The sequence below is a fragment of the Microcoleus sp. T2B6 genome (genome assembly GCF_036700475.1).
Lineage (GTDB): Bacteria > Cyanobacteriota > Cyanobacteriia > Cyanobacteriales > Microcoleaceae > Microcoleus.
Genome location: NZ_JAUBOZ010000006.1, coordinates 107,947 through 158,278 on the forward strand (window position 1 = coordinate 107,947; position 50,332 = coordinate 158,278).

Sequence of the window (50,332 nt, forward strand, 5' to 3'; positions counted from 1 at the left end):
TAATTTTTGTTGTGGGGTGGGCTTCTAGCCCGCCCTAAAACTATCCTGAAGAACAGGCAAGATGCCTGTTCCACAAAGAGTGAATTTTCTTGTGGGGTGGGCTTCTAGCCCGCCCTAAAAAGAGTGCGGAAACAGTACATACCCTACATTTACACCGCATCCCAAACAATCAACTGAATCGGCGTAGGATTGTAAGCATTGCAAGGATTGTTCATTTGCGGGCAGTTAGAAATAGCAACCAGCGCGTTCATATCTGCTCGCAAATCAACTGTACTTCCCGGATCGGAGATGCCGTCAACAATTTCAAGCGTGCCATCTTCGCTAACCGGAACATTCATAAAAAAGTTGATATTGCTGACTAAATCTCGCTTGCCCAAACCGTGGGGAAGAATTGCGGCGAGGAAATTTTCAACACAGGCGTGCTGGTATTTTTTATCTAGTCCAAACCGCACCGAATTGCTCTCGCAGCTACAGGCGCCGCCGGAGGTATCGTGCCGCCCGCAGGAGTCAGCAATTATGGTCATCATGGCTCGCCCTTCGTTGGAAATGAGTTGGCTGTTTGTAGTGACAAAGATGTTGCCTTGATTGACGATCGTATCGGGGGCGCTGTAGCGTTCGGACGGGTCATCGGCATTGTAAACTAAAAAATCTACTGCTTGATTGCCGCCTAAATCTACAATGCGGAGAATCTGTCCTTTTTTGATGACACGAGACCAGGGATGTCTGGCGGGTAAAACTTCGTTATAAATTGCAGTTTTTGGATCGAGGATTTGTTGGGTAGTTGCAGTCATGGTTCACTTTTTGTGATGGAAGTGCAGAATTTTTCACCGCAGATTGATGCGGATAAGATTGAGTTGTGGAATCGGGTCTATTGCACGAACAAAGCATCGGTGTTGATGAACCCGCGCACTGCTTCCGGGTTGGCGGTGCGACACAAGTCGTCTGGTGCGGGTGCGGGGGATTTCACAATCTGAATTTGGATTGGTTTTGGATCGTAAATTGAACCAGGATGCAGGATGTGGGGGCAGTTAGAGATAATTGTCAATACGTTCATTTCGGCTCGCAAATCGATAAAACTCCCCGGTTTTTCGCAGCCTTCGCGAAACTCCATCGTGCCGTCTGGTTTGACGGCAATGCGAGTAAATAAGTTGATGTTGGGCATGATATCTTTTTTGCCCAATCCCCACCGAGTTAGGGCTTTGAGGAAGTTGTCGCGGGAGTTTTTCCAGTCTCCTTCGCCGTATTTTTTGGCATTGCTAATGGCGTTGCTGCATCCTCCTAGCAAATCGTGACAGCCGGAGGTGTCTTGGGTGATGGAAAATAGGATGCGTCCCATGTCTGTGTAGATCACCATGCCTTGTTTCAGAAAGGCGTTGAATTGAATTTTGGCGGTGTCTGCTGCGTTGAAACGTTCGATCGCATTGTCGGCGTTGTAGCACAGCATGGAAACGCCGCGAGAGCCTTCTAAATCGGTGATTCGCAGGGTGTTTCCCCGCTTGATGACCCCTGACCAGTACGCGCCGCCCGGTACGGTTTCTTGCATTAATACGAGGTCAGAATCAATTTGTGAGTTTGTGTCGATCGATGATAGTTGCACCATAAGTTCCTCTTGATGTATTGGGGGGGTCAGGGAAACCAACAATAGTATTCTGTAGTGGCAAAACTCACCCTCTCCCAAAGTAATATTTATTTCCACTGATATCTTGCACCATTCTTAAGAACGGGCAAGATGCCCGTTCCACAACACTCAATTTTATTGTGGAACGGGCATCTTGCCCGCACCACTCTCAAGAACGGGCAAGATGCCCGTTCCACACAACTCAATTTTATTGTGGAACGGGCATCTTGCCCGTTCCTAAATAGGTAATTGACAATGGTGCAAGATGTTAAGTTTCCACTTACTTAGGTTGGCAGTTGTACTCTTGGCGCAGGTGCAAAAAGTGCAAATACAAACCTATTTCTATTTAAGCAGCCATTGCAACTGCTTCCTGTCCGTGTTTCCGCATCAAATCCATGAGTTCGTCGCGGTAATCGTGGAATTTGGCGTGGCGTTTAACGCTGGGAGTGCGATCGGGCAAATTAATCGACATTTCCTTTCTCACTGTACCGGGACGAGCGCCCAAAGCATAAATCCGATTGGAAAGAAACACCGCTTCTTCGACATCGTGGGTAATCATAAAGATTGTAATCTCAGTGCGACGCCACAAATCCAGCATGAATTCGTGCATCGATTCTTTAGTGTGGATATCCAAGGCGCCGAAAGGTTCATCCATTAATAACACTTTAGGTTCAGAAGCGAGGGCGCGGGCGATCGCCACCCGCTGTTTCATCCCGCCCGACAATTCCTTCGGCAGCGACGAAGCAAACTGCGTCAATCCTACCACATTCAAATAATAGCTCGCTTGTTCGCGCCGCTTTTTCTTGGAAACGCCTTGAAGTTTGAGACCAAACTCGGCATTTTCCTGCACGTTCATCCAAGGATAAAGAGTGTAATGCTGAAATACCATACCTCGATCCGGGCCAGGCGAAACAACTTCCTTGCCGTCAATTTTCACTTCCCCTGTTGTCGGCTTGTCCAATCCCGCAATCTGCCTCAACAGAGTAGATTTGCCCGAACCGGATGCGCCTACCGCGCAGATAAATTCGCCTTGCTTGATGCTCATATTGATGTCCTTGAGGACAACTAATTTACCCTTTTTCGTTTCAAAGTTTTTGTGCAGATTGTTGATTTGCAGAAACATGAGTTTATCCTCTGTATTGTAAGTAAAAAAATGATACCATTCTGCCTTCTAACACCAAATCCTCGTTAGTAACTCTTTAGTCCGCGAAGGCGGACTTCGTTTGTGTAGAAGCGGTTTCAACCGCCGAGTACGATAAGAGTTTTTAACACTGATTTGTATAACATCTGCTTACTGTTTCTGACTTGACCATTTACAAGAAACCCGCAGCAGATATTGAAAAAGCAAGTCAAAACCCAGTCCGATCGCCCCAATGACAATCAGCCCCACAAAAATTTCATCGGTTCGGAGAAATCGACCGGCGACGCTGATCCGGCGGCCTAAGCCTTCGGTGGCGGCAATCAATTCCGACACGATTACCAATTGCCAAGCCGCAGCTAGGTTGATGCGGCTAGCATCAAGAATTCCCGGCAAAACGTGGGGAAAAATAACTTGAGTTAGGATTTCCCAGCGATTTCCACCTAACATATAAGTAGATTCGATCAAGTCTTTTGGAACAAACTTGACTGTATCCATTACCATCAGCGAATTGAAGAAAAAGACGCCGATAAATATCAGCATTATTTTGGGTTCTTCGCCGATTCCTAAGTATAGAATTAGCAGGGGAATGAATGCTGGTGCGGGCATATATCGCATCAAGCCGAACATGGGTTCCAGCAAGGCGCGAATACTGGGAAAACTGCCCATCAGCACGCCAATGGGTATGGAAAAAACCAAGGCGAACAGAAAGCCCACTCCCACCCGCCACAAACTCGCTACCGTGTCTTTCAAAAGTTCGCGAGTGTTCCACAGCCGACCAAATGCCTCTAAAACTTTGCCGGGGGAAGGCAAAAATTTGGGGTCTACGTTGGCGAAGGTTGTTACTAGCCACCACAGCAGCAGCGGCAGTGCGATCGATGTCACCGTTAACCCAATATTGAGGGGTTGTGGTATCTCTTCCGCAATCCGCCAGAAAACGGTGGGATTTAGGTTTTTTTGCTTGAGGTGGGATTGAATGGATCGGGGATCGGGATTTGGTGGCATGATTTAATTGCGGAACGGTTTGTCGAGTAATTGGAGTAGATGTTGGGGATTATAAAAAGTATTTTTTTTAAGGTTTTTTGTGTCTGCACAATCCTAAATTAGGCCTTTTAGCTTTTACCCTCGGCATAAGCTTTGATAAAGCGATCGTCAAATAAAGTGCTGATATCTGGTTGGGTTTTGGCTAAATTTACATCGACGAGAAATTTAGTCATTTCTGCCGCCGCAAACTGCAATGATGTCATGTCATTTCCCGGTTGAAAGGCTTTCAAGTTTTCTTCGATCGTGAATATCTTCGTGCCGTTTTCATATTCTTTGTATTCCTCAACGCTAACTCCGGCGCGGTTGGCTAGAATCTCGTAAGATTTCTCTTTGTTTGCTTTCATGTATTCCAATGTTGCAAACCATGAATTGACCAGGGCTTGTACTCGATCGGGGTGTTCGCCGATAAACTTTCGGGTGAATACCAAATGGTCGGAAATCGCCCCCGGAAAATCTTTGGAACTAAACAGTTCCTTGCTGTTCGATCGTTTTAATGCCTGCGTGGTAAACGGCGCAAATACTGCCACCGCATCGACTTGCCCTCCGACGAAAGCCGCCGCAGCTTTGCCTGTTTCCAGCGGTATAAATTGAATATCCTGCACTGATAAACCTGCTCTTCTCAGCCCTAACAGTAATAGAAAGTGATCGACTGTACCTTCTTCGGCTGCAACTTTTTTACCTTTTAAATCGGCAACGGAATTGATGCCTTCGGCGACAATCACTTTGTCATTTCCCGTCGAGTTGTCGTTGACTAAAACAATTACTTGGTCGGCGCCGCCGGATATTGAGTTTACTGTATCGCCGAGGGTTTGGCTGTTAGCATCTATCTGTCCTGCTGTGAGGGTGCTGATCGATTCTAAGTAGCCGTCAAACCATTTTAAGTCTACAGCAACATTGTTAGCTTCAAATATCTTTTGCTCTTTGGCAATTTGCCAAGGAAACCAGCCGGGCCACGCGCTGAATCCGAGGCGAACTGCGTTAGCACTTACTGAAGAAGCTGCTTCGCTTTCTGTCGTGGTTTTGATATAAATTGCCGGGTTGACGCAGCCGACAGCGAAAAACAAGGTGATGAAAAATATGGCGCAGTAGGATAAGGGCGATCGCGTTATTTTGGGCGAGGAATATCGGATATTCATAGCATATTCTGGTTGCTGGTTAGAGGTGAATATGTCGATCGAGCTTTTGCACCTTCTTTGGCTTCCTTAGCTTCTGCAAACCCCCCTGATATACAAGGATAAAGCCCGAGAGCTAACGAACCGAGTCTTGATGACCGATCGCGTTTCTCCCGGGCTTTTATCCCGCCGTGTAACTGGCTAGTGTTTCCCTCAAATTAATCAAATATTGGGAGAACCAGTCTGCTTCTCTCGGACCAGCACTTGAACTGTCTAAGCTGACTTAGAAACTGATTCAAATCGGAACCCTAGAAGCGGTTAAATTTTTCGTTTTTTGTCTGTATAAGTCCTGTTTGCAACCCAAGGAGTTATTCGAGACTGTTGGTAACAGCAATGCACTTAGCTTTTTTAAAGGTAAGCATACTGTAGCGTGCAATCCTACTAGATTGCTACGCTTCAAACCCTAACAGCAAACTTGATGCGAAAATGTGTAAAATGTTACAAAAAACCGTTTTTCTCGAAGTAAAATTAAAATTTTTGGAAGATTAAACCGGGCAATGAGATGGGGCGATGGGAAATCGCGAAGTTTACCTGCACAAAAAGACGAAACCCGCAAGGTCAGGGTTGAATATTTCTCAAGGAATACTTCGCTCCCTAGACTAGATGCAAGTACGATCGACAATGCGGTAAACTAACATCCTATTTGTAATAACGATCGCCTAACACAGCCTGTGAAGTCAAATCCGTTAGCATTGGAATTATTCATCTCTCTCCGATCTCCCTCTGCGTTCTCTGCGTTCTCTGCGGTTAAATCATCCTCATATAACCAGAAATGATATGAAGTCAAATCTTCAATCTAAAATCTAAAATCTAAAATCTAAAATCGACTGACCGTGCACTATGGAAAAATTTAACTACAGCAACAGTCTTGACATTCATTCACTGCTCGATCGCTACCGCACAGGCTCGATCGCGCCTGCAGATACGATCGCCAGCGTGTACGATCGGATCGAACGCTATGCAGATCCGGCAGTATGGATTTATTTAGCACCACAGGCAGAAACCCTCGAACGGGCCAAAGCCTTGGAAAACCTAGACCCGCAACAATTGCCGCTCTACGGAATACCTTTTGCGATCAAAGATAATCTCGATTGGGCGGGCGTTCCGACTACGGCGGGATGTCCTGCGTTTGCTCGCACTCCAGCGCGATCGTCCGCAGTCGTAGAGCGTTTGTGCGCGGCAGGTGCGATCGCGATCGGCAAAACAAACATGGATCAATTTGCCACAGGATTAGTGGGAACCCGCACGCCCTATGGAGTTTGTCGCAATCCGTTCGATCGGCGCTACATTCCGGGCGGATCGAGTTCGGGTTCCGCCGCAGCAGTCTCCGCCGGATTGGTGAGTTTTGCTCTGGGTACCGATACCGCAGGATCGGGGCGGGTTCCCGCTGCTTTTACCAACATTGTCGGGCTGAAGCCCAGTTGCGGCTCGATCGGCACTCGCGGCTTACTGCCGGCAGTGCGATCGCTCGATTGCGTTTCTGTGTTCGCTCTCACCTGTGCGGATGCGGCCTCCGTGCTGCAAGTAGCCAGCGGTTTTGACGCTGAGGATGCGTTTTCTCGTCGCCCTGAAACGAAAGTTTTGCCGGATTTATCCCGCTTGCGGGTGGGAGTTCCCGGAGACGGCGAACTCGAATTTTTTGGGAATGCAGAAGCCGAACAGCGCTACCGAGAGGCTCTGGTGCGCTTGCAATCATTGGGCTGCACGATCGCACCTATTGACTTCAAACCCTTTGCGGATGCTGCCGAACTGCTCTACGGCGGGCCTTGGGTAGCAGAAAGGTTGGCCGCGATCGGCGATTTCCTCGACGCGCACCCAGAGGATATCGATCCGATCGTCTACGAAATTATCAGCGGCGGCAAACGCTACGATGCCGTCTCTGCCTACCGCGCATCGTACCGGTTGGCAGAACTCCGCAAGCTTGCAGAAATTCAGTGGCAGTCAATGGATGTGTTGGCGGTACCCACGACAGGTACGATTTATACTGTCGCAGAAGTTGCAGCCGAGCCGATCGCGCTCAACACCAATCTGGGGCGCTACACGAACTTTGCGAATTTGCTCGATTTGTGCGCGATCGCAGTTCCCAGCGGGTTTCAAAGCAGCGGATTGCCCGCAGGATTGACACTGATGGCTCCAGCGTGGCACGATTTATCGCTCTGCAGCCTGGGATCTGCTTTCCACGCTAGCTTGGGGGGAACTTTGGGCGCAACCGGTCTGCCGCTGCCAACCCTCCCGGAACCCGCCATCCCAGCCAAATATTCCTCAGAAGGACGAGTCAAAATAGCCGTAGTTGGCGCTCATTTGAGCGGTGAGCCGCTGAATTATCAATTAATTGAGGGGGGAGGCATTTTGGTTCGCGCCTGCCGTACCAGCCCGATTTACAAGCTGTACGCTTTGACGGGTAATGCTCTGGGCAAGCCGGGATTGGTGCGTCAGATAGAGGGCGGTAGCGCGATCGAGGTGGAAGTTTGGGAGTTGTCGATCGCGGCTTTCGGCGGATTTGTCGCTAAAATTCCCCCGCCCTTGGGAATTGGTACGCTGGTCTTGGAGGACGGCTCGACGGTGCAGGGCTTTTTGTGCGAACCTTATGCTGTGGCGGATGCGATCGATATTTCTCATCTCGGCGGTTGGCGAGCATATAACTTCCGGTTTTAGGCTAAGTTAGAATGGCAAATTTCTACCCATCTTCAGAATCATGCCACCAGCAGTGCCAATTCGACCAATTCCCGTCACAACCCCAACCCCCACCGGCGGTACCAGTCCCGGAGGGGCACCTGGCGGTACCAGTCCCGGAGGGGCACCTGGTGGCACTCGCGGCACCAGCGGCCCCGACTCCCTCAGAGGTACTGCGGGCGCTAACTTGATATTTGGTTTAGGAGGCCCTGACAGCATTTTTGGCTTAGCCGCAGACGATTCCCTCTACGGCGGCGACGGCGATGACTCACTGCTGGGCGACGTTGGCAATGATTTGCTGTTCGGCGGTGCGGGCCGCGACAGCGTTTTGGGCGGCGCCGGCGGCGATACTTTCTACGGCGGCAAAGGTTCTGACTCAATGCTGGGCGAGGAGGGTAATGATTTGCTGTTTGGCAACCAAGACACCGATACTTTGTTGGGTGGCGCGGGCGATGACTCGCTTTTTGGAGGTGCCGGCGATGACTCGCTGTTTGGTGGCATCGGCAATGACTGTTTATCGGGCGATCGCGGCCGAGATAGTTTAACTGGCGGCGCCGGAAACGATACTTTTGCGATCGGGCGTTTGGCAGACGGGGACGTGATTACAGATTTTACTGATGGTACCGATCGGATTCGCTTGGCTGCCGGCCTTACTTTTGGCGAACTCACCATTTCCGCTGGAACCGGAACTTCGCCGAGTACAATTATTCAGCTTACAAGCACCAAGGAAACTCTGGCTACTTTATTCGGAGTTACCCGCACTTCAATCACTCAGGCAGACTTTATTCTTTAATTGGGAATTGTTGACGGTTGACTGTTGGCGGTTGACGGTTGACGGTTGACGGTTGACGGTTGACGGTTGACTGATACAAAATCCGGGTTTGCTAACCATTTTATGAGACTCGGTGCTTGAAACCGCTTTTGACCTCAAACTACACAAACGAAGTCTGCCTCCGCAAACTAAGATAGAGAAAGTTATTTAAGCAGGATTGGGTATGACAAATAACAAATAACAAATAACCAATAACAACTGACTAATGATTACTGACTACTGACTACTGACTACTGACTAATGACTACTGACGGTTTTCTCAATCTCAACAAACCTGCGGGCATGACATCTCACGACTGCGTGGGGCGAGTGCGCCGGCTATTGAAACTCAAGCGAGTCGGACACGGAGGAACCCTAGATCCTGCTGTGACTGGCGTTTTGCCGATCGCCCTGGGCAAAGCAACCAGACTGCTGCAATTTCTCCAACACAATAAAGCTTACCGAGGCACAATTCGCTTTGGCTTAACTACTGCTACTGACGATTTAGAAGGAGAAATTATCCATTCTCGACCGGTGCCAGAGTTAAGTTTGGAACAAGTGCAAGCTGCACTCCCAAAATTCCTAGGAAAAATCGAGCAATTTCCGCCGAGTTTTAGTGCGGTTCAGGTGGGAGGAAAACGCCTTTATGAGTTAGCTAGAAAAGGCGAAACTGTGGAAGTTGCTGCTAGGAAAGTAGAGGTTTTTCGGCTGGAAATATTGGATTGGCGGCCGGGGGATTTTCCTGAATTGGATTTGTCGATCGCCTGCGGGGCGGGTACTTACATTCGGGCGATCGCGCGGGATTTGGGGGCGGTGTTGAATACAGGCGGTACTTTGGCTTGTTTGACTCGCACCGAAAGTAGCGGTTTTTCGATCGAGGAAAGTCTAACTTTTGAACAATTGGAACTGCAATTGCAGGAGGATAAATTCTGCCCAATTTTGCCATCGGCGGTTTTGGGACATTTAGGCGCGATCGTCCTTTCCCCTGAATATACCAAACGCTGGTTTCAAGGACAGCGCCTCCCGATTCCCGAAACGCCGATCATCGGGCCCTATGAGGAAAGTAGCAACCATCCCCCCCACAACCCCATACCCCAACCTCCCTATGCCTTGCAGGTTTACGATCGAGACGGTAATTTTTTAGGTATCGGTCAAGTAGCGAACTCAGAGACAAGTACCATATTATCTCCTCAAATTGTGCTTTAAGTATCTAAAATAAAGATGAAAAAAGGTATAATTGGTACAGGAAAAGTTGGCGGAACTCTAACCGCTGGGAATCCCCTAGATTCACCTAGCTTACAGCGGTACGGGACGAGATTGACCTATTAATCTAATCAATCGCTGAGGTAAAAATTGTGAAAATATTGCTGATCGGATTAATCCGAGGCTACAAAATGGGGATTTCTCCTTACCTGCCTAACGCCTGTAGATTTCAGCCAACTTGTTCGCAATACGCGATCGAAGCAATAGAAAGATTTGGGCCCGCCCGCGGCAGCTCAATGGCAGTTAAGCGGATTTTGCGCTGTCATCCTTTTCATCCAGGGGGTTACGATCCAGTACCTCCCACAGAGAGCGAGGGCGATTAGTTATTAGTCAAAAATAGTATTTTATTTATTAGTTAATAGTGCAAATAGGCGTTGCATCCTCATGGCTAAAACTACCGAGGGGAATCACTCCCTACGAGGGTTAAATTCGCACAATTAGTGGTGTTTCTTAACCCAAATTCAGTAATATTACTGTTATCTTTTAAAACTCAGCAGCTCTATAATGGTACAAACAGAGTACAGGGGATGCGAGTTGATATGTCTGCTACCGCAATCGGATACAAAATGTTGTCCCATACTCTGGCTGTACTCAGCCAGAAACAAGCAACGGGGAAACTGGTGTTAGAGCAAGGGGAACAACAGTGGCAACTTTACTTTTTTCAGGGTAGTTTGGTTTATGGCACAGGAGGAGCGCACAGAGCGAGGCGCTGGTATAGGGCGATCGGGCAACACTGTCGAAACTTTCAAGTCGATCTCAGAGACCTAGATGCTGGAGAACTGTGGGAATATCAACTGCTTCAGCGAGGGGTAGCAGCCAGCGAAATGAGTCTGGAACAAGCTAGGGCGATCGTCCACACCAGCCTTTCGGAAGTGTTATTTGCTCTGATAGGTCAATCGGGTTTGCGCCGGGAGTGGCGTCCGTCCCAGAAATATTTTTCTACCATTACCTCTTCTTTGCTGCTGTCTTTAACAGAAGTAGAGAAAATTCTGTGCTGTACAGAAGAAATTTGGCAGAAGTGGAAAGCAATGGGTTTGTGGCTGGTAGATCCAGAACAAGCACCACTTTTAAAACCGTCGGCCCATTTACAGGAAAATCGATTTAGTTCTAATTCTTTGATCGCATTAGCTAACGTATTCAACGGCGAGAATACTCTTTGGGATATTGCATTTAAGAAAAAGCAGTGCGTGACAGTAGCAACTCGCGCTTTAGTTAATTACATCAAGCAGGGTTTAGTAAATTTCCGAACAGTACCAGACTTGCCGTCGCCGATAGAACAGTGGCGCCTTGCTGCGGCGATTGCAGGGCCGGGCCGCCCTTTGATTGCTTGTATCGATGACAGTCCGACAGTATGCGAATTTTTAGAGCAAATTTTATTGCCGGCGGGGTATCGAGTTCTAAAAATTCAAGACCCGATGCAGGGAGTGGGCATCATCTCCAAACAGAAGCCTGCTTTAATTTTTATGGACGTGGTGATGCCGAAGACAAGCGGCTTTGCTTTGTGCAATTTTTTGCGAAAGACACCTGCTTTTCGCGAAACTCCGATCGTGTTTTTGACCGGTCAAGACAGTATAATTGACCGCACGCGGGCGAAATTGACCGGTGCTTCCGATTTTTTGAGCAAGCCAGCCAATCCCGAACAGGTTTTACAAATAGCTGACAAGTATTTGAAGGTAAAAGGCGATCGCCACCCTTCAGCAATTCGCCCCCAAGATATACTCCATTCACGACAACTTACCCTGGCCAATTCTTGAACCCAAATTAATGAACACAACAACCCCTTGCTGGGTGCGTCAGTTCCTGACGCACCCTACGCTCATTGTAAAATAAAGATGCAATCGAATTTAAGATAATTAATTATGAGTAATGTTACGAGCGATCGCACCCCGCAGGTGAGCGTAGTAATTCCGGCTTACAACTGCGCGGATTACGTCGGCCAAGCCGTCGATAGCGTTCTGCACCAAACCTATGCTAACTGGGAAATTATTGTCGTAGACGACGGTTCCAAAGATGATACCCAGTTAGTTTTAGAGAAATATGGCGATCGAATTCGCTACATTTACCAACAAAATCGAGGAGTTTCGATTGCCAGAAATCACGGCATCGAGCTAGCGCGAGGAGAATTTATCGCCTTTCTCGATGCTGACGACTACTTTTTTCCCGACAAATTAGCAGCACAAATGGCCGTATTTGCAGCGCGACCCAATCTAGGAATAGTTCACAGCGGCTGGCGTCTAGTTAATAGTATAGGCGAACCGCTAAAAGATGTCAAACCCTGGCAAAATGTCCCTAAATTAGACTTAGAAATGTGGCTGCGGTGGAAACCCGTGTTACCCAGCGCGATGGTATTTCGCCGTGACTGGTTAGAGCGCGCCGGCGGATTTGATCCTCGATTTCCCCCGGCGGAAGATACAGATTTAGTGCTGCGTTTAGCCTTAATGGGATGCGAAGCCGAGTGGTTGCAGCAAGTAACTGTTTGCTACCGCCAGCACGAACAAAGCGCCATGTACAAAGGTTTACCGCAGGCTAAATCCCTCGCCGCAGTGATGGACAATTTTTTTGCCCGCCCGGAGTTGCCGGCTAAAATACGTTTGTTGGAAAAGCAAATTAAGTACAGTACCTTAGTGTGGATTGCTTGGTATTTGTACCGCACCGGTCATTCTGTTGAGATGATAGAGTTTTTGCAGCGTTCTTGGAATTATACGCCTTATTTGCCTGTGGAAACAGTAATTAATTGGGCGGAAGCTTTCGCCGAGTTTTCGCAGGATGCGGGAAATGAATTGGATGCAGATTTATTAGCTCAATCTGCCGAGTGGCAGCAGTTAATGCAGTGGACTATTCTCGGTATACCAGCTTGATTAAAAGCTTTTCCATTGCACTCATATCGTTTACGGTTGCATAGGAATTATTTAACCGCAGAGAGCGCAGAGGACACAGAGGAAGAGAAGAGAGGCTTTTCGCATTGGGAGCATCTCATATTTGTAAAAATACTTCTTCTGGCTCCTTCCTTCTTCTGGCTCCTTCCTTCTTCCTCCTTCCTTCTTCCTCTTTCCTTCTTCCTCTTTCCTTCTGCCTCCTGCCTCCTGCCTCCTGCCTCAAAACTCCAATTTCTAGCGGAGGGCTGCAAAGGTGAGATGCTCCCTTTCGCATTTCTGGCTATGTAAAACCTGCATAAACTTTATTAGGCTTCAGTTTGAGTTTCTGCTTCAGTAAAAATTGGCGGCCACAGTTCAGCAATTGGCAATTCCCAACCAGGGAAAAGTTCGGGGACAGTCAAAATATCTTGATTTCCTAACACAATTGGTTCACCTTCCTGACGATAAACTGTTACAGTTTCTTCATCTGGATCGATCAAAATTCCTACTTGCGCTCCGAGTTCTAGGAAATTATGAATCTTTTTTTCTAGCGGTTTAATGCGATCGCTCTGTGATTTAATTTCTACTACCAAGTCGGGGACTAATTCTCCGAAATAACGGGGACTTTGCCTGAGACGTGCGGCTCGGACAAAAGAAACATCAGGTGCTGTAAGGTTAGCATCAGGTAAAATAAAGCCCCCTGCGGAGTCAAAAACTCGACCCAAACGGCGGGGATAAACCCAATTGGCGAGCAGCCAACTGAAAATTACACCTATTTCGCTAGATACAATGTCTGACGGGCCCACAATGATAATCCTCCCGCTTTCTAGTTCAACTTGGTAGTCTTGACCGGCTTCTTTGAAGGTTTTTTGGACTTTTTCTAAGTCTTTGAGTGTCATCATACGATTTTAGATTTTAGATTTTAGATTTTAGATTTTAGATTTTAGATTTTATAATTATCTGCAACTGACGCACTCTAAATCATATTGGTTATTGCTTATTTTGTCAGGTGCGTCAATCTATTTTAGATTTTAGAATTGAAGAATTATCTGCAACTGACCAAGAATTTCTTGATGGTACCCGCCACGTGATTTATCCGTGGAATCAATCCCAAATCGCAAATCGCAAATCCTCAAGCCCCCGCATTTATCTCGCGCAAGTCAATCTAAAATCTAAAATCTAAAATCTAAAATCGATTGACGCACCCTACAGGTTGGTTATTCCTTGGCAGAAAAGGAGTTGCCGCAGCTACAGCTTTGGGCGGCATTGGGATTGTGAAATCGGAAACCTCCGCCCATCAAGTCTTCTGAATAATCCAAGGTGAGCTCATTGAGATATTTTAAGTGCTGGGGGTCGATCGCAACGGAAATTCCCTCCGACTCGCATACAGCGTCTTCTGGGGCTGGCCCATCGTCAAATGCCATTGTATAAGACAAACCGGAGCAGCCGCTCGCTTCCACGCCCAGACGAAATAAAGCATTGGGGTTCGGATGCTTCGACTTGAGGCGCGTTACTTCTGTTGCTGCTGTTTTGCTCAGATGAATCATTATGAGTAATTGGTAATTGGTAATTGATAATTGGGAAGTAATGTTAAGTTTTGAAAATGTAGAGTGTGCCTAGCCCTCTACCTTACCCGGAGAATGTAGGGTGCGCCGCAGCGCACCTTACCCCTATATCTTTAGCAACTTGAGTTACTTAGCCTTTTCATTACGAGCATAATCGTCTTGAAAGCGGATAATATCATCTTCTCCGAGATATTCGCCATTCTGCACCTCAATTAAAACCAGGGGGATAACTCCCGGATTTTCCAGACGGTGAGAAGTGCACTGAGGAACGTAGGTAGACTGATTGGTAAACAGAACTTGTTCAGTTTCGCCACAAGTAACTTTTGCAGTACCCGAAACCACAATCCAGTGTTCGCTGCGGTGGTGGTGCATTTGCAGGCTGAGGCGGTGTCCAGACTTAACTTCGATCCGCTTAATTTTATATCCTGGGCCTTCTTCTAGAGTCGTAAATGAGCCCCAAGGCCGCAATTCTGTAGCGGCTACTCCGTTGGGTGCTGCAGGTGCGTGCAGGGTAGATACTTGAGAAATTTCTTGAATCTGAACCATGATTTTCACTCCTTGAGGATTGCTTGCTGAATCCTTTGGTAAACGACGTTGTTTTTTGAGATTAACTAATCTATAGTTAAAACCGAAGCCCACCTGCGGGGACTGGTTAGCCGACTGTAGAGTTTTGCAAGATTTGTGCTCAGCCCGATCGACCTGCCTTAACAACCATAGCAAAAGCACCATAGTAGTTGTCACCTGTTATGGGTTCGATCGCCCCAATCTACATCAAATCTTTATCTGTGGCGGCTGGTTCTTTATTTAATGGGACATCTTGCACGATTTACGGTGGTTTCGGAATGATTTAACCGCAGAGGCCGCAGAGGGCGCAGAGAAAGAGAAGAGAGAGATGAATAATTTTGATAGCAGCGGATTTTTGGTGAATTCTAATCCAGCTTTTGAGACTGCTGTTGCAAAACGGCTAGCATCTCTTGATAGAAAGGCAGCCCTTGACTTTGGCTATCGCTAGCGGTTGCTAGGATTTGCAAGGTTTCGATCAGCGAGTATCGGGCCGCATCTACAATAAGATCGAGGAGGGGATCAATCCCAGAACCCTGCTGCTGTGCTTCTGCGATCGCATCGATGTAGGCAGCACGCACCTGGTTAGAGATAATGACAATGGGATATCCAGCCCGCAACAGCAGGAGATTCATTAATAGCCGTCCCGTCCGTCCGTTACCATCCCGAAATGGATGAATCGACACAAAGCGAAGATGTGCTTCGGCTGCATACTCTAACGGATGTAACGATTTGATTTTATCACTGTTGAGCCATTCGATAAATTCCGGCATCAAACCCGAAAGCAAATAATGAGGCGGATAGAGGTATTCGGTACCGGCGGCTTTGACATCTAACTGCCGATAGCGTCCAGCTTCCTCCGGGGCGATCGCCCTTATAATTAAGTTGTGAATTTGTTTAATTTCCCATTCACCGATCGCGGTGTCCGATCGCGTTAGCATTTCAATATAGTCGATCGCATCTCGATGCCCGATGACTTCTAGGTGTTCGCGCAAAGTTTTGCCACCGACAGTAATGCCGGTTTCGAGGACTAATTCGGTTTCGCGTTGCGTTAAGGTGTTTCCCTCGATCGCATTAGAATGATAAGTGAACCGAACGTCGTAGAGTTTTTTCAATTCTGCAACCACAGTGGGAGAAAGCGGACGAAAGCTATCCAACCAGGCTTTGAGTCGATCGACTTGTTGCAATTTTTCAGAAAGATTCATCGCTGTTGAGAAGGCAAAATGCTGATGGAGGATGTCACCCAGACGCTGAGGATACAGTCGCACTAACAACGCCATAAAGTTATTATAGGCTTGATGGGCGATCGAGGATTGAGCGGTTGAGAAAAATTGCATAGGGAATCGGTATATTTGTCGGGAGATTATGGCGACTCCACTTTTGTGGCTAATGCTAATACTTCTCTAAGGTCGATTATAATCTGCTGGGGTAGTTGTTGAGCAATCAGCTTGTTTTCACGCTTGGTGGACGAATTACCCGAATCAATTTACCTGTGAGATTTTCGACAGTAGAAATAGCTTCATTAATCAGTGTAGCTTGTCTCTCAATATTCAAATCTTCTTTGCAAATAATGATACCTTTATGATCGGGTTGCAAACGGTGTAGGTGTCTAAAATCATCCCAATTGCGCGTCAAAACAGCTCGATTGTGGTTAATAGCAAAAGCTAACACATCTTCATCAGGCATCCCCAGTCCACCATTTCCAGCTTCCTGCACTGTCAAAACATCGTGACCACAAATTCGCAGTAATTCCACGATTACCAGTGGAAAATTTTCATCTGCATAAAGACGCACCATTTGTTAATCTTCCTCATTTCTAGCGATGGCTGCTTCAATTTCCTCTGGGTGTGCCTCAGCATAAGCCCAAGCATTTGCCAAATCTGCTGCACTCAAATGAGGAAAGTCTTGCAAAATTCGCACATCACTTGCACCCAGAAGGCGATAATTTACCATCGACCAAATAGGTATGCGAGTCTTCGCAATTCTAGCATCGCCGCCACACACGCCCGGAGTTTTTTCAATTCCTTGCCAGGTATTGCTTAAACTTTGAGCTAATAGCTGTATTGCCTGAGTTTTTTCACTGGGAGTTAAGGCTAAGAGTTGTTTTTCTAATTCTTTCAGTGTCATTTTTTACAATCTCAATCATTATTACTCATCTCTCTCTTCTCTTCCTCTGCGCTCTCTGCGCTCTCTGCGGTTAAAAAAAAATCCCAATATCAATTTATCATCTAATTACCAACAAGCTGTCTTTCAGCCTCTTCCAGCAAGGCGATAACTTGCTCTTTAGTCACAGTTGGAAATCCATCCAAAAAATCATCAATTGATTCTCCTGCTTTCAGATAATCCAGAAGTGTTTGTACCGGAACTCTAGTAAAAGCAAAGACTGGGGTGCCGCCCATAATCTCAGGAGACGCGCTAATAATTGAAGAGTCTTTAAGCATAAATATTTAGATTTTCGGGTTCCATAGTTAACTCATCGGCTGTAACTATTTTTTCACGCTAGCTCGATCGCATCAGCTTTGATTTTTTCGTGCATCTACCCAATGCAGTAGATCCACCTATAATAAATGATACTAGATCGATCGGCATCCCACCATCTACTCTAGATCAACATCTTTTCACCACTTTGAGAGACACATCAAAATGAACAACAACGGACTGCCACAAAAGCAAGGCCTGTACGATCCGCAGTTCGAGCACGACGCTTGCGGAGTCGGATTCATCGTACACATCAAGGGTAACAAATCCCACGAAATCGTCGAGCAGGCACTAACAATCCTATTGAACCTCGACCACCGGGGCGCGTGCGGCTGCGAACCCAACACCGGAGACGGGGCGGGGATTTTGATGCAGGTGCCCCACAAGTTTCTCAAGAAAGTAACGGCGGGCCTAAACATCGAACTTCCCGAAGCCGGCGAGTACGGCGTTGGCGCGATTTACTCGTCGCCAAATCAAACTGAACGCGAAAACGGCAAACGGATTTTTGAGGAAATCGCCGCAGAAGAAGGCCAGGAAGTGCTGGGCTGGCGCGATGTTCCCACCGATAACTCGTCCCTCGGCGACACCGCCAAATCTAGCGAACCCTTCATGCAGCAAGTGTTCCTCCGGCGGGCCGCAGGTATTGACGAGGCGGCTTTCGAGCGGAAACTGTACGTCATCCGCAAACGGGCTCACAACGCCATCCGCAGGACGGAAGTAGACCCCTACTGGTACAATTCCACTCTCTCGTGCCGGACGATCGTCTACAAGGGTATGTTAATGCCAGTGCAAGTCGGCGATTACTATCCCGAACTGCACGACCCCGACATGGAAAGCGCTCTAGCCCTGGTTCACTCGCGCTTCAGCACGAATACTTTTCCGAGCTGGGAACGATCGCACCCTTACCGTTACATCGCCCACAACGGCGAAATTAACACGATGCGCGGCAACATTAACTGGATGCACGCGCGACAATCGCTGTTTGAGTCGGAACTATTCGGCGATGACTTAAAGAAAATCCCCAATTTAATCAATATCGAAGGCAGCGACTCAACGATTTTTGACAATGCTTTGGAATTGCTGAATTTGGCCGGGCGTTCTTTGCCGCACGCTGTAATGATGATGATTCCCGAACCTTGGACAGCCCACGAGTCCATGAGTGACGAGAAAAAAGCTTTCTACGAATACCATTCTTGCTTGATGGAACCTTGGGACGGCCCAGCTTCGATCGCCTTTACCGATGGTACATCGATCGGGGCCGTGCTCGATCGCAACGGTTTGCGCCCTTCCCGCTACTGCGTTACCAAAGACGACTTGGTAATTATGGCATCGGAAGCCGGAGTTTTGCCCATCGCCCCAGAACGAATTGTATCAAAAGGTCGCTTGCAACCAGGGCGGATGTTCCTGGTAAATACTGAGGAAGGCCGCATCGTCTCTGACGAGGAAATTAAACATCAAATTGCCTCGGAACACCCGTACCGCGAGTGGCTCGACAAGCACATGGTCGAAATCGCCAAACTGAAAGATGCGCCGGCCGTAGCAGAATCCCATCCCGAAACATTATTGCAGCGGCAAATGGCCTTTGGCTACACCTTTGAAGAACTGCGGTTGCTGTTAGCACCGATGGCGAAAGATGGCGTGGAAGCTGTCGGCGCGATGGGTGCGGATACGCCACTTGCGGTGCTTTCCAACCGGCCAAAACTGCTTTACGAATACTTCCAGCAGTTGTTTGCTCAAGTTACCAATCCGCCAATTGATTCTATCCGCGAAGAAATTGTAACTTCTGCCGAAACTACGATCGGCGCTGAACGCAATTTGCTCAAACCGGAACCGGAAAGCTGTCATTTGATTGAACTGAAAACGCCAATTCTCAGCAATGAAGAATTAGCTAAGCTGCAACACGTAAATGAGGGCAATTTCAAGTCATTCACCGTGCCGATTTTGTTTGACCCCAAAAGTGGCGTGAAAGGTCTTGAACAAGCCTTAGAAGAGGTTTTTGCAGCAGCAGACAGCGCGATCGCCTCCGGGGTGAATATCATCATTTTGAGCGATCGGGGTATCAGTCCAGACAAAGCCCCAATTCCGGCACTGCTGGCAGTTGCGGGCCTGCACCACCACTTGATCCGCAAAGGTACGCGCACGCGGGCGGGACTCGTGCTCGAATCCGGCGAACCGAGGGAAGTGCATCACTTTGCGACACTGATTGGATATGGTTGCGGCGCGATTAATCCGTATTTGGCCTTTGAGACGATCGCCGATTCGATCCGCGAAGGATTGCTGCTAAATGTCGAGTACAAAACAGCTTGCAAAAACTACATCAAAGCCGCAACAAAAGGTGTGACGAAAGTTGCCTCGAAAATTGGGATTTCGACAATTCAAAGTTATCGCGGCGCGCAGATTTTTGAGGCGATCGGCTTAAACAAATCCGTAGTCGATAAATACTTTGCTTGGACAGCCTCGCGGATTGAAGGTGTAGACCTCGAAGTCATCGCCCAAGAAGCAATTTTGCGCCATACTCACGCTTTCCCAGACCGCCCATCCAGCGGACATACTCTCGATGTTGGTGGCGAATATCAGTGGCGGAAAGAAGGCGAGGCGCATTTGTTTAGTCCGCAGACAATTCACGCGCTGCAAAAGTCGGTGCGCGAGGGCAGTTATACGCTTTTCAAACAGTATTCTGGGCTGGTTAATGAACAAAACCAGCAGCATTTTACCTTGCGCGGTTTGTTGCAATTCAAGCAGCGGGAATCGATACCGATTGAGGAAGTTGAACCGATCGAATCTATTCTCAAACGCTTTAAAACTGGGGCGATGAGTTACGGTTCGATTTCTAAAGAAGCCCACGAATCGCTAGCAGTAGCGATGAACCGCATTGGTGGCAAATCGAACACCGGTGAAGGTGGCGAAGATCCGGAACGCTATACTTGGACGAACGATCGCGGCGACTCGAAAAACAGCGCGATCAAACAAGTTGCTTCCGGGCGTTTCGGCGTTACCAGCTTGTACCTTTCCCAAGCGCGGGAACTGCAAATCAAGATGGCGCAAGGCGCGAAACCAGGTGAAGGCGGACAGTTGCCGGGTAAAAAAGTATACCCGTGGATTGCCAAGGTACGGAACTCGACTCCGGGTGTGGGATTGATTTCGCCTCCTCCTCACCACGACATTTATTCGATCGAAGATTTGGCCGAATTGATTCACGACTTGAAAAATTCCAACCGGGAAGCGCGGATTAGCGTCAAACTCGTGTCGGAAGTGGGAGTCGGGACGATCGCGGCCGGGGTTGCGAAAGCCCACGCCGATGTCGTGTTGATTTCCGGCTACGACGGCGGAACCGGCGCTTCGCCGCAAACTTCGATCAAACACGCGGGATTACCTTGGGAATTGGGACTGGCGGAAACTCATCAAACTTTGGTTCTCAACAATCTCCGCAGCCGGATTGTCGTGGAAACTGATGGTCAAATGAAAACCGGTCGCGATGTAGTAATTGCTGCCTTGCTTGGCGCTGAGGAATTCGGTTTTGCGACGGCGCCGCTGGTGACATTGGGCTGCATCATGATGCGCGTGTGCCACCTGAACACTTGCCCGGTGGGCGTGGCGACGCAAGACCCGCTGCTGCGGAAAAACTTTACCGGCGACCCCGATCACACGGTAAACTTTATGACCTTCGTCGCGCAGGAAGTCCGGGAAATTATGGCGCAGTTGGGCTTCCGCACGCTGAATGAAATGGTTGGGCGGACTGATGTTTTGGAACCTCAGCAAGCTGTGGAACACTGGAAGGCTAAGGGTTTGGATTTCTCGAAAATCCTTTATCAGCCGGAGGTTGGGGCGGATGTCGGGCGCTATTGTCAGATGGCGCAGGATCACGGTTTGGAAAAGTCTCTCGACATGACTGTGTTGTTGGATTTGTGCAAAGGTGCGATCGAAAACGGCGAAAAAGTCCACGCCAAACTGCCAATTACCAACATCAACCGGGTTGTGGGCACAATTCTCGGCAACGAAATCACCAAACGCCACTGGGAAGGTTTGGCGGATGACACGGTGCACCTCCACTTCCAAGGCAGCGCTGGGCAAAGCTTTGGGGCTTTTGTGCCCAAGGGTGTCACCCTGGAGCTCGAAGGCGAAGCTAACGACTATTTGGGCAAAGGGCTCAGCGGCGGCAAGATTATCCTGTATCCGTCGCCAGCTTCTACCTTTGTCGCGGAAGAAAACGTGATTGTCGGTAACGTCGTGCTTTACGGCGCGACTGCTGGTGAGGTTTTCATCCGAGGGATGGCGGGCGAACGTTTTGGGGTGCGTAACTCCGGCGTGAATGCAGTAGTTGAAGGTGTGGGCGATCACGGTTGCGAGTACATGACTGGCGGCAAAGTTGTGGTTTTGGGTGAAACCGGGCGCAATTTTGCAGCGGGTATGAGTGGCGGTGTGGCTTACATTTTGGATGAGGCGGGGGATTTTGCTACTCGCTGCAATATGTCGATGGTGGATTTGGAAAAATTGGAGGATGTTGAGGAAATTAGCGATTTGCGGCAGATGCTTCAAACTCACGTTGATTTGACTGGAAGTGCGAAGGCATCGAAGGTTCTGGCTGCGTGGGATGAGATGGTGCCGATGTTTGTGAAGGTGATGCCGAGGGACTATAAGCGGGTGTTGCAGGCTATTGAAAGGGCGATCGCATCGGGTTTAAGCGGTGATGATGCGCTGACGGCTGCGTTTGAAGAAAACGCTCGCGATGTCGCTCGGATTGGGGGTAGTTAGGGTTCTGCGCTAGAATTCTACTCATGTAGCAAGGGTCTTTCTTGTTTGTAGCGAAGTCTAGATCCCCCCTAACCAAGGGCGGGCACGGGGGCACCGCCCCTACTAAGGGGGGGACAAGAACCTTCTCTCAAAGTCCCCCTTCTTAAGGGGGATTTAGGGGGATCTAGACTTTGCCTAAAAGCGACATTTATTGTGAATTTCTGTCTTAAGTTTTTACCAATCGGTTCTGTCTGGGAACGAGTAATGATCGTGAAAGTAGGTAAACTATGAGTGCAGCAATATTAACGACAAAACAGTACGTTGAAGAACAAGATGGTTGCTACCGCATCCTTGGGAAGCGCGTTTCTTTAGATTCAATTGTCTATGCTTTCCTGGCGGGACAATCCCCAGAAAGTATCGTTCAATCATTCCCCGTGCTAACACTAGAAGAAGTTTATGGCGGGATTTCTTTTTATCTTGCTAACCGCCCAGCCATTGATGCTTATTTGTTTGAGGGAGAACAACTATTTGAAACCTTGAGAGAGCAAGCAAGGGAAAGTAACTCCTTACTTTATCAAAAACTCTACAGCGATCGCACCAGCCAGTTATGAAAATTCGCTTTCAAGCAGATGCAGATTTGAACCAAGCGATTGTGATGGGTATTGTGAGGCGCGAACCAACTCTTGATTTTCAAACATCAAACTTATCAAATTTAACTGGTTTGACTGATTTGGAAGTCTTGAATTTTGTAGCCCAAGAGGGTAGAGTTCTCGTTTCTCACGACAAAAGAACCATGCCAAGATATTTTGCTGAATTTGCTGCCACTCAAACCAGTTCGGGAGTGATTATTGTGTTACAAAGTTTCCCAATAGGCGAAGCAATCAACCATCTAATCAAGATATGGCAAACATCTGAAGCCGAAGACTGGGTTAATCGTATTGCATATTTACCTCTCTAAGTCAGCGCTATTTCATGTACCGAGTATGGCCTTCATATCGTTGTTGATTGCTTGCTCGTCATAAATAGTTGGCACCCCTTCTTCTCTCATACATGAATAGTAAGCTCTTCCAGTCTGAAGCATGGCTTCTCTAGCTTGAGCACTGCCAGGATTTTTCCGAAGTTGCTCCTTTGTTACCTCGTATTCCGCTAGCATATGCTGCACGTATTCCGCCCACTTTTTATTGGAGTACATCAACACTGCAACGGGCGGTGCTGCAATTCCCCCAAGCCCTGCAATAACTCTCATTGCTGAACCTTCTGGGAAAAAGGCTGACAGAATTATTCCTGCGGGAAGCCCAAGCACTCCACCAAGTAGCAACAGTCCAATATTGTTTGGTCGCTTTTTGATTTTTGTCATAACTAAAAACTCTCTAGAAGTTTAAAACCTAATTCCACAATATCATGATCATGCCAAAGTCGATCGGAACCATGAGAAAAATTACCCAGATTTTCCCCGTTTGATTCTGTTGATTCCATATTAACAAGTTAACAGAGGACAATATGAACTATCAACTTTATTCAGATGTCATCTTACTATGCAACTTTCCTGAAGAAGGACTTTATGCCGGCGATATCGGTACGGTTGTAGAACAGCATCACGTTGAGGGACTAGAAACAGGTTATAGCCTTGAGTTCTTCGATCTGTTGGGAAACACTGTAGCAGTTGCCACGCTACCTGGAAGTTATTTGCGATCGCCAACAAGTGCAGATAGACCTACAGTTAGACTGGTTAATAGTTTTGCTGCGTAAGTAGAGGCAATTGTGCAATGGATAAACTAACTGAGTATCCCAAACTAATCTAATTGAACTCACCCCTGAATTGCTGTCAAGCCACCCGTTTGATATAATGTTGTTAGTAGATTGTAGCATAGCAATCAAAAAAAAGGGATAATTATGACCGTCGAACAAGCCATTTTGGAAAATGTGAAGGTCTTATCACCAGACCAGCAACAAGAAGTCTTAGCTTTCATCAAATTCTTGCAGTCCGATAAATGGGAAGAGATCTATAAAGGACGCTTCAAAGAACTGCAACAAAAAATTCGTCAAAACACTGATATCGATCCCGATGATGACCCCACTGAAACTGTCATCGAAGGGATTCAGCAAGGCTTCCATGAGGCAATTACCGGACAAACTCTCCCCTTGTCTCAACTGTGGGATGGCATCGATGACAATTGAGCGACAACCGATCCAAATTGAACTTACCCCCCGATTTCAACGAGACCTGCGAACTTTAGCCAAACGCTATCGCAACATTCGAAACGACATTCAGCCTGTAATCGAACAACTTCAAGCGGGGGAACTTCCGGGCGATCGCATTCCGGGGATGGAGTACGAAATTTTCAAAGTCAGAATTAAGAACAGCGACATTCAAAAAGGCAAAAGCGCGGGCTACCGTGCTATTTATTACCTCAAAACTAGCGATTCGATCGTTTTGGTGACTATCTATTCTAAATCAGACCTATCAGACATCGCGGCCGAAACAGTTCGAGAAATTCTAGTCCAATACGAGCAACAATTTCCCGAATCAGAAGAATTATGAACTATCAACTTTATTCAGATGTCATCTTGCTGTGCAACCTTCCAGAAGAAGGACTTTATGCCAGCGATATCGGTACGGTTGTGGAACAGCATCAGGTTGAGGAACTAGAAACAGGTTATAGCGTTGAGTTCTTCGATCCGTTGGGAAACATTGTAGCAGTTGCGACGCTACCTGGAAGTTATTTGCGATCGCCCACAAGTGCAGACAGACCTACAGTTAGACTGGTTAATAGTTTTGCTGCGTAAGTAGAGGAAATAGTACAATCGCGATGATGACCCCAAGTCGAGGAAGGCGATCGTCTAAAAATAGTGGCGATCGACTCAAATTGTCGCAACTGAGAGTAAAATTGAACATCTACTTTCCATAGAGCAACGTCGCTTTGAGCCAGATTCAAATCTTAAACTTACAAAGCCTTAGCCAGGGACTCCCTGCGATTACACCTGCCTTTGGAGCCGCGATCGCAGAAGCAGGTGCGATTTGTCTAACCGATGAAGCTCACCAACCAGGAGTAACACTTAAAGTTGAGGGAGAATTTTCTGCCACATTTAAGTTAGATTGGCAGCCAGTCACCGAGCAAACCCGACGATGTTGGAATGACGAAGAATATACTACCGAGCAGGCTGCTTATGGAATCGCATTCCTGTTAATTTTGCAATTAACAAATCTCACAGTCATTGAACGCTCTCGCAAAGGAACTGGATTTGACTATTGGTTAGGAAGTCAAAATTCAGCTACCACACTGCCATTTGAGCGAATGGCTCGGCTAGAGGTTTCTGGAATTCGCAAAGGCAATCAAAGTCAAATCAATACTAGAGTCAAGCTGAAAACTGAACAAACCCGCGCCTCAGACGCACAAGGCTTGCCAGCGTATATCATTGTAGTAGAGTTCAGCCGACCGATTTCTATTATTAGTGCCAAGCAAAATCCTGAAGGAACCGTACTCCAATGAGCCAGATTCAATCGCTCCACAAACAAGCAATGGATTTAGCCGAAGCAGCGGCAGTCGCCAGCTTAAGAGGTGCGTTGGAGTTGGCTGCACAATTGACGCGCCAAGCCTTTGAACAAGAAACTCAGGCCGCAGCCTTAATCGCTAGCGCCCTTGATGCTGAACCCACTCGTTCTGTGCTTCACCGCAGCGCAGCATCTTTAGCGATTGAATGTGGCGAATTACGAATGGCAGAACGTCTAATTGCAACTGCGTTATCTGGCAATCCCCCGGCAGAGATTGCTGAAGAGCTCAAAGATTTATTCATCCAGATTAACTTGAGCCAATATCTGAAACGTCAAGGAATCCACATCGACATTAAGGAACTGCGAGGAGTGGTAAATCAATAGCACTCGTCGAGGGACTAGAAACAGGTTATGGCCTTGAGTTCTTCGATTTGTTGGGAAACATTGTAGCAGTTGCCACGCTACCTGGAAGTTATTTGCGATCGCCCACAAGTGCAGACAGAACTAAAGTGAGCGTTGTTAACTGATATGATGTATAGAATTAGGGAAATCAACAAGCAAAATGATTCAATCCATACCGAAAATATCCATCAAACCTGGATACCGTCCCCAGTCGGATGATAAAACTCCTGAAGCTGATGCAATTGATTTTTACCTACTGCGGCAACTCACCAATTCCCAACGGTGGCAAATGGGGGCAAAATTAAATCGTTGGGCAAAAAGTGTTAGCTTGCGCGGGATGAAAAAAGCTTGTCCCTCAACCTACAAAGAGCGATTTGCTCGATCGATATTAGGTAGCAAGTGGTTGCCAATTTTAACCCCCACCAGTGAGCCCTCTATGTGGACGCAAGACCCCAGCGAAATTGCTAGACTGTTGCACCCAATTTTTGAAACATTAGGTGTCTCTTATTATATTACAGGAGGCGTTGCCGCTTCTGTCTATGGCGACCCTAGAACAACACGCGATTTAGATTTAGTAATTGAATTGCTCCGGGACAATATTTTTCAATTAGTTGAAGCACTAGAAACGGCTGGTTTTTACTGCCCTCCGGGTTCGGTCAAAGATATTCAAGAGGGTAGAGGGATGGTGTTGAGCGTCACTCACATGACTTTAGTATTGAACGCTGATATTGTGCTGAATTCTAATACTGAATTCGATCGCTCAAAAATGGCAAGACGACGATTAGAAGCGCTTGACGAAGCTGGTGTAGAACAATTTTGGGTTGCTTCTCCTGAAGATATTGTGTTGGCAAAACTGCTCTGGCGGCAACAGTCTCAGTCTCAAAAACAATGGAATGATATTTTGGGAATTCTGAAAGTCCAATCTGAGAATTTGGATCGGGGTTACTTAACAGAGTGGGCCCAACAATTGGGATTGATTGATGATTTGAACCTAGCTTTTACTGAATCAGGGATTTGAGGCGATCGCAATTCGCGCAGTGCGATGGCAAAAAAGGTCGATCGATAGTATAGAAAATAGTGCAATGGATAAACTAACTGAGTATCCCAAAGTAATAGAGCATATTTTAACCGAGTATCTATAATTTTACCGCCCTCCTCAATCCGACCTCGAAACATTCTTAATTACCGACGAACAAAACGGTCATTTATTCTCCTATTATTCAATCTAAAATAGAAAATCGATGGGCTGTTTACGTTCGGATTCGCGATCGCAAATTCTGGATCGAGGAAGACTGGACAGAAGATGGGATTGCAACGGATTTGGTGCGCGCAGGGGTTCCCAAGGAAGATATCGTGTTGGCATTTCACGAACCGGGAATGCGGCAATACACCGATTTTGCAGCCGCTTCGTAGCGCTCATTTAACTTAACTCCAGCGGTTCCGAATAGACAGGCAAACCCTCCTGAAATACCAGCAATTCTACCGGTTTAATTTGCGTCCAAACTTCGTTATCAGTCAGGGGAAAAGTGGCAATAACAGCCACGCGATCGTCCTCATTTGTCAGCTCCAGAAAATCTACTTTTTCAACTGTTGCTGCGTCTTTTCCTGTAAATTTATAACTAGCTTCTAATACCTGTTTAGATAATTTATTGGATTTTTAAAATCTTTAAAATTAGAGTTATTGTGGTTAATCCCCCAATTTAGCCACCAAATCTTCACAAACAGGATTTGTCAAGTCACCGCCCAGAGTTCGTAATACGGTAGCGCCCAAAAATGCTGTAGTTAATAGCATTCCGAATAATTTATAGTCGATAGGAACTGGAAAGGATAGACTAAAAGCCAATTTTACAATTTACATTCAGCTATTCGCTTGAGAATTAACCTCCATCCAGCACTAGCAAAGCGAGCATTCCAGTACATCCAAAATGAAGTAGGAACCAGCCACGTTATCGGTAAATGCCCAACAGGAGCATCAATAGTATAATTAATTTTCTTGTAATCGATCCAATCTTTTTCACTACGCCAACCGACTCGATCGGCCAGAACAAAATAATCCTCATCCACTGCTTGATAGAGATTTGAGATCGCACTAAATCCGAAACGTCCACCACTCGCTTTAACCCAGAGCTGATCTATCTTTTTTAACTCGGAACATGGAAAATTTTGAATGTCGTTGGCTGTGAGTAGGCGATCTTGTCTGGAATCGGCCCCGGCAATTTGCAGCATTAGTTGTCTGGTTTCAATGTCGGCATCTTTCCAATCTTTCCGAGTCAGGAAGTGATGAAGTTGAGTGTAGTCAGTTGCGGTCATTAATTTTATGATTGGTTTTATATTGTAAGCAGAACTCCTAGAAGCCTCTCCTGAGCTCAACGCTGCCGATTTAGTCAACGTTTTGGCTGACGCCGATGCCCATCCTGAAAAAATTGCGATCGCATCGGGTTTAAGCGGTGATGATGCGCTGACGGCTGCGTTTGAAGAAAATGCTCGCGATGTGGCCCAGAGCCCCGGCAGTTAGGGTTCTGCGGTAGAATTCTACTCATCTAGCAAGGGGCTTAAAGCTCCTTGTGCGAGTTCTTACACACTATGCAATGGAATATCTAACTTTTAGAGAAGCCGATCGAGAGGACATACAGGCGATCGTCAATATTCACAATTCTCATGCGCGCCGTCAAAATACGTCGATCGAGCGCGGCTTTTTGCTAACACAAATTACTGAAGATGAGATTGTCCAAAGCTTAAATAATTCAGGCAGATATTTTGTGTCAGCTAAAACCGATGGGGAAATTCTAGGATTTGTGGCTATATCACAACCCAAAATATCTGATGAAATCTTGGATAAAATTATCTGGAAAGATGAGGTTTTTAAGAAAAGAGTCACAAGCGATCGGCATTTTTATCTCGAAAGAGTAGCAACCAAGTTAAATTGGATGGGTAGAGGTGTTGCTCAATTTATGTATAAAGAAATTTATCAACTTTTTCCAAATTCATTTATTTCGCTGTTTATTGTTACCCAGCCAATAGCTAATACTCGTTCCCTAATGTTTCACCAAAAACAGGGATTTGAACAAATAGGAACTTTGCAAATTGACCGATTTCTCGATTTAGAAAATTATGAATGTTTTGTGATGTTTAAAGAAACTTGAATTTATCATGAGTGAGTCTCCAAGCAGAAGCAGACATTAATCCAGCCTAACAGGAATTACCAAAAGCGAGGGAACTGTTATCTCCGCGAATTGCCATCTCAAATAACCTCGCTATAACTCCCTTGGCGGTTGTGATACTTCCCCTCCCCGCAGTAAAAATCTTTTTTCCCCAAACAAAAAGCGCCCCTATTTCTAGGAGCGCTTTTTGTCAATCTCAGACTAAAACTTAGCCATTGATAGAAGGAGCAACCAAAGCTACTGGAGTGACTTCACTAGCAGCCAAGTCAAGCGGGAAGTTGTGAGCATTGCGCTCGTGCATTACTTCCATACCCAAGTTAGCGCGGTTGATCACATCAGCCCAAGTATTGATAACGCGACCTTGCGAGTCGATAATCGATTGGTTGAAGTTGAAACCGTTCAAGTTGAAAGCCATCGTGGAGATACCCAAAGCGGTAAACCAGATGCCGACTACTGGCCATGCACCTAACAAGAAGTGCAAAGAACGGCTGTTGTTGAAAGAAGCGTATTGGAAAATCAAACGACCGAAGTAGCCGTGGGCTGCAACGATGTTGTAGGTTTCTTCTTCTTGACCGAATTTGTAACCGTAGTTTTGCGATTCGGTTTCGGTTGTTTCACGAACCAAGGAAGATGTTACCAAAGAACCGTGCATGGCGGAGAACAAAGAACCACCGAAGACACCAGCAACTCCCAACATGTGGAAGGGGTGCATCAGGATGTTGTGCTCAGCTTGGAACACGATCATGAAGTTGAATGTACCGGAGATACCCAAAGGCATACCGTCAGAGAACGAACCTTGTCCAATTGGGTAGATCAAGAATACTGCGGTTGCTGCTGCAACTGGTGCAGAGTAAGCGACGCAGATCCAAGGACGCATACCTAAGCGGTAGGACAATTCCCATTCACGACCCATGTAGCAAAATACACCGATCAAGAAGTGGAAAATTACCAATTGGTAAGGGCCGCCGTTGTACAACCACTCATCGAGGGAAGCTGCTTCCCAGATTGGGTAGAAGTGTAAGCCAATGGCGTTAGATGAAGGAACAACTGCACCTGTGATGATGTTGTTACCGTACATCAAGGAACCTGCTACTGGTTCGCGGATGCCGTCGATGTCCACTGGAGGGGCAGCGATGAAGGCGATGATGTAGCAGATGGTGGCGCTGAGCAAGGTAGGAATCATCAAGACTCCGAACCAACCTACATAAATGCGGTTGTCGGTGCTTGTGACCCACTCGCAGAAGCGTTCCCAGACGTTGGCGCTTTCGCGCTGCTGTAAGGTTGTTGTCATGGTTTTATGATTGCTGTATTTGGTTGTCAATGTTCGGATGATGTTTATATTATTACGCCTATCGTTAAGGTTTGTAAAGGGGTTTAGCGACAGTTAAACTGATGACTGTGATTAGGAAAGCTGATGAAAGGAGAAAGATGGCCGTAACTTGCGGGGCCCGACGCCATCGCCCCCGCGCGAAACAGAGAAATAGCAAAACTTAAGTACCCAATAGTTTGCTAAACTTATCCGTAATTCATCGGCGAGAGGAAGTTTTATGTGGAAAGTGGCAGAATTTGGAAAATTAGTGGGAGTCTCAGGCTCTACGTTACGGCGCTGGGAAAGTGAAGGCAAGTTAATCCCTGACAGGACATTGGGAAACCAGCGCCTTTATTCAGAAAGTCACCTTAATACAGCCCGCAACCTGAAGACTGGTAAAACGCCACCCAGTAGAGTTATCGTATATTGTCGAGTTTCCTCCACTGGGCAAAAACAAGACTTGCTTCGTCAAGTACAGGCTATGGAACAATTCTGCTTGGCGCAAGGCGTTGCTATCACGGATTCCATTCAGGAAGTTGGGGGTGGACTCAACTTCAAGCGTCCTAAGTTTTTGCAAATCGTACAATGGGCGATACTGGGCGAAGTCAGGGTGCTGTATGTCGCCCACAAAGATCGGCTGTGCCGATTTGGTTTTGAACTCGTCGAGCAAATCTTACAGTGGAATGGTGGGACGGTTATTGTCGCCAACGCGGAAAGCCTTTCACCGTATGAAGAATTGACTCAAGACTTGCTTTCAATAATCCATTGTTTTTCTTCCCGCCTTTACGGACTGCGGAAATACAAAGCAAAAGTTAAAAATATTATAGAAGGTATAGATCCTTGTGCGGATTCCGCTATACTTGATCAGGCCAGCAACTCCAAAGAAGTTTAACTATGTTTGGGATCAAGCGATCGCTAAAACTAAATAACCTAGAAGCGACTTTGATGCCAAAACACGCAGGATTCCGACGTGTAGTGTTTAACATGGGGTTGAGCTTGCGAACTCAAATGTACGGCGAGGGGCAATTCACAGACTCAAAGGTACTTAACGAAGTTAAAAAAGTTCTTACCAACCACGTCAAGAAACAGCCTGAATTTGGTTGGATGAATCAGTTGTATAGTCGAGTTTATCAAAATGCTTTGATTAACTTGAAAGATGATTTTAGTAGGTATCGCTCTGGGAAGGCAGGTCATCCGAAATTTGCTAGTCGCCGGGACGGTCAATCTTTTACGGTTGATTCGTCTAACGGCAAAGTTTTACTAAACGCTGGCAGCACTATCAAAATTCCTACCTTGGGAAATTTTCGGCTCTACGAAGCCCGCTTAATTCGGTTACGTGTCTCAAACTATTACGATTTCAAAAGAAGGAAGTCGTTGGTTTCTTTCCTTTTGCGTTGATGCCGAACGTTTGCCAGTTCAACAATCTGAAAGGTCTGTAGGAATCGATGTAGGCATTAATTCTTTTGCCACCCTGTCAAACCAACAGGTCTTTGATGCGCCGAAGCCGTTAAAACAAGCGAAAACCAAGCTTGCTACCTTGCAACGCCCAGCCTCAAAACAGGTAAGAGGCTCCCAAAATCAGCGCAAAACCTACAATAAAATTAGCCGACTTCACGCACGGATAGCTCGTATTCGTTTAGATTTACTTCATAAGGAATGAGAATTAAATAACTTCCACTCTTGAAAGTGGGATGGGCGTCCCGCCCGTCCAAAAACGACGGGCGGGACGCCCATCCCACAATAACAATTAAAATTGTAAGTTATTTAATTCGCGATCCTAAGCTAACAACTCCCACCGTCCCAACTTTCAAGCTAATCAAGATTGAAAGTTTGAACGTTAAGGGCATGATGGCGAATCACAAGCTGGCTGAGGCAATATCGGATCTAGGATTTTACGAATTCAAACGCCAACTTGATATGGCGTGCAAAATGTATGGGGCAAATTTAGTGCTGGTAGACCAATTATTCCCCAGCACTAAAACTTGCTCTAATTGTGGCACTAAAAAAGATATGCCACTAAGCATTCGGACTTTTGATTGTCCTGCTTGTGGCATATCTTTAAGATAGGGATTTTAACGCCAGCCTCAACATTTTGAATTGGGAACCCTCGGCAGCCAGGGGGGTAGCCTACTTATCTTGGGATTAGCCGTCTACCCAACAGCGTAGGAAGTAAACTCCGAATTGTGTCTAAAAATGGGTTTAGAAAAGTTTAGGTAAGTTTTACAAAGCAGAAACAGGAGCGATCGCAGGTGGAGAGGCCGGGATGCGAGGAGGTGGAGAAATCCTGAACTGCTGGAGTTGCTGCGGGGTTAGTGATCGCAAAATTCTCAGTCCGAGGGTGTCTCTGGAGATGCTTAAAGCGTAGGATGGCTCCAGATACGGGCGGAAATTGGATTTGTTGTTCAAATAGCATTCCATGAAAGCTAGGCTGAGTCCGCTGAGGTAGCGGCGGGCTAAAGCTGGTTCGGGCCCGATCGCCTGTGGTGGTGGCAGAAAGAGGCTTTGAGGGGATTCCTCGATCGTTGAGAAGTGAGTCCCATTGTTCATCAGTACGAGATATTTGTTGGGCGATGTCAGCCAAGTGAACGGTTGAATTTGTTCGAGCAAAGCGGGGGCGACGGTATCGGCGCTGCCTGCGATTAGCATGACTGGGATTTGGATTTTGCTGAGGTTTGTTTCTCCGAGAATGCTGCTGACGATCGGGTTGACGGCGATCACAGCTTTGATGCGCGGGTCGTCGAAATTGTACTGGTTGCGCTCTAGGCCGCGGGCGCGGCACTGCAACAGTAGGGAGAGGTTCCAAGTATCGTTTTCGAGTCCGCAATCTTTGTCTAGCTGTGCAAAATTAATCCCTGCCCCGGCTAATGCTAAAGCCGTATAGCCACCGAAAGACTGGCCGATGACGCCGACTCGCTGCAAGTCGAGCTGCCCTTGGTAGGTCGGATCGGTTGTAGAAAGTTTGGTTAAATAATCGAGCAGGTCTTTGATGTCGAGGGGGCGGTTGACAAATTCTGCTGGTTCTGCTACTTGATTGGCTCTGCCTGTTACTAAGTCTTGGATTTGTTGGGCGTTGCTGCCGGGGTGTTCGGGGACGGCGACGGCAAAGCCGTAGGAGGCTAGGTGTTTGGCTAAATATTGAAAGGAAAGGCGATCGGAACCTAAACCGTGGGAAATTACTACTACTGGGGCCGGTTGCGGGCTCCGCTGCGGCAGGTAAATGTCCATATCAAACGTGCGCTCCTCTTCGAGGGCTTCGCTAACGCGATTTGGACTCGTCAAAGTTACCGATGATTTTTTCCAAGTATAGGGGCCCGGTAGCTGGGGCTGCAGCATGGCGGCGGGCGGTATGGCGGGTTCAGAGGCTGCTTGTGCTTCGGACAATTGAGCGACTCCAGCGATCGTCTGATTGGAACGGTTGATCAGCGATGTGAGCTCGTTGGCGATACCTAAGCCACGGGCGATGTCAATCCTGATGCCATAGGTGGGGAATTTCCGCAGCACGTTGAGAATTGTCAGGCCTTCGGGATCTGAGGCTGCTAAAATCAGGGCGGCTCGGATGGCATAAAATCCAGGCTGCCGAGCTTTGGTTTGAATTACTCGGCCCAACCGTTTCAGCAGCACTTCTCCTTGAGGCGTGTAGAGAAATTGGGCGATCGTCACGGGGCTGATTTCAGCTTTCGCTTGCAGGGCGCTGCGAATCTCAGCTAGCTGAGATTCTTTGGCGTACTGAGCGAAGCCGTCCAAGTTTGAGTCTATTTTGCCTTCTTTGGCGAACAGTGCCAGGGATTCGATGGGAACTGATTCTTCTAGTGGCCCGTAAGTTACGTAAATTCGCTCGGCACCCATTGCCGGTGCGGCGGTGCAAACAGCCGTGAATGCACACAATCCTAGGTATTTTGGGGCGATCGACCGCCGAGTGCGAAGGGCAGCAGTGGAGAGGCTCGAAAACAGACTGTTCATAACTTTCACACCTAGGACTTCTAATAATTAGTCGGTGAAATGATGTAAATTGTTTCGCCAACATTTAATGCCAAAAAATCGATCTGTTGCTTGGGATGCTTCGGAAATTAGGTTATCTTGGGAAGCATAGCCAAAAAAGCAATTTTCTGACCTGACAAGACTAGCTGAAATTTAAAATTCAACACCCAGGGGTCAAACCTACTGGAATGCCCATTGATTATTTTTTCAGCTATGCAAGATATTTTCGATCGAGTTTGTAACTACAGCCTGAGTGGGAGAATTTATGATGTTCAATGCAACTGCTATCCTGATTGACGCTTTTGTGCAAGAGTTGCAGGCCGGCTACCGTCGCACCTACGGCAAGTACAAGCCTGACTACCCTGAAATTATCGCCTGGGCAGGGACTATGGCTCTGGAAAATATCGCTAACTGCGATGCTCTTTACCACAATGTGGAACACACAATGCTCGTGGCTTTGGTGGGACAAGAGATTCTCCGCGGCAAACATATTCGCGAAGGGGGAGTGTCGCCGGAAGATTGGCTGCACTACCTGATCTCGCTGCTGTGTCACGATATCGGCTACGTCAAAGGTGTTTGCCGCCAAGACCAAGAAGCTGTGGGACTATATGCTACGGGTATTGACGGGGGCATGGTTTCTGTGCCGATCGGCGCAACTTCTGCCAGTTTAACTCCTTATCATGTCGATCGAGGAAAACTCGTAATTGACGAACGCTTCGGGGGCCACACATTAATTGATGCCGAACAAATCAAGCGCAATATTGAATTGACGCGCTTCCCAGTTCCGGCTAGCGAAACTCATCAAGACCGAAATAATTATTCTGGACTCGCTAGGGCCGCTGATTTGATCGGTCAGTTGAGCGATCCAAATTACCTGCGAAAAATAAGTGCCCTGTTCTACGAATTTGAGGAAGTCGGCACTAATAAAATCTTGGGCTACAAGTCTCCGGGAGATTTGCGGCAAAATTACGCCAAGTTTTATTGGAATGGAGTTTTTCCCTACATTCCTGCAGCTTTGAACTACTTGGAATTGACCCAGGGAGGCAAACAAATTATTGCCAACCTCTACGCCAACGTATTTCAGGTAGAACACGCTGAACCGCTCGCTTTCAAGCATAACGCTCAAGAATTCACCAAATTCCCCGCCAATCGCAAATTAAACGGCGAAAAAGATGGTGATTATATTCAACCTTCCGTGTTGCCCGGAGAAAACAAGCCATTTGGGGATTTTCCCGACTTAAATTTGTGATAGATAATTTACGCGCTGAATTAGGCAGCTATAAAGACGATTCATAATTAAAAAAAGATGAATGTTTTAGTGGGGCTTCCTTTTCTGTCAGCTATAGTAGAGCTAAAAATTAGTTGTTTATTAGGAAGAGTGCGGTCATGGAAACCAAAAATATTGAAGTCGTTTTTAGCTTTGATACAACTGGCAGTATGTACCCTTGTTTGACACAAGTTCGTCGGAAAATCAAAGAGACGGTAACGAGATTGCTCGATGAAATTCCTGGCATTCGGATTGGCATTATTGCCCACGGAGACTATTGCGATGCTGACAGCACATACGTAACTAAACACCTCGATTTGTCAGGCGATGTCGGCACAATTTGCAATTTTGTTCAAAATGTAGAGCCAACTGGCGGCGGCGATGCTCCAGAATGTTATGAATTAGTCTTGCACGAAGCTCAGTCACTTTCTTGGACTCCAACTAATTCCAAAACCTTGGTACTAATTGGCGACGACATCCCGCACGCACCCGCTCAAACTCCTCAAAAACTTAACTGGCGTCATGAATTAGATAAGTTAGCACAGATGGGAATTACCGTTTACGGCATCCAAGCTCTCAACTGTCCACACGCCAGTTTATTCTACAAAGAACTAGCCGAAAAATCTGGCGGTTTTCACCTCAATCTTGACCAATTTTCTTACATTACAGATTTATTTTTAGCAGTTTGTTACCAACAGTCATCTAACGAACAACTACAAGCTTACGAACAAGAAGTTGTCAGTCAAGGTCGCATGAGTCGCGGATTAAACAAGATGTTTGATACCATGCTAAAGCGGGAAGACGTGGCTGTTTACGAATCAGCAGAAGTGCGAGCCGTAAAACCGGGGAGATTTCAGATTCTTGAAGTAGACAGCGAGATTTCAATTAAAGCTTTTGTTTTAGAGAATGGTTTGGCTTTTAAAACGGGGCGCGGATTTTATGAGTTTACTAAAACAGAAACTATCCAAGGTAAGAAAGAAATTGTACTGATGGAACGTTCTACAGGGGATTTGTTTGAAGGAGAAGCGGCGCGAGAAATGTTGGGTTTGCCAATGGGCGAGACTGTCCGCATCAAACCGAGCAATCTAGAAAAGTATGCGGTTTTTGTGCAAAGTACCTCGGCTAATCGCAAGCTGATGGGTGGAAGTCGTTTCCTTTATGAAGTTGAAGATTGGGATCGTTAATCGCATCTTAAATCTCCAAACTACAACCGCAGAGTGACCCAGAGCGTGGTAAAATCCGCTATAAGTAAGGTAATATCCGCCATAAGCACCCGACAAATATTTGGTGCGTCGATGACTATACGATCTGTGTTTATCCTATACATCTGCGGTTAAAAAATATACATTTTCAAATTAATATGCAACCCGAAATCCAGCAGCAAATTCAACAGTTGAGGCAGCAGCTACAGGAAGCTAGCTATGCTTATTATGTTCTCGATGCGCCGATTATGCCAGATGAGGTGTACGATCGACTTTATCGCCAGTTGCAAGAATTAGAATCAGATTATCCTGAATTAATTATTGCGGAAAGTCCGACTCAGCGCGTGGGAGAACAGCCTGCTACTCAATTTTTTAGCGTCAAACACAATATTCCTCTCTACAGTTTGGAAAATGCTTTTAATTTTGAGGAATTTGCTAAATGGCAGGAACGCTGGCAAAGGGTAGCACCTTCCCTAACCCCCGGTCAAGAAGGAAATGCACCCCCCCTAACCCCCCCTTATCAAGGGGGGGGACAAGAGGGAATAACATCTTCCATTAGCAATAAGGAAAATAGGGAAATTACTCCCCCCCTTAGCAAGGGGGGGTTGGGGGGGGTTTCCTATGTTTGCGAGTTAAAAATTGACGGTTCTGCTTTAGCGTTAACCTATGAAAATGGAGTTTTAGTTCGCGGTGCGACGCGGGGAGACGGCATCGCCGGAGAGGAAATTACTCAAAATGTTAAAACTATTCGCTCGATTCCTCTGAAGATCAATTTAGATAATCCGCCGCCTGTTGTGGAAGTGCGGGGAGAGGCTTTTTTGTCTTTAGCTGTGTTTGAGGAAATTAATCGGGAACGGGAAAAAGCAGGGGAACAATTGTTTGCTAATCCTCGCAATGCTGCGGCGGGTACGCTGCGGCAGTTGGATTCTAAAATTGTGGATAAGCGCAAATTAGATTTCTTTGCTTATACTCTGCATTTAGATCAAGGTAACGAGGGTAACACGCAGTGGGAATCGTTGGAATTGTTGCGACGAATGGGGTTTAAGGTGAATCCCAATCGCAAAATTTGCTATTCTTTGGATGAGGTTCGGGAGTATTACGAATATTGGGATACTGAGCGGCGGAATTTGCCTTACATGACGGATGGGGTTGTTGTTAAGATTAATTCGGTTTTGCTGCAAAAACAATTGGGTTTTACTCAGAGGTTTCCGCGTTGGGCGATCGCCCTGAAGTATCCCGCGGCGGAAGTCCCTACAATAGTAGAAGCTGTCACCGTACAAGTAGGGAGAACCGGGGCTCTGACTCCTGTAGCGGAACTCAAACCGGTGCAGTTGGCGGGGACGACGGTTTCGCGGGCTTCTCTCCATAATAGCGATCGACTTTCCGACCTAAATCTCCATATTGGCGATACTGTGATTGTCAGAAAAGCTGGGGAAATTATACCAGAAGTTGTGCGAGTTTTGCCGGAACTTCGCCCCCAAAATGCTCAACTTTTTCAAATGCCTAGTTGCTGTCCCGAATGCGAACAGCCTGTGGTTCGGGAAAAGGGGGAGGCCGTTACTCGCTGCATCAATACATCTTGTCCGGCAATTTTGAGGGGTTCGCTGATTCATTTTTGCAGCCGGGATGCTCTGGATATTAACGGTGTTGGCGAAAAGTTGGTGCAGCAAATGGTTGATAGCAATCTGGTGCATTCTGCGGCGGATTTGTACGATTTGACAGCGGAAAGATTGATGAGTTTGGAACGCATGGGTAAGAAGTTAGCAGAAAAGTTGGTAAGTGCGATCGCCCAATCCAAAAATCAACCTTATTCGCGCGTACTTTACGGCTTGGGCATCCGCCACGTCGGCAGCGTGAATGCTCAATTGCTGACAGAAAGGTTTGCAAATGTAGAAGAGTTAGCAGGGGTATCGGCGGCATCGATTGAGGGCGTTTACGGCATCGGGCCGGAAATTGCTCAAGCTGTTTATCAGTGGTTTCGAGTTCCGGCAAATCAAAGTTTAATTGCACGGTTGAAAACTGCGGGATTGCAATTGCAGTCAGAAGTAAAAAATCCCAATTTAGCCAGCACAAATTTACAACTGGCAGGCAAAAGCTTTGTGCTTACCGGAACTTTGCCCACTTTGAAACGAGATGAAGCTAAAGATTTGATTCAAAAAGCAGGAGGTAAAGTCACAAGTTCTGTGAGTGCTAAAACTGATTATGTGGTTGTGGGAGAAGAGGCGGGTTCTAAGTTGGAAAAGGCTCAATCTTTGGGAATCGAACTACTTTCGGAATCAGAGTTATTAGAACTGCTATCGAAACCATAAATGATTGGTGACAGTCAATATCTCTCTCTTTTCTCTTTCTCTGCGCCCTCTGCGCCCTCTGCGGTTCAAAAAAAAGCTGATTCACTTCATACCAATTTTTTATGAGGCCCCGTAGAATCCGATCCCCCCTAACCCCCCGCCGGAGGGGGGGACAAGATTCTTCTCAAAGTCAACCCCTACTCCCCTTAATAAGGGGCATTTAGGGGGATCGAGATATTTACAACTTCACATTAAATTGGTATCAGCCGTTTTCCAAGAACATCGCCAACAATTCTATTGCCCTAGGTGCAAAATAGCCGATCCTCTTCGAGGGCTCTGCTAACGCGACTTGGGCAATACCTCAAAAGGCATAGAAATCGCGACCCCCCTTGGTGAATGTACATACTTCCCCGGCGGTGCTGCGCCAATCGGTTGTCGGTACAGGCTAGTTTTGCTAAAATTTGATAAAGTTTGCAATAGCGATCGCAACTGCCAGATTAGCCAAGTCCCAGCAATCACAGGAGATACATTATGTCGGAAATTCCAGCAGAACAAACACAAACAAACTTGACAACTCCAGAAATAACTACCGAAAGCTCAATTTCTGGGGTGGAAAACGTGAAAAATAGTTTGGGAAACGTCCTAAATAGTTGGAAGTTGAAAGCAGGATTAGCCGTTGCTGTACTGTTTGCAGTGTCGCTATTTGCTTTCTACTGGCAGCATAACATTGCAGTCGTAGGTATGAAGAGTTGGGCGGCGCGATCGGGTGCTCAGCCGATCGAATGTATGGTAAGAGATACTAATAACGACGAGTATGTCAGTTGCAGCGCCCTCCTCGATCAGCAGATTGTCCCTCTTGAGTGCAGTTCAAGTTTGTTCAATATCGGCTGTCGAGTCAATTACGGAACTGCGGCACCAAATCCGAGAGCAATCAACCCTAGATAGAGCATTGGCGGGTTAGAGATGATTGTTGAACGAACAGATTTGCTAATTAAAATAGGGGACTTTAAAAAAATCTCACCGTGAAAATACTCCAGCAATAAATATCGGAAAACTATTGTTTTTCTTGTTGTAAATTAGCAGGTAATGAAAGTTACCTGCTTTTGCGATGAGGTAATCTGTGATAGATGATGTGCGACAGTATATTAATGTGAAGATTTCACCTTTAGCATGGGTATCAAAGCATCCTCAGCTACTATAATGGATAAGTCCGCTCGCCCCTAATGATTGCTGACTATCTTTAATAACATTTTCTTCTATCATTGAAACCTGAAAATGATCGAGATTAACGGCTACGAGATTCTCACTCAAATCTACGAAAGTATCAACTCCACCGTTTATCGAGGCATCCGGCAACAGGACAACCAAGCTGTCATCCTTAAATTCCTCAAAGAAGACTATCCTACTCCCTCCGAACTGGTTCGCTATAAGCAGGAATATGAAATTACCCGAAATCTGAATCTAGATGGAGTAATTAAAGCTTATGAATTAAAACCCTATCAGAGGACCCTGTGTATCATCCTTGAGGATTTTGGCGCGTCATCTTTAAAACACTTGATGGATGAGCGTAGGGAATCAGCCACGGGAGTATTGCCCCTACAGGAATTTCTGAGCATTGCTATTAAAACGGCTGAAATTCTAAGCAGTATTCACGCTGCGAATATTGTCCACAAAGATATTAACCCTGGCAATATTATTTTCAACCCAGAAATCGGGCGACTCAAAATTATAGACTTTGGTATTTCTACTAAATTCACCCGCGAAAATCCTACCCTAAAAAATCCTAACGTCTTAGAAGGTACTTTAGCTTATATTTCACCTGAACAAACAGGAAGAATGAATCGTTCTCTAGATTACCGCACCGACTTTTACTCTCTCGGTGCCACTTTTTATGAGTTGCTGACAGGACAACTTCCTTTTGAAACAAATGATGCCCTGGAGTTAGTGCATTGTCATATTGCTAAAGTGCCAATTTCTCCTCATCAACTTAATCCAGAAATTCCCCAGCCCCTGTCAGATATTGTAATGAAACTGATGGCCAAAACCGCTGAGGAGCGATACCAAAGTGCTTTTGGAATTAGAAATGATTTAGCAGAATGTTTGCATCAGTTACAAACCCAAGGAAATATCTCAGAATTTCCCTTGGGATCTCAAGATATTTCTGGGCAGTTCCACATTCCGCAAAAACTCTATGGACGCGAAGCCGAAGTAGAAGCCTTACTCACAGCATTTGAGCGAGTCGCAGACAATCCTTTCACCCCCCTTAATAAGGGGGGACAAGGGGGGGTAGAAATGATGTTAGTAGCGGGTTATTCTGGCATTGGAAAATCATCCCTAGTAGCAGAAATTCATAAACCAAATACAAAGCTAAGGGGCTATTTTACAGCAGGCAAATTTGACCAATTTCAAAAGAATGTTCCTTACTCGGCTGTGGTTAATGCCTTTAAAGGATTAGTGCAACAACTTTTAACAGAAAGTGAAGAACAACTAGCACAATGGCGAGAAAAATTGAAAAGCGCTTTTGGGATGAATGGTCAAGTAATTATTGATGTAATTCCTGAAGTAGAACTGATTGTCGGTAAACAGCCAGAAGTACCAGAATTAGGGGCAACGGAATCACAAAATCGCTTTAATATTCTTTTTCAAAACTTCATCCGAGCATTTTGCACCAAAGAGCATCCCTTAGTCATCTTTTTGGACGATTTGCAATGGGCTGACGCTGCTACGCTTAAATTAATTATACTGATGATGACAGATACAGAAATGCAATATCTGTTTTTAATTGGAGCTTATCGTGATAATGAAGTTAGCCCGACACACCCCTTAATGATGACTCTTGATGGGTTGCTCAAGGAGGGAGCAATTATTAATTATATTACCTTAGCACCTTTAGGAATAGAAAATATTAGTCAACTTATTGGCGATACATTATCTAGCAATTATGAATCAGTAAAATCCTTGGCAGAATTGGTGATTGAAAAAACTGGAGGGAATCCGTTCTTTGTTAATGAATTCTTGAAAACCCTGTACTCAAAAAATTTAATCCAGTTTGATTTATCTTCTCTTTCTTGGCAATGGGATGTACACCAAATTCAAGCAAAGGGGATTACAGACAATGTAGTAGAGTTAATGATTGATAAAGTAAATAAACTGCCAGAATCTACACAGCAGATGTTACGTTTAGCGGCTTGTGTGGGCGCTAATTTCAACTTGCATACCCTTTCTCTCATTAGCGAAAAATCACCTAGAGAAACCTCTACTGACCTAGCACTGGCAATTCAGTCAGGCTTAATTTTACCCACATCAGAGTTAGATGCTGACCTCTTAATTCAAGATTATAAATTCCTGCATGACCGAGTACAACAGGCTGCTTATGCCATGATTTATGGCGAATCTAAACGTAGCTTCCATCTCAAAATTGGGCTATTGTTGTTGCAGAATCTCCCGAAAAATAAACGGGAAATCAGAATCTTTGAAATAGTCGATCATCTGAATTTTGGCAGAGATTTAATTGCAGATGATTCAGCAAAAATTGAATTAGCACGCTTGAATTTAGAAGCGGGCAAAAAAGCCAAAGATGCAACGGCTTATGGAGCGGCACTGCAATATTTAAGAGCGGGATTAAAGTGTTTAATCGGAGATTTTTGGACGGAGTATTATGAATTAACTTTAGCCTTGCACAAAGAACGGGCAGAGGTTGAATACTTAAATGGATGTTTTGAGGATTCAGAAGCATTAATTGACCTAATTTTGAAAAATGTAAAATCCGACATAGAGAAGGCAGAAATTTACAACCTGTTGCTCGTGCAGTACACCATGAGTGCTAAATATGAAGAGTCAATACAAACAGGTAAAAAGGCTCTTTTCTTGTTAGGTGTAGACTTGCCTGACGCTAATTTTAAGGAGGCGCTAGACCTGGAAGTTGCCCGTGCAAAGAAGAATTTGGGGTCGAGAAAAATTGCTGACCTGATCGATGAACCAGAAATCACAGACCCCCAAAAAAGACTGGTACTAAAATTGTTAACAAATACTGATCCACCTGCCTATTTTTTTAACCAAGAAATGTATGCAGTTATTGTTTTAAAAATGGCTAATATTTCTTTGCAATACGGCAATATTGCCGTATCGTCAAAAGGATTTGTAACTTACGGAATGATTCTTGGCTCTATTTTAGGTGACTATCAATCTGGCTATGAATTTGGTAAGCTAGCTGTAGAGGTGAGTAAAAAATTTAATAGTTCCAGTCAGAGATGCAGTGCTTGTTTAGTTTTGGGCGGTCATTTGAATAACTGGGTAAAGCATATTAAATTGGCTGAGGCTATTTTGAATGAGTCCTATCAAGCTGGCTTAGAATCTGGAGAATTACTGCACTCTGGCTACGCTATCGAACACAAATTGCGATACCTATTTTATCAGGGTAAAAATTTAGAACCTCTGGTGATAGAGGTGGAAAAATTTTTACAGTTTAACCAAAAAATCAAAAACCAATGGGCAATTGATGGAATGCTGGGTTTTCAAATAACTCTCTTTAATTTAAGCAGTAGAACTCCTAATAAATTCGTATTTTGTAACAACGAAATTAGCGATGAAGAATTTTTAGAAAGCTGTAAAGCACATAAAAGTTTGGCGTTGATTTGCACTTTTTATATTTTTAAATCTCAGGTTTTATATCTGTATGATCAGCTACATGAAGCGCTAAACTGTGCATTGAAAGCCAAAGAATTTATGATTTTTACGTTAGGGCAGTTCCAAATTTCTGAACATAATTTTTACACTTCACTAATCCTGGTGTCGCTGTATCTTGATGCTTCCGAGTCCGAACAAAAACACTATTGGGAGCAGTTAGAATCGCAGCAAGAACAGATGAAAATATGGGCAGATAACTGTCCTGAAAACTTTCTGCACAAATACCTGTTGGTGGAGGCAGAAATTGCGCGTATTTCTGGTCAAGGAATGGAAGCACTAGATTTGTACGATCGCGCCATTGCTTCAGCTCATGAAAATGAGTATATTCAGAATGAAGCTTTAGGCAATGAATTAGTCGCCAAATTCTGGTTAGGGAAAGGCAAAGAGGAAATTGCCAAACTTTACATGAGAAAAGCTCACTATGGCTACCAACTTTGGGGTGCTAAGCGTAAAGTAGAGGATTTGGAGCAGAAATATCCGCAGTTAATCCCCAAAGTATCTGCCCAGAAACAAATTGATGTGCAGACTACTGCTATGGGCACAGCATCTTCAACAAGTGGAGCAAGTTCAAATATAGACTTGTCCACAGTTATCAAAGCTTCCCAAGTTCTGGCTGGTGAAATTGCGAGCAACAAATTGTTAGAAAAGTTAATGACAATTTTAATGAAAAATGGCGGAGCACAAAAAGGCTTTCTTGTCTTATCAAATAAGGAGAAGTTAACCATTGAAGCTAGAGGGGAAGTTGACAAAGAACAAGTAGAAGTTTGGCAAAGTAGTCCGATTGAAAGCAGCGATAATCTTCCTGTAGGCATGATAAAATATGTAGCGAGAACTCAGGAAGATGTAGTGCTATCAGAGGCTACAAAAGAGGGTATTTTTACTAGCGAACCCTATATTATAAAAAATCAGCCTAAGTCAGTCTTATGCGCTCCTATTATTAATCAAGGTAAACTGATCGGCATTCTGTATCTGGAAAATAATCTGACTACCGGGGCGTTTACCCCAGATAGATTGGAAGTCTTAAAAATCTTATCCTCCCAAGCAGCTATTTCGATCGAAAATGCTCGCCTCTATCAAAACTTAGAAGATAAAGTTCAAGAACGCACGGCTCAACTAGCTGAAGCGAATCAAGAAATTAGCACCCTCAATCAGAAATTAAAAGCGGAAAATGTTCGCATGAGTGCAGAACTCGATATTGTCAAACAACTGCAACAAATGGTGTTGCCAAAACCGTCAGAATTAGAGGCAATTGAAGGCTTAGAAATAGCTGGTTTTATGGAACCTGCTGACGAAGTTGGCGGTGATTACTACGATGTATTGCAACAGGATGGTCAAGTCAAGATTAGCATTGGCGATGTCACGGGACATGGTTTAGAAAGCGGCGTGTTGATGATTATGGCACAAACGGCTGTCAGGACGCTTCAGAAAATGAAGGAAACAGATCCAGTGAAGTTTTTGGATGTCCTCAACCAGACTCTTTATGATAATCTCCAGCGCATGGACTCCTCTAGAAATATGTCTCTAGCTATCTTAGACTATGCCGGAGGTGTTCTGAAATTAAGCGGACAACATGAGGAAATGATTGTGGTGCGCGCTGATGGAAAATTGGAGCGCATAGACACGATGGATTTAGGCTTTCCCATTGGCTTAGTAGAAGAGATTGGCGAGTTTATTGCTTCTTCAGAAGTGCAGTTAAATCCTGGGGATGTGGTGGTGCTTTATACTGATGGAATTCCTGAAGCTTTCGATATTAATAAAGCGCAGTACGGATTAGAAAGGTTGTGGCAAGTTGTGGTTGAAAATCGTCAGCGCTGTGCCCAAGAAATTCGGGAAGCTGTAATTGATGATGTGCGGCAGTATATTGGCACTCAGAAGGTTTTTGATGATATTACTTTGGTGGTGATGAAACAGAAATAGAACTTTTTTATCGCGAGTTGGGCGGTTGAAACCGCTACTACACAACAAAAGTCCGCCTTCGCGGACTCAAGAAATCAAGATGGCAGATTACCAAGGGCTTCCGATCATGGTGAAACTGCTCCAGTAGTAAGGATGAGAAAAGTTTTGGTTTGGTTGTTGTAAATTAGCAGGTAAATTTAACTTGCCGCCTGTTGTTACTAGCTGTCCGTTTTCCATCCGAACTTTACCGGACATTATTGCTTGTTGAGTCAGTTGCAAAGCTTCTGCCTTAGTTGTGGTTCCTCGCAACTGGTGGTAAAATTCGCTCATCAGCCCCAAAGTGCCTCCATCGTCAACATACCACAAACTTCCTAAAGCAGATTTCGCGCCGGATTTTACTGCTAATCCTCCAAAACCTAACTCTGCTTCCCGATCGCCCATAGCAGTTCTACAAGCACTTAATACTAACAAGTCTACCTGCGGATTCCGCCAATTCAAACTCTCCATGCGATCGAGCTGCAATTTGGAATTCCACATTTGAATGTAGGAATTGCTCGCTTTTCCCGGTTTGAATTCAGCGTGAGTTGCTAGGTGAACGATCCGAAATCCTCCCTTGGTGTGTTCCGACGTGAGATTATCTAAAGTGAAAGCAGAATTGAGGAAAGATGGGCTCTGCCACTGAGCGGAAATCGCCTGCAGTTCGATCGGCACACTGGGCAAGGGCTGTTGGTCAACAAATTCTGACCTTCCCATTGCTAGCACTGTGGCGTCTCTAACAGCTTTATAATCGGTATTAGTCGAACTAAAACTCGGAATTAGGCTAAAACTGTATTTTTCAATCAAGAAGCCTTTACCGTCGTGCAAAGCGGCAAAGGGCAGGCTTCGCAATCCGGGATCGACTGACAGTAACAAAGTCTGAATTCCTAAGTTTTCTAAGTCTTTTTCTAGGGGTGCGATCGCCCATTTATATAGTTGCTGGGCGGCGGTTAGATAAGTTGTAGTACCGCGTTTTGCGGGATTCGTGATTTCATTGCGGAACTCCTGCACGGTGGGGAAAAGAGCTGCTCTGTTGGCTTCGGGGACGCTGTAATGAATCGGCCACCCGGCAGGAGGAACTAAAATTATTTCTAGTCGATCTTCTCGCGAGACCATGTAGATAATACCAGACCGCTTGCCGGTTTGCTGTTCGATATTTTGTAAAGTTTGCTGGGATGTCGAAATCAAGGTTTTTTCCTCTAGGAGGTTGGCTTCTACCCCCAGGTATTCTGCAAATTCTTGATTCCTCATTTCTTCGATTCCCCAGATTGTTTTCTGGATATCGTTACCTTCAAAAAGTCGATCGGGAGACGGAACATATCCCAGAACTAAATTAGAAATAGGGTTGACTCTTAGTGATAATTCGCTGCTGGTAACTTCTGGCAGTGGGTGGCCGGGGGGCAACTGATTGTGTAGCGATGGAATTGTGGGGGGTTGAAAGTCTTTTCGATCGAGGGTTGAGGGTTGCCGTGCGGGCACTTGTCTTTCCGTAGGATCGATCAGAGGGGGAGTTACAACATCAGGGGGATTTACAACATCAGGGGGATTTACAGTTACAACATCAGGGGGAGTTACAACATCAGGGGGAGTTACAACATCAGGGGGAGTTACAACATCAGGGGGATTTACAACATCAGGGGGATTTACAACATCAGGGGGATTTACAGTTACAACATCAGGGGGATTTACAACATCAGGGGGATTTACAACATCAGGGGGATTTACAACATCAGGGGGATTTACAACATCAGGGGGAGTTACAACATCAGGGGGATTTACAACATCAGGGGGATTTACAGTTACAACATCAGGGGGATTTACAGTTACAACATCAGGGGGATTTACAACATCAGGGGGAGTTACAACATCAGGGGGAGTGGCAGTTACAACATCAGGTGGAGTTGGCGTTGGCGGCGGGTCGATCGCGTCGTCAGTAGAAAACACAATATTACCAATACTACTAGAACGCGGAAACGACTGCGATGTAATGGTAGATTGTCCGGTTGTAATTGCACCCGCCGTACCGTTGCTAGCAGCATCCCCCACCACAAACGGTTGAATCGGCGTCCCTCTATCTCCCCCAGCGTGCACAATTGTAATTTTGCCACCACCGGCGCCACCAGCAGTAGAAATGCTAGCAAATCCCGTCGGGGAAAGTGGGGTTGAAAAAGTACCCGTAGCGCGGAAAAAATTGCCTGTTATTGCTGTCACCTCGCCACCGGTGCCGCCTGTACCGCCTTGGGCATTGATAAACTCTACTTGAATATCGCCGATCGGATCTAAGAACACATTGCCGGCATTTCCGACTATAGCGCTAGAGTTAATTTGTCCGGTGGTAATTGAAGTTATCGCCTTAACAGTTATGTTGCCGCCACTCTCTCCCGATGTATTCAAATTGCCTGCGGTGAAATTGTTACCGCTTGTAAATAGAATTTCTCCGCCATTAGCAGTAATATTTTTAACGGTTATATCGCCCTTGGCAGTAATATCCACTTTGCCGGCGGTGACATCTCCCGATAAGTTGACTTTTTCCGTGAGTGCTGTAAATTGTTGCGCGTTAATTGTCGAGTTTCCTGTCACATTGCCAGCATTTTCGATCGCAAGATTTCCTAACTTGCTGGTGGCACCCACCGCACCGTTGAAAGTGATGCTGCCGCTACCGGAGGCTAGAGTTAAGTTGCGGGCATTAATGCTGTCACTGTCGATCGCACCCAAAGCAATATTTCCCCCGGCCGTACTAAATACCGCATCCTTTGTCAAAACCACAGCATTGCTAATATTAATGTCGCCGTTATTATTCGTAATATTACCGCCTAATTTAGTATTTACTGCCGTAAGACTAAAACCAGAACTGCTGTTAATGTTTCCACTGAATTCTGCATTTGAGGCAGTAAGATTCAAAACCGATAATGGCGTTGTTTCTCCGATGTTTCCTTGCACCAACACATTGCCTGTAGCGGCATCTAAGTTCAGCAAATGATTACCGTCTATCGCACCAGTTATCTTAATATCTCCGCCGCTGGTACTGAGATTAATATCGTTTCCGAGTGTGACAGTGCCGTTGAGAGCGATCGGATTTTTATTGGTATTGATGCCATAATTTAAATTAATTGTGGAAGCGTTGAGAGCAATGCTGCTGTTGTCATTGCCGGTAATAGTGCCATCAAGTGCGATCGTACCAGTTCCCGTTTGAATATTTACTGGGTCTAAAAATGTGAGATTATAGGGAATACTAATATTAGCGCTGCTATCCGATCGCCCGATCGCGATCGAGCTAAATCCATTTTGAATCAAATTAAGTTCCGATGCCGTCAAATCTAAAGCGCTAGTATTGTTATCAATTCCGCCAACAACAATATTTTGTCCTGCTGTTGCGGGTTGCAGCGTTAACGCACCAGTACCAGAAACATTACCGGAAAAATTAATTTCACCTGCTGTTAAATTCAGCGGGTTAGTACCTGCCGATAAAGTAGAACCGAAAGCAATAGTTGCATCTCCCAGCGTAAAACTTACAGGAGCTTTTAAGGTCACTGGCCCACTAAAAGTAATGTTATCATTAGTGGTGGTGATATTTCCGCTAACCGCAACAGTTCCCCCGCCATTTTGAATAAATGCACCGTCTAAGTTCAGGTTTTTCTCAAGATTGAGATTCACCTTATTGGTAATTGTGAGCGTGCCGTCATTGGTGGTCGTTACAGTTTCTTTGAGATTAACATTATCAGCAGCAATACCGAGATTGCCAGCTACGTCAACTGTCTTGTTGAAAGTAATGTCGCTGCCTGAAAACACCGAGTTTGGGGCAACAGTCACTGCATCTGCATAAGTTTGACTGGCGGTTGTAGTGACATTGCCACCTAAAGATATCTTGCTGTTGGCAATTACACTTGTGAGAGGAGTTGTTTCGCCGATCGTACTTTTGAAGGTAAGATTACCGCTAGCCGCCTTCACAGTCAAATCGCTGGTACCATCAACAGTATTATTGAAAGTAATGCTGTCACCTGAAAGAATCGGATTATTGCCAACAGTGACAGCATCTCCATAAGTTTGACTGCCTGTTGTAGTGACATTGCCATTGACTTGAGTTGTGCCGCCAGCATCTGTCGTCAAACTCGCGGCATTGACTGTTTGATTAAATGCGGTTGTGCCTGTAGAGTTAGCGGTAATATTTCCTAATGCCTGGGTATTGCCAACTGCACCATTGAATGTAACATTACCAGTACCCCCATTCACAGTTAAATCGCTGCCAATGTTACTGGCATCAACAGTATTATTGAAAGTAACGCCGCTGCCTGAAATAATCGGATTAGTGGCAATTGTGACAGCATCTCCATAAGTTTGAGCGCCAGTTGTAGTGACATTTCCCTTGACTTGAGTTGTGCCGCCAGCATCTGTAGTCAAACTCGTGGCATTGACTGTTTGATTAAATGCGGTTGTGACTGTAGAGTTAGCTGTTAAATTGCCGATCGCACTTAAACTCCCAACTGCACCATTGAATGTAACATTACCCGTAACGGCATTCGCCGTCAAATCGCTGGTGCCATCCACAGTATTATTGAAACTAATGTCGCTGCCGGAGAGAATGGGATTATTTGCAACAGTCACAGCATCTCCATAAGTTTGACTGCCAATTGTAGTGACATTGCCATTGACTTGAGTTGTGCCACCAATATTAGTCGTCAAACTCGCGGCATTGACTGTTTGATTA

Annotated in this window: 48 protein-coding genes and 1 riboswitch; of the genes, 29 read left to right on the plus strand and 19 right to left on the minus strand. The window is 45.9% G+C overall.

The genetic code is table 11. The features are described 5' to 3' along the window. Positions 1-149: 149 nt before the first annotated feature. Both QUA00_RS04545 and QUA00_RS04550 read right to left on the minus strand, forming a co-directional pair. Complete coding sequence (locus QUA00_RS04545) at positions 150-791, minus strand: urea amidolyase associated protein UAAP2 (protein ID WP_333145274.1); 642 nt, start codon at positions 789-791, stop codon at positions 150-152. Between the two features lie 77 nt (positions 792-868). Beyond that, positions 869-1,600 carry an urea amidolyase associated protein UAAP1 gene (locus QUA00_RS04550; RefSeq protein ID WP_333408833.1) on the minus strand — a complete coding sequence of 244 codons (732 nt, stop codon included), beginning with the start codon at positions 1,598-1,600 and terminating at the stop codon, positions 869-871. A gap of 129 nt (positions 1,601-1,729) precedes the next feature. Between QUA00_RS04550 and QUA00_RS04555 the strand changes: the two genes are divergently transcribed. Beyond that, complete coding sequence (locus QUA00_RS04555; protein WP_333408834.1) at positions 1,730-1,867, plus strand: hypothetical protein; 138 nt, start codon at positions 1,730-1,732, stop codon at positions 1,865-1,867. A 97-nt stretch (positions 1,868-1,964) separates the two neighbouring features. On the opposite strand, the gene QUA00_RS04560 is transcribed toward QUA00_RS04555, so the two are convergent. The 3 genes from QUA00_RS04560 to QUA00_RS04570 form a co-directional block, all read right to left on the minus strand. Then, positions 1,965-2,741: an ABC transporter ATP-binding protein gene (locus QUA00_RS04560; RefSeq protein ID WP_333145276.1), complete on the minus strand. Its 777-nt coding sequence runs from the start codon at positions 2,739-2,741 to the stop codon at positions 1,965-1,967. A gap of 168 nt (positions 2,742-2,909) precedes the next feature. Beyond that, positions 2,910-3,761 (minus strand): ABC transporter permease, encoded by an 852-nt coding sequence (locus QUA00_RS04565; RefSeq protein WP_333408835.1) that lies wholly within the window; start codon positions 3,759-3,761, stop codon positions 2,910-2,912. A 107-nt stretch (positions 3,762-3,868) separates the two neighbouring features. Continuing rightward, positions 3,869-4,936, minus strand: coding sequence for an ABC transporter substrate-binding protein (locus tag QUA00_RS04570; RefSeq protein ID WP_333145278.1), 1,068 nt, complete (start codon positions 4,934-4,936; stop codon positions 3,869-3,871). Positions 4,937-5,080: 144 nt separating this feature from the next. Next, a riboswitch (guanidine-I (ykkC/yxkD leader) is annotated at positions 5,081-5,235 on the minus strand. Between the two features lie 577 nt (positions 5,236-5,812). On the opposite strand from QUA00_RS04570, the gene atzF reads away from it, so the two are divergent. The 6 genes from atzF (at position 5,813) to QUA00_RS04600 (ending at position 12,577) form a co-directional block, all read left to right on the plus strand. Beyond that, positions 5,813-7,627, plus strand: a complete 1,815-nt coding sequence (atzF, locus tag QUA00_RS04575) for an allophanate hydrolase (RefSeq protein ID WP_333146911.1) — start codon at positions 5,813-5,815, stop codon at positions 7,625-7,627. A 40-nt stretch (positions 7,628-7,667) separates the two neighbouring features. Next, on the plus strand, positions 7,668-8,438 hold the full coding sequence (locus tag QUA00_RS04580; protein ID WP_333146909.1) for a calcium-binding protein: 771 nt from the start codon (positions 7,668-7,670) through the stop codon (positions 8,436-8,438). A 279-nt stretch (positions 8,439-8,717) separates the two neighbouring features. Next, positions 8,718-9,662 carry a tRNA pseudouridine(55) synthase TruB gene (gene truB, locus QUA00_RS04585; RefSeq protein WP_333146907.1) on the plus strand — a complete coding sequence of 315 codons (945 nt, stop codon included), beginning with the start codon at positions 8,718-8,720 and terminating at the stop codon, positions 9,660-9,662. Between the two features lie 149 nt (positions 9,663-9,811). Beyond that, entirely contained in the window at positions 9,812-10,042 is a 231-nt protein-coding gene (gene yidD / locus QUA00_RS04590) for a membrane protein insertion efficiency factor YidD (RefSeq protein WP_333408836.1), read from the plus strand. 216 nt (positions 10,043-10,258) lie between these two features. Next, complete coding sequence (locus tag QUA00_RS04595; protein WP_333408838.1) at positions 10,259-11,473, plus strand: response regulator; 1,215 nt, start codon at positions 10,259-10,261, stop codon at positions 11,471-11,473. Between the two features lie 105 nt (positions 11,474-11,578). Continuing rightward, positions 11,579-12,577: a glycosyltransferase gene (locus QUA00_RS04600; protein ID WP_333408840.1), complete on the plus strand. Its 999-nt coding sequence runs from the start codon at positions 11,579-11,581 to the stop codon at positions 12,575-12,577. Between the two features lie 115 nt (positions 12,578-12,692). On the opposite strand, the gene QUA00_RS04605 is transcribed toward QUA00_RS04600, so the two are convergent. From QUA00_RS04605 to QUA00_RS04640, 8 genes are all read right to left on the minus strand, one after another. Continuing rightward, positions 12,693-12,869: a hypothetical protein gene (locus QUA00_RS04605; RefSeq protein WP_333146899.1), complete on the minus strand. Its 177-nt coding sequence runs from the start codon at positions 12,867-12,869 to the stop codon at positions 12,693-12,695. A gap of 31 nt (positions 12,870-12,900) precedes the next feature. After that, positions 12,901-13,473 carry a Uma2 family endonuclease gene (locus QUA00_RS04610; protein WP_333408856.1) on the minus strand — a complete coding sequence of 191 codons (573 nt, stop codon included), beginning with the start codon at positions 13,471-13,473 and terminating at the stop codon, positions 12,901-12,903. Between the two features lie 318 nt (positions 13,474-13,791). Next, positions 13,792-14,121: an iron-sulfur cluster assembly accessory protein gene (locus tag QUA00_RS04615; RefSeq protein WP_333408841.1), complete on the minus strand. Its 330-nt coding sequence runs from the start codon at positions 14,119-14,121 to the stop codon at positions 13,792-13,794. Between the two features lie 144 nt (positions 14,122-14,265). Beyond that, the gene (locus QUA00_RS04620) at positions 14,266-14,685 is read right to left on the minus strand and encodes a phosphomannose isomerase type II C-terminal cupin domain (protein WP_333106380.1); all 420 of its coding nucleotides are present in this window, start codon (positions 14,683-14,685) and stop codon (positions 14,266-14,268) included. A gap of 383 nt (positions 14,686-15,068) precedes the next feature. Then, on the minus strand, positions 15,069-16,037 hold the full coding sequence (locus QUA00_RS04625; RefSeq protein ID WP_333408842.1) for a Fic family protein: 969 nt from the start codon (positions 16,035-16,037) through the stop codon (positions 15,069-15,071). A gap of 106 nt (positions 16,038-16,143) precedes the next feature. Continuing rightward, positions 16,144-16,497: a DUF5615 family PIN-like protein gene (locus QUA00_RS04630; RefSeq protein ID WP_333146892.1), complete on the minus strand. Its 354-nt coding sequence runs from the start codon at positions 16,495-16,497 to the stop codon at positions 16,144-16,146. A 3-nt stretch (positions 16,498-16,500) separates the two neighbouring features. After that, complete coding sequence (locus QUA00_RS04635; protein ID WP_333146890.1) at positions 16,501-16,827, minus strand: DUF433 domain-containing protein; 327 nt, start codon at positions 16,825-16,827, stop codon at positions 16,501-16,503. A gap of 101 nt (positions 16,828-16,928) precedes the next feature. Beyond that, positions 16,929-17,141, minus strand: a complete 213-nt coding sequence (locus tag QUA00_RS04640; protein WP_333408843.1) for a DUF433 domain-containing protein — start codon at positions 17,139-17,141, stop codon at positions 16,929-16,931. A 202-nt stretch (positions 17,142-17,343) separates the two neighbouring features. Here QUA00_RS04640 and gltB point away from each other — a divergent pair, with 202 nt between their 5' ends. From gltB to QUA00_RS04655, 3 genes are all read left to right on the plus strand, one after another. After that, the gene (gltB, locus tag QUA00_RS04645; protein WP_333408844.1) at positions 17,344-21,930 is read left to right on the plus strand and encodes a glutamate synthase large subunit; all 4,587 of its coding nucleotides are present in this window, start codon (positions 17,344-17,346) and stop codon (positions 21,928-21,930) included. A gap of 266 nt (positions 21,931-22,196) precedes the next feature. Then, entirely contained in the window at positions 22,197-22,520 is a 324-nt protein-coding gene (locus QUA00_RS04650) for a DUF433 domain-containing protein (RefSeq protein WP_333146884.1), read from the plus strand. Further along, a complete protein-coding gene (locus QUA00_RS04655; protein ID WP_106332322.1) occupies positions 22,517-22,867 on the plus strand; it encodes a DUF5615 family PIN-like protein in 351 nt (116 codons plus the stop codon). The genes QUA00_RS04650 and QUA00_RS04655 overlap by 4 nt, the downstream gene beginning before the upstream one ends. Positions 22,868-22,879: 12 nt before the next feature. On the opposite strand, the gene QUA00_RS04660 is transcribed toward QUA00_RS04655, so the two are convergent. Next, positions 22,880-23,266 carry a hypothetical protein gene (locus tag QUA00_RS04660; protein ID WP_333408845.1) on the minus strand — a complete coding sequence of 129 codons (387 nt, stop codon included), beginning with the start codon at positions 23,264-23,266 and terminating at the stop codon, positions 22,880-22,882. Between the two features lie 143 nt (positions 23,267-23,409). On the opposite strand from QUA00_RS04660, the gene QUA00_RS04665 reads away from it, so the two are divergent. From QUA00_RS04665 to QUA00_RS04700, 8 genes are all read left to right on the plus strand, one after another. Beyond that, a complete protein-coding gene (locus tag QUA00_RS04665) occupies positions 23,410-23,658 on the plus strand; it encodes a DUF4926 domain-containing protein (RefSeq protein WP_333408846.1) in 249 nt (82 codons plus the stop codon). Positions 23,659-23,802: 144 nt separating this feature from the next. Next, entirely contained in the window at positions 23,803-24,087 is a 285-nt protein-coding gene (locus tag QUA00_RS04670) for a hypothetical protein (protein ID WP_333408847.1), read from the plus strand. Next, positions 24,077-24,451 (plus strand): type II toxin-antitoxin system RelE/ParE family toxin, encoded by a 375-nt coding sequence (locus QUA00_RS04675; RefSeq protein ID WP_333408848.1) that lies wholly within the window; start codon positions 24,077-24,079, stop codon positions 24,449-24,451. The genes QUA00_RS04670 and QUA00_RS04675 overlap by 11 nt, the downstream gene beginning before the upstream one ends. After that, positions 24,448-24,696, plus strand: coding sequence for a DUF4926 domain-containing protein (locus QUA00_RS04680; RefSeq protein ID WP_333408849.1), 249 nt, complete (start codon positions 24,448-24,450; stop codon positions 24,694-24,696). Before QUA00_RS04675 ends, QUA00_RS04680 begins: the two co-directional genes overlap by 4 nt. A gap of 134 nt (positions 24,697-24,830) precedes the next feature. After that, positions 24,831-25,400, plus strand: a complete 570-nt coding sequence (locus QUA00_RS04685; RefSeq protein ID WP_333206885.1) for a hypothetical protein — start codon at positions 24,831-24,833, stop codon at positions 25,398-25,400. Further along, positions 25,397-25,786 carry a hypothetical protein gene (locus QUA00_RS04690; protein WP_333206884.1) on the plus strand — a complete coding sequence of 130 codons (390 nt, stop codon included), beginning with the start codon at positions 25,397-25,399 and terminating at the stop codon, positions 25,784-25,786. The genes QUA00_RS04685 and QUA00_RS04690 overlap by 4 nt, the downstream gene beginning before the upstream one ends. Positions 25,787-25,964: 178 nt before the next feature. Beyond that, positions 25,965-26,822 carry a hypothetical protein gene (locus QUA00_RS04695; RefSeq protein ID WP_333408850.1) on the plus strand — a complete coding sequence of 286 codons (858 nt, stop codon included), beginning with the start codon at positions 25,965-25,967 and terminating at the stop codon, positions 26,820-26,822. Between the two features lie 263 nt (positions 26,823-27,085). Further along, the gene (locus tag QUA00_RS04700) at positions 27,086-27,217 is read left to right on the plus strand and encodes an element excision factor XisI family protein (protein ID WP_333301085.1); all 132 of its coding nucleotides are present in this window, start codon (positions 27,086-27,088) and stop codon (positions 27,215-27,217) included. Positions 27,218-27,224: 7 nt separating this feature from the next. Here the strand turns inward: QUA00_RS04700 and QUA00_RS04705 are convergent, their stop codons facing one another. Together QUA00_RS04705 and QUA00_RS04710 are read right to left on the minus strand one after the other, a co-directional pair. Next, the gene (locus QUA00_RS04705; RefSeq protein ID WP_333146913.1) at positions 27,225-27,374 is read right to left on the minus strand and encodes a class II glutamine amidotransferase; all 150 of its coding nucleotides are present in this window, start codon (positions 27,372-27,374) and stop codon (positions 27,225-27,227) included. A 275-nt stretch (positions 27,375-27,649) separates the two neighbouring features. After that, positions 27,650-28,114: a GUN4 domain-containing protein gene (locus tag QUA00_RS04710; protein WP_333146869.1), complete on the minus strand. Its 465-nt coding sequence runs from the start codon at positions 28,112-28,114 to the stop codon at positions 27,650-27,652. Positions 28,115-28,196: 82 nt separating this feature from the next. On the opposite strand from QUA00_RS04710, the gene QUA00_RS04715 reads away from it, so the two are divergent. After that, positions 28,197-28,319 carry a hypothetical protein gene (locus tag QUA00_RS04715; protein ID WP_333146867.1) on the plus strand — a complete coding sequence of 41 codons (123 nt, stop codon included), beginning with the start codon at positions 28,197-28,199 and terminating at the stop codon, positions 28,317-28,319. 73 nt (positions 28,320-28,392) lie between these two features. Continuing rightward, positions 28,393-28,947: a GNAT family N-acetyltransferase gene (locus QUA00_RS04720; protein WP_333146865.1), complete on the plus strand. Its 555-nt coding sequence runs from the start codon at positions 28,393-28,395 to the stop codon at positions 28,945-28,947. Positions 28,948-29,173: 226 nt separating this feature from the next. Here QUA00_RS04720 and psbA read toward each other — a convergent pair whose 3' ends face one another. Beyond that, positions 29,174-30,256, minus strand: a complete 1,083-nt coding sequence (gene psbA, locus QUA00_RS04725) for a photosystem II q(b) protein (RefSeq protein WP_333070606.1) — start codon at positions 30,254-30,256, stop codon at positions 29,174-29,176. Between the two features lie 256 nt (positions 30,257-30,512). Between psbA and QUA00_RS04730 the strand changes: the two genes are divergently transcribed. The 4 genes from QUA00_RS04730 to QUA00_RS04745 are packed head-to-tail and all read left to right on the plus strand — an operon-like array spanning position 30,513 to position 32,341. Further along, entirely contained in the window at positions 30,513-31,166 is a 654-nt protein-coding gene (locus QUA00_RS04730) for an IS607 family transposase (RefSeq protein WP_333148391.1), read from the plus strand. A 2-nt stretch (positions 31,167-31,168) separates the two neighbouring features. Continuing rightward, positions 31,169-31,672 (plus strand): hypothetical protein, encoded by a 504-nt coding sequence (locus QUA00_RS04735; protein WP_333148394.1) that lies wholly within the window; start codon positions 31,169-31,171, stop codon positions 31,670-31,672. Between the two features lie 10 nt (positions 31,673-31,682). Further along, positions 31,683-31,934, plus strand: a complete 252-nt coding sequence (locus QUA00_RS04740; RefSeq protein WP_333310775.1) for a transposase — start codon at positions 31,683-31,685, stop codon at positions 31,932-31,934. 26 nt (positions 31,935-31,960) lie between these two features. Beyond that, positions 31,961-32,341: a zinc ribbon domain-containing protein gene (locus QUA00_RS04745; RefSeq protein WP_333408857.1), complete on the plus strand. Its 381-nt coding sequence runs from the start codon at positions 31,961-31,963 to the stop codon at positions 32,339-32,341. Between the two features lie 153 nt (positions 32,342-32,494). On the opposite strand, the gene QUA00_RS04750 is transcribed toward QUA00_RS04745, so the two are convergent. Next, positions 32,495-34,234, minus strand: a complete 1,740-nt coding sequence (locus QUA00_RS04750; protein WP_333143870.1) for an alpha/beta hydrolase — start codon at positions 34,232-34,234, stop codon at positions 32,495-32,497. Positions 34,235-34,520: 286 nt separating this feature from the next. Here QUA00_RS04750 and QUA00_RS04755 point away from each other — a divergent pair, with 286 nt between their 5' ends. The 5 genes from QUA00_RS04755 to QUA00_RS04775 all read left to right on the plus strand — a co-directional run bounded on the left by QUA00_RS04755 (position 34,521) and on the right by QUA00_RS04775 (position 45,612). Continuing rightward, positions 34,521-35,501, plus strand: a complete 981-nt coding sequence (locus QUA00_RS04755) for an Npun_R2479 family HD domain-containing metalloprotein (RefSeq protein ID WP_333143869.1) — start codon at positions 34,521-34,523, stop codon at positions 35,499-35,501. Positions 35,502-35,638: 137 nt separating this feature from the next. Next, the gene (locus tag QUA00_RS04760; protein ID WP_333143868.1) at positions 35,639-36,703 is read left to right on the plus strand and encodes a vWA domain-containing protein; all 1,065 of its coding nucleotides are present in this window, start codon (positions 35,639-35,641) and stop codon (positions 36,701-36,703) included. A gap of 176 nt (positions 36,704-36,879) precedes the next feature. Then, on the plus strand, positions 36,880-39,030 hold the full coding sequence (ligA, locus tag QUA00_RS04765; protein WP_333408851.1) for an NAD-dependent DNA ligase LigA: 2,151 nt from the start codon (positions 36,880-36,882) through the stop codon (positions 39,028-39,030). Positions 39,031-39,540: 510 nt separating this feature from the next. After that, entirely contained in the window at positions 39,541-39,954 is a 414-nt protein-coding gene (locus QUA00_RS04770) for a hypothetical protein (RefSeq protein WP_333408852.1), read from the plus strand. A gap of 330 nt (positions 39,955-40,284) precedes the next feature. Next, positions 40,285-45,612 carry a SpoIIE family protein phosphatase gene (locus QUA00_RS04775; RefSeq protein ID WP_333408853.1) on the plus strand — a complete coding sequence of 1,776 codons (5,328 nt, stop codon included), beginning with the start codon at positions 40,285-40,287 and terminating at the stop codon, positions 45,610-45,612. Between the two features lie 87 nt (positions 45,613-45,699). Here the strand turns inward: QUA00_RS04775 and QUA00_RS04780 are convergent. Further along, positions 45,700-50,332: CHAT domain-containing protein (locus QUA00_RS04780; RefSeq protein WP_445305718.1), on the minus strand; the 4,633-nt coding region annotated here is incomplete at its 5' end.

What these genes read in the sequence shown, in the direction of transcription:
- QUA00_RS04545 (WP_333145274.1), bottom strand. Translation starts at nt 791, where the DNA reads ATGACTGCAACTACCCAACAAATCCTCGATCCAAAAACTGCAATTTAT.
- QUA00_RS04550 (WP_333408833.1), bottom strand. Translation starts at nt 1,600, where the DNA reads ATGGTGCAACTATCATCGATCGACACAAACTCACAAATTGATTCTGAC.
- QUA00_RS04555 (WP_333408834.1), top strand. Translation starts at nt 1,730, where the DNA reads ATGCCCGTTCCACAACACTCAATTTTATTGTGGAACGGGCATCTTGCC.
- QUA00_RS04560 (WP_333145276.1), bottom strand. Translation starts at nt 2,741, where the DNA reads ATGTTTCTGCAAATCAACAATCTGCACAAAAACTTTGAAACGAAAAAG.
- QUA00_RS04565 (WP_333408835.1), bottom strand. Translation starts at nt 3,761, where the DNA reads ATGCCACCAAATCCCGATCCCCGATCCATTCAATCCCACCTCAAGCAA.
- QUA00_RS04570 (WP_333145278.1), bottom strand. Translation starts at nt 4,936, where the DNA reads ATGAATATCCGATATTCCTCGCCCAAAATAACGCGATCGCCCTTATCC.
- atzF (WP_333146911.1), top strand. Translation starts at nt 5,813, where the DNA reads ATGGAAAAATTTAACTACAGCAACAGTCTTGACATTCATTCACTGCTC.
- QUA00_RS04580 (WP_333146909.1), top strand. Translation starts at nt 7,668, where the DNA reads ATGCCACCAGCAGTGCCAATTCGACCAATTCCCGTCACAACCCCAACC.
- truB (WP_333146907.1), top strand. Translation starts at nt 8,718, where the DNA reads ATGACTACTGACGGTTTTCTCAATCTCAACAAACCTGCGGGCATGACA.
- QUA00_RS04595 (WP_333408838.1), top strand. Translation starts at nt 10,259, where the DNA reads ATGTCTGCTACCGCAATCGGATACAAAATGTTGTCCCATACTCTGGCT.
- QUA00_RS04600 (WP_333408840.1), top strand. Translation starts at nt 11,579, where the DNA reads ATGAGTAATGTTACGAGCGATCGCACCCCGCAGGTGAGCGTAGTAATT.
- QUA00_RS04605 (WP_333146899.1), bottom strand. Translation starts at nt 12,869, where the DNA reads ATGCGAAAGGGAGCATCTCACCTTTGCAGCCCTCCGCTAGAAATTGGA.
- QUA00_RS04610 (WP_333408856.1), bottom strand. Translation starts at nt 13,473, where the DNA reads ATGACACTCAAAGACTTAGAAAAAGTCCAAAAAACCTTCAAAGAAGCC.
- QUA00_RS04615 (WP_333408841.1), bottom strand. Translation starts at nt 14,121, where the DNA reads ATGATTCATCTGAGCAAAACAGCAGCAACAGAAGTAACGCGCCTCAAG.
- QUA00_RS04620 (WP_333106380.1), bottom strand. Translation starts at nt 14,685, where the DNA reads ATGGTTCAGATTCAAGAAATTTCTCAAGTATCTACCCTGCACGCACCT.
- QUA00_RS04625 (WP_333408842.1), bottom strand. Translation starts at nt 16,037, where the DNA reads ATGCAATTTTTCTCAACCGCTCAATCCTCGATCGCCCATCAAGCCTAT.
- QUA00_RS04630 (WP_333146892.1), bottom strand. Translation starts at nt 16,497, where the DNA reads ATGGTGCGTCTTTATGCAGATGAAAATTTTCCACTGGTAATCGTGGAA.
- QUA00_RS04635 (WP_333146890.1), bottom strand. Translation starts at nt 16,827, where the DNA reads ATGACACTGAAAGAATTAGAAAAACAACTCTTAGCCTTAACTCCCAGT.
- QUA00_RS04640 (WP_333408843.1), bottom strand. Translation starts at nt 17,141, where the DNA reads ATGCTTAAAGACTCTTCAATTATTAGCGCGTCTCCTGAGATTATGGGC.
- gltB (WP_333408844.1), top strand. Translation starts at nt 17,344, where the DNA reads ATGAACAACAACGGACTGCCACAAAAGCAAGGCCTGTACGATCCGCAG.
- QUA00_RS04650 (WP_333146884.1), top strand. Translation starts at nt 22,197, where the DNA reads ATGAGTGCAGCAATATTAACGACAAAACAGTACGTTGAAGAACAAGAT.
- QUA00_RS04655 (WP_106332322.1), top strand. Translation starts at nt 22,517, where the DNA reads ATGAAAATTCGCTTTCAAGCAGATGCAGATTTGAACCAAGCGATTGTG.
- QUA00_RS04660 (WP_333408845.1), bottom strand. Translation starts at nt 23,266, where the DNA reads ATGACAAAAATCAAAAAGCGACCAAACAATATTGGACTGTTGCTACTT.
- QUA00_RS04665 (WP_333408846.1), top strand. Translation starts at nt 23,410, where the DNA reads ATGAACTATCAACTTTATTCAGATGTCATCTTACTATGCAACTTTCCT.
- QUA00_RS04670 (WP_333408847.1), top strand. Translation starts at nt 23,803, where the DNA reads ATGACCGTCGAACAAGCCATTTTGGAAAATGTGAAGGTCTTATCACCA.
- QUA00_RS04675 (WP_333408848.1), top strand. Translation starts at nt 24,077, where the DNA reads ATGACAATTGAGCGACAACCGATCCAAATTGAACTTACCCCCCGATTT.
- QUA00_RS04680 (WP_333408849.1), top strand. Translation starts at nt 24,448, where the DNA reads ATGAACTATCAACTTTATTCAGATGTCATCTTGCTGTGCAACCTTCCA.
- QUA00_RS04690 (WP_333206884.1), top strand. Translation starts at nt 25,397, where the DNA reads ATGAGCCAGATTCAATCGCTCCACAAACAAGCAATGGATTTAGCCGAA.
- QUA00_RS04695 (WP_333408850.1), top strand. Translation starts at nt 25,965, where the DNA reads ATGATTCAATCCATACCGAAAATATCCATCAAACCTGGATACCGTCCC.
- QUA00_RS04710 (WP_333146869.1), bottom strand. Translation starts at nt 28,114, where the DNA reads ATGACCGCAACTGACTACACTCAACTTCATCACTTCCTGACTCGGAAA.
- QUA00_RS04720 (WP_333146865.1), top strand. Translation starts at nt 28,393, where the DNA reads ATGGAATATCTAACTTTTAGAGAAGCCGATCGAGAGGACATACAGGCG.
- psbA (WP_333070606.1), bottom strand. Translation starts at nt 30,256, where the DNA reads ATGACAACAACCTTACAGCAGCGCGAAAGCGCCAACGTCTGGGAACGC.
- QUA00_RS04730 (WP_333148391.1), top strand. Translation starts at nt 30,513, where the DNA reads ATGTGGAAAGTGGCAGAATTTGGAAAATTAGTGGGAGTCTCAGGCTCT.
- QUA00_RS04735 (WP_333148394.1), top strand. Translation starts at nt 31,169, where the DNA reads ATGTTTGGGATCAAGCGATCGCTAAAACTAAATAACCTAGAAGCGACT.
- QUA00_RS04750 (WP_333143870.1), bottom strand. Translation starts at nt 34,234, where the DNA reads ATGAACAGTCTGTTTTCGAGCCTCTCCACTGCTGCCCTTCGCACTCGG.
- QUA00_RS04755 (WP_333143869.1), top strand. Translation starts at nt 34,521, where the DNA reads ATGTTCAATGCAACTGCTATCCTGATTGACGCTTTTGTGCAAGAGTTG.
- QUA00_RS04760 (WP_333143868.1), top strand. Translation starts at nt 35,639, where the DNA reads ATGGAAACCAAAAATATTGAAGTCGTTTTTAGCTTTGATACAACTGGC.
- ligA (WP_333408851.1), top strand. Translation starts at nt 36,880, where the DNA reads ATGCAACCCGAAATCCAGCAGCAAATTCAACAGTTGAGGCAGCAGCTA.
- QUA00_RS04770 (WP_333408852.1), top strand. Translation starts at nt 39,541, where the DNA reads ATGTCGGAAATTCCAGCAGAACAAACACAAACAAACTTGACAACTCCA.
- QUA00_RS04775 (WP_333408853.1), top strand. Translation starts at nt 40,285, where the DNA reads ATGATCGAGATTAACGGCTACGAGATTCTCACTCAAATCTACGAAAGT.